57 protein-coding genes, 12 tRNA genes and 4 pseudogenes (1 of these 73 running past the window's edge) are annotated in these 57,671 nt (G+C 30.8%); 15 read left to right on the forward strand and 58 right to left on the reverse strand.

The genetic code is table 11. The annotated features are described in order from the left end of the window. The 9 genes from fabF to RCG18_RS06900 all read right to left on the reverse strand — a co-directional run. Positions 1–427 carry the start of a beta-ketoacyl-ACP synthase II gene (fabF, locus tag RCG18_RS06860; protein WP_308040607.1) on the reverse strand. It extends 812 nt beyond the left edge of the window, so the window shows 427 of its 1,239 coding nt (coding positions 1–427); it begins with the start codon at positions 425–427; its stop codon lies off the left edge, out of view. A 27-nt stretch (positions 428–454) separates the two neighbouring features. Continuing rightward, complete coding sequence (gene fabG / locus RCG18_RS06865; protein ID WP_308040608.1) at positions 455–1,201, reverse strand: 3-oxoacyl-[acyl-carrier-protein] reductase; 747 nt, start codon at positions 1,199–1,201, stop codon at positions 455–457. 15 nt (positions 1,202–1,216) lie between these two features. Further along, positions 1,217–2,152 carry an ACP S-malonyltransferase gene (gene fabD / locus RCG18_RS06870; RefSeq protein ID WP_308040609.1) on the reverse strand — a complete coding sequence of 312 codons (936 nt, stop codon included), beginning with the start codon at positions 2,150–2,152 and terminating at the stop codon, positions 1,217–1,219. Positions 2,153–2,166: 14 nt separating this feature from the next. Continuing rightward, entirely contained in the window at positions 2,167–3,114 is a 948-nt protein-coding gene (gene fabK, locus RCG18_RS06875) for an enoyl-[acyl-carrier-protein] reductase FabK (protein ID WP_308040610.1), read from the reverse strand. A gap of 51 nt (positions 3,115–3,165) precedes the next feature. Next, positions 3,166–3,384, reverse strand: coding sequence for an acyl carrier protein (acpP, locus tag RCG18_RS06880; protein WP_308040611.1), 219 nt, complete (start codon positions 3,382–3,384; stop codon positions 3,166–3,168). Between the two features lie 29 nt (positions 3,385–3,413). Next, on the reverse strand, positions 3,414–4,394 hold the full coding sequence (locus tag RCG18_RS06885; RefSeq protein WP_308040612.1) for a beta-ketoacyl-ACP synthase III: 981 nt from the start codon (positions 4,392–4,394) through the stop codon (positions 3,414–3,416). Beyond that, complete coding sequence (locus RCG18_RS06890; protein ID WP_178907278.1) at positions 4,387–4,863, reverse strand: MarR family transcriptional regulator; 477 nt, start codon at positions 4,861–4,863, stop codon at positions 4,387–4,389. The genes RCG18_RS06885 and RCG18_RS06890 overlap by 8 nt, the downstream gene beginning before the upstream one ends. 76 nt (positions 4,864–4,939) lie before the next feature. After that, positions 4,940–6,022, reverse strand: a complete 1,083-nt coding sequence (locus tag RCG18_RS06895) for a nitronate monooxygenase family protein (RefSeq protein ID WP_308040613.1) — start codon at positions 6,020–6,022, stop codon at positions 4,940–4,942. Between the two features lie 248 nt (positions 6,023–6,270). After that, positions 6,271–7,260, reverse strand: a complete 990-nt coding sequence (locus RCG18_RS06900; RefSeq protein WP_308040614.1) for a M23 family metallopeptidase — start codon at positions 7,258–7,260, stop codon at positions 6,271–6,273. 178 nt (positions 7,261–7,438) lie between these two features. Between RCG18_RS06900 and RCG18_RS06905 the strand changes: the two genes are divergently transcribed. Beyond that, positions 7,439–8,452: a DnaD domain protein gene (locus RCG18_RS06905; protein WP_308040615.1), complete on the forward strand. Its 1,014-nt coding sequence runs from the start codon at positions 7,439–7,441 to the stop codon at positions 8,450–8,452. Beyond that, on the forward strand, positions 8,449–9,432 hold the full coding sequence (locus RCG18_RS06910) for an ATP-binding protein (RefSeq protein ID WP_308040616.1): 984 nt from the start codon (positions 8,449–8,451) through the stop codon (positions 9,430–9,432). Before RCG18_RS06905 ends, RCG18_RS06910 begins: the two co-directional genes overlap by 4 nt. Before the next feature lie 114 nt (positions 9,433–9,546). Here the strand turns inward: RCG18_RS06910 and RCG18_RS06915 are convergent. The 14 genes from RCG18_RS06915 to RCG18_RS06980 all read right to left on the reverse strand — a co-directional run bounded on the left by RCG18_RS06915 (position 9,547) and on the right by RCG18_RS06980 (position 12,642). After that, positions 9,547–9,622, reverse strand: a tRNA-Thr gene (locus RCG18_RS06915). Positions 9,623–9,628: 6 nt separating this feature from the next. Next, positions 9,629–9,705: transfer RNA gene (locus RCG18_RS06920), tRNA-Asp, on the reverse strand. Positions 9,706–9,714: 9 nt separating this feature from the next. Then, positions 9,715–9,790 (reverse strand) — tRNA-Val (locus RCG18_RS06925). 14 nt (positions 9,791–9,804) lie between these two features. Further along, positions 9,805–9,879, reverse strand: a tRNA-Glu gene (locus RCG18_RS06930). Positions 9,880–9,906: 27 nt separating this feature from the next. Further along, positions 9,907–9,982: transfer RNA gene (locus tag RCG18_RS06935), tRNA-Thr, on the reverse strand. Positions 9,983–9,988: 6 nt separating this feature from the next. Next, positions 9,989–10,065 (reverse strand) — tRNA-Asp (locus tag RCG18_RS06940). 9 nt (positions 10,066–10,074) lie between these two features. Further along, positions 10,075–10,150, reverse strand: a tRNA-Val gene (locus RCG18_RS06945). Between the two features lie 11 nt (positions 10,151–10,161). Further along, a tRNA-Glu gene (locus RCG18_RS06950) sits at positions 10,162–10,236 on the reverse strand. A gap of 66 nt (positions 10,237–10,302) precedes the next feature. Next, positions 10,303–10,379 (reverse strand) — tRNA-Asp (locus tag RCG18_RS06955). 9 nt (positions 10,380–10,388) lie between these two features. After that, positions 10,389–10,464: transfer RNA gene (locus RCG18_RS06960), tRNA-Val, on the reverse strand. 11 nt (positions 10,465–10,475) lie between these two features. Next, positions 10,476–10,550: transfer RNA gene (locus tag RCG18_RS06965), tRNA-Glu, on the reverse strand. 169 nt (positions 10,551–10,719) lie between these two features. Further along, positions 10,720–11,535 carry a pyruvate, water dikinase regulatory protein gene (locus RCG18_RS06970; RefSeq protein ID WP_308040617.1) on the reverse strand — a complete coding sequence of 272 codons (816 nt, stop codon included), beginning with the start codon at positions 11,533–11,535 and terminating at the stop codon, positions 10,720–10,722. 22 nt (positions 11,536–11,557) lie between these two features. After that, complete coding sequence (locus RCG18_RS06975) at positions 11,558–11,929, reverse strand: CoA-binding protein (RefSeq protein ID WP_308040618.1); 372 nt, start codon at positions 11,927–11,929, stop codon at positions 11,558–11,560. 128 nt (positions 11,930–12,057) lie between these two features. Continuing rightward, positions 12,058–12,642 carry a hypothetical protein gene (locus RCG18_RS06980; protein WP_308040619.1) on the reverse strand — a complete coding sequence of 195 codons (585 nt, stop codon included), beginning with the start codon at positions 12,640–12,642 and terminating at the stop codon, positions 12,058–12,060. Positions 12,643–12,871: 229 nt separating this feature from the next. On the opposite strand from RCG18_RS06980, the gene RCG18_RS06985 reads away from it, so the two are divergent. After that, a complete protein-coding gene (locus RCG18_RS06985; protein WP_308040620.1) occupies positions 12,872–14,104 on the forward strand; it encodes an NAD(P)/FAD-dependent oxidoreductase in 1,233 nt (410 codons plus the stop codon). A gap of 17 nt (positions 14,105–14,121) precedes the next feature. On the opposite strand, the gene RCG18_RS06990 is transcribed toward RCG18_RS06985, so the two are convergent. Beyond that, the gene (locus tag RCG18_RS06990) at positions 14,122–14,868 is read right to left on the reverse strand and encodes an acyl-ACP thioesterase domain-containing protein (protein ID WP_308040621.1); all 747 of its coding nucleotides are present in this window, start codon (positions 14,866–14,868) and stop codon (positions 14,122–14,124) included. Positions 14,869–14,991: 123 nt separating this feature from the next. After that, complete coding sequence (locus RCG18_RS06995; RefSeq protein ID WP_308040622.1) at positions 14,992–16,278, reverse strand: adenylosuccinate synthase; 1,287 nt, start codon at positions 16,276–16,278, stop codon at positions 14,992–14,994. A 530-nt stretch (positions 16,279–16,808) separates the two neighbouring features. Between RCG18_RS06995 and pgsA the strand changes: the two genes are divergently transcribed. After that, the gene (gene pgsA / locus RCG18_RS07000) at positions 16,809–17,351 is read left to right on the forward strand and encodes a CDP-diacylglycerol--glycerol-3-phosphate 3-phosphatidyltransferase (protein ID WP_308040623.1); all 543 of its coding nucleotides are present in this window, start codon (positions 16,809–16,811) and stop codon (positions 17,349–17,351) included. Between the two features lie 45 nt (positions 17,352–17,396). Here the strand turns inward: pgsA and RCG18_RS07005 are convergent, their stop codons facing one another. The 9 genes and pseudogenes from RCG18_RS07005 to RCG18_RS07045 form a co-directional block, all read right to left on the reverse strand. Next, entirely contained in the window at positions 17,397–17,606 is a 210-nt protein-coding gene (locus tag RCG18_RS07005) for a DUF3006 domain-containing protein (RefSeq protein ID WP_308040624.1), read from the reverse strand. A gap of 51 nt (positions 17,607–17,657) precedes the next feature. Then, positions 17,658–19,298 carry a response regulator gene (locus tag RCG18_RS07010; RefSeq protein WP_308040625.1) on the reverse strand — a complete coding sequence of 547 codons (1,641 nt, stop codon included), beginning with the start codon at positions 19,296–19,298 and terminating at the stop codon, positions 17,658–17,660. A gap of 286 nt (positions 19,299–19,584) precedes the next feature. Then, positions 19,585–19,660, reverse strand: a tRNA-Thr gene (locus tag RCG18_RS07015). A gap of 120 nt (positions 19,661–19,780) precedes the next feature. Then, complete coding sequence (locus RCG18_RS07020) at positions 19,781–21,118, reverse strand: replicative DNA helicase (protein WP_308040626.1); 1,338 nt, start codon at positions 21,116–21,118, stop codon at positions 19,781–19,783. A 25-nt stretch (positions 21,119–21,143) separates the two neighbouring features. After that, a pseudogene (gene lonC, locus RCG18_RS07025) lies at positions 21,144–23,038 on the reverse strand (Lon family ATP-dependent protease). Positions 23,039–23,050: 12 nt separating this feature from the next. Next, positions 23,051–23,494 carry a 50S ribosomal protein L9 gene (gene rplI / locus RCG18_RS07030; RefSeq protein ID WP_308040627.1) on the reverse strand — a complete coding sequence of 148 codons (444 nt, stop codon included), beginning with the start codon at positions 23,492–23,494 and terminating at the stop codon, positions 23,051–23,053. Continuing rightward, positions 23,494–25,479 (reverse strand): DHH family phosphoesterase, encoded by a 1,986-nt coding sequence (locus tag RCG18_RS07035; RefSeq protein ID WP_308040628.1) that lies wholly within the window; start codon positions 25,477–25,479, stop codon positions 23,494–23,496. The genes rplI and RCG18_RS07035 overlap by 1 nt, the downstream gene beginning before the upstream one ends. Before the next feature lie 14 nt (positions 25,480–25,493). After that, positions 25,494–26,483 (reverse strand): YybS family protein, encoded by a 990-nt coding sequence (locus tag RCG18_RS07040; protein WP_308040629.1) that lies wholly within the window; start codon positions 26,481–26,483, stop codon positions 25,494–25,496. An 11-nt stretch (positions 26,484–26,494) separates the two neighbouring features. Beyond that, entirely contained in the window at positions 26,495–26,812 is a 318-nt protein-coding gene (locus RCG18_RS07045; RefSeq protein ID WP_308040630.1) for a MazG-like family protein, read from the reverse strand. 165 nt (positions 26,813–26,977) lie between these two features. On the opposite strand from RCG18_RS07045, the gene RCG18_RS07050 reads away from it, so the two are divergent. After that, positions 26,978–27,886, forward strand: a complete 909-nt coding sequence (locus RCG18_RS07050) for an alpha/beta hydrolase (protein ID WP_308040631.1) — start codon at positions 26,978–26,980, stop codon at positions 27,884–27,886. 34 nt (positions 27,887–27,920) lie between these two features. Here the strand turns inward: RCG18_RS07050 and RCG18_RS07055 are convergent, their stop codons facing one another. The 11 genes from RCG18_RS07055 to RCG18_RS07105 all read right to left on the reverse strand — a co-directional run bounded on the left by RCG18_RS07055 (position 27,921) and on the right by RCG18_RS07105 (position 34,755). After that, positions 27,921–28,412, reverse strand: coding sequence for a hypothetical protein (locus tag RCG18_RS07055; RefSeq protein ID WP_308042136.1), 492 nt, complete (start codon positions 28,410–28,412; stop codon positions 27,921–27,923). Continuing rightward, on the reverse strand, positions 28,391–29,920 hold the full coding sequence (locus RCG18_RS07060; RefSeq protein ID WP_308040632.1) for a TrkH family potassium uptake protein: 1,530 nt from the start codon (positions 29,918–29,920) through the stop codon (positions 28,391–28,393). Before RCG18_RS07060 ends, RCG18_RS07055 begins: the two co-directional genes overlap by 22 nt. Before the next feature lie 114 nt (positions 29,921–30,034). Beyond that, positions 30,035–30,694: an NAD-binding protein gene (locus RCG18_RS07065; RefSeq protein ID WP_308040633.1), complete on the reverse strand. Its 660-nt coding sequence runs from the start codon at positions 30,692–30,694 to the stop codon at positions 30,035–30,037. Continuing rightward, positions 30,691–31,338 carry a TrkA family potassium uptake protein gene (locus RCG18_RS07070; protein ID WP_308040635.1) on the reverse strand — a complete coding sequence of 216 codons (648 nt, stop codon included), beginning with the start codon at positions 31,336–31,338 and terminating at the stop codon, positions 30,691–30,693. The genes RCG18_RS07065 and RCG18_RS07070 overlap by 4 nt, the downstream gene beginning before the upstream one ends. A gap of 21 nt (positions 31,339–31,359) precedes the next feature. After that, positions 31,360–31,935, reverse strand: a complete 576-nt coding sequence (locus RCG18_RS07075; protein ID WP_308040636.1) for a response regulator — start codon at positions 31,933–31,935, stop codon at positions 31,360–31,362. Positions 31,936–32,188: 253 nt separating this feature from the next. After that, the gene (rpsR, locus tag RCG18_RS07080) at positions 32,189–32,443 is read right to left on the reverse strand and encodes a 30S ribosomal protein S18 (RefSeq protein ID WP_308040637.1); all 255 of its coding nucleotides are present in this window, start codon (positions 32,441–32,443) and stop codon (positions 32,189–32,191) included. Between the two features lie 37 nt (positions 32,444–32,480). Continuing rightward, a complete protein-coding gene (locus RCG18_RS07085; RefSeq protein WP_211142337.1) occupies positions 32,481–32,927 on the reverse strand; it encodes a single-stranded DNA-binding protein in 447 nt (148 codons plus the stop codon). Positions 32,928–32,943: 16 nt separating this feature from the next. Beyond that, on the reverse strand, positions 32,944–33,231 hold the full coding sequence (gene rpsF, locus RCG18_RS07090) for a 30S ribosomal protein S6 (RefSeq protein WP_308040638.1): 288 nt from the start codon (positions 33,229–33,231) through the stop codon (positions 32,944–32,946). A 106-nt stretch (positions 33,232–33,337) separates the two neighbouring features. After that, the gene (locus tag RCG18_RS07095; protein ID WP_308040640.1) at positions 33,338–33,535 is read right to left on the reverse strand and encodes a DUF951 domain-containing protein; all 198 of its coding nucleotides are present in this window, start codon (positions 33,533–33,535) and stop codon (positions 33,338–33,340) included. A 4-nt stretch (positions 33,536–33,539) separates the two neighbouring features. Continuing rightward, positions 33,540–34,430: a mechanosensitive ion channel family protein gene (locus tag RCG18_RS07100; RefSeq protein WP_308040641.1), complete on the reverse strand. Its 891-nt coding sequence runs from the start codon at positions 34,428–34,430 to the stop codon at positions 33,540–33,542. Positions 34,431–34,503: 73 nt separating this feature from the next. After that, positions 34,504–34,755, reverse strand: a complete 252-nt coding sequence (locus RCG18_RS07105; protein WP_308040642.1) for a DUF3343 domain-containing protein — start codon at positions 34,753–34,755, stop codon at positions 34,504–34,506. A 329-nt stretch (positions 34,756–35,084) separates the two neighbouring features. Between RCG18_RS07105 and RCG18_RS07110 the strand changes: the two genes are divergently transcribed. The 3 genes and pseudogenes from RCG18_RS07110 (at position 35,085) to yyaC (ending at position 38,033) form a co-directional block, all read left to right on the forward strand. Then, positions 35,085–36,242, forward strand: a complete 1,158-nt coding sequence (locus RCG18_RS07110; protein ID WP_308040644.1) for an aminotransferase class V-fold PLP-dependent enzyme — start codon at positions 35,085–35,087, stop codon at positions 36,240–36,242. A gap of 5 nt (positions 36,243–36,247) precedes the next feature. Further along, positions 36,248–37,302 (forward strand): annotated as a pseudogene (ytvI, locus tag RCG18_RS07115) (sporulation integral membrane protein YtvI). A gap of 125 nt (positions 37,303–37,427) precedes the next feature. Continuing rightward, positions 37,428–38,033 carry a spore protease YyaC gene (gene yyaC, locus RCG18_RS07120; RefSeq protein WP_308040645.1) on the forward strand — a complete coding sequence of 202 codons (606 nt, stop codon included), beginning with the start codon at positions 37,428–37,430 and terminating at the stop codon, positions 38,031–38,033. A gap of 37 nt (positions 38,034–38,070) precedes the next feature. Here yyaC and RCG18_RS07125 read toward each other — a convergent pair whose 3' ends face one another. The 13 genes and pseudogenes from RCG18_RS07125 to rpmH form a co-directional block, all read right to left on the reverse strand. Continuing rightward, a complete protein-coding gene (locus RCG18_RS07125; protein ID WP_308040648.1) occupies positions 38,071–38,325 on the reverse strand; it encodes a YkuS family protein in 255 nt (84 codons plus the stop codon). 61 nt (positions 38,326–38,386) lie between these two features. Continuing rightward, positions 38,387–38,893: a DUF4446 family protein gene (locus RCG18_RS07130; protein WP_308040649.1), complete on the reverse strand. Its 507-nt coding sequence runs from the start codon at positions 38,891–38,893 to the stop codon at positions 38,387–38,389. A gap of 59 nt (positions 38,894–38,952) precedes the next feature. After that, positions 38,953–39,813, reverse strand: coding sequence for a ParB/RepB/Spo0J family partition protein (locus RCG18_RS07135; RefSeq protein ID WP_308040650.1), 861 nt, complete (start codon positions 39,811–39,813; stop codon positions 38,953–38,955). 7 nt (positions 39,814–39,820) lie between these two features. Next, positions 39,821–40,588, reverse strand: a complete 768-nt coding sequence (locus RCG18_RS07140) for an AAA family ATPase (RefSeq protein WP_308040651.1) — start codon at positions 40,586–40,588, stop codon at positions 39,821–39,823. 224 nt (positions 40,589–40,812) lie between these two features. Next, positions 40,813–41,588 (reverse strand): annotated as a pseudogene (noc, locus tag RCG18_RS07145) (nucleoid occlusion protein). Between the two features lie 101 nt (positions 41,589–41,689). Further along, a complete protein-coding gene (rsmG, locus tag RCG18_RS07150) occupies positions 41,690–42,409 on the reverse strand; it encodes a 16S rRNA (guanine(527)-N(7))-methyltransferase RsmG (protein WP_308040653.1) in 720 nt (239 codons plus the stop codon). Positions 42,410–42,724: 315 nt separating this feature from the next. Beyond that, positions 42,725–44,629, reverse strand: a complete 1,905-nt coding sequence (mnmG, locus tag RCG18_RS07155) for a tRNA uridine-5-carboxymethylaminomethyl(34) synthesis enzyme MnmG (RefSeq protein ID WP_308040654.1) — start codon at positions 44,627–44,629, stop codon at positions 42,725–42,727. A 9-nt stretch (positions 44,630–44,638) separates the two neighbouring features. Further along, positions 44,639–46,018 carry a tRNA uridine-5-carboxymethylaminomethyl(34) synthesis GTPase MnmE gene (mnmE, locus tag RCG18_RS07160; protein WP_308040656.1) on the reverse strand — a complete coding sequence of 460 codons (1,380 nt, stop codon included), beginning with the start codon at positions 46,016–46,018 and terminating at the stop codon, positions 44,639–44,641. A gap of 164 nt (positions 46,019–46,182) precedes the next feature. Then, positions 46,183–46,809, reverse strand: a complete 627-nt coding sequence (jag, locus tag RCG18_RS07165; protein WP_308040657.1) for an RNA-binding cell elongation regulator Jag/EloR — start codon at positions 46,807–46,809, stop codon at positions 46,183–46,185. A gap of 13 nt (positions 46,810–46,822) precedes the next feature. After that, positions 46,823–47,482, reverse strand: coding sequence for a membrane protein insertase YidC (yidC, locus tag RCG18_RS07170; protein WP_308040658.1), 660 nt, complete (start codon positions 47,480–47,482; stop codon positions 46,823–46,825). A gap of 20 nt (positions 47,483–47,502) precedes the next feature. After that, positions 47,503–47,712: a membrane protein insertion efficiency factor YidD gene (gene yidD, locus RCG18_RS07175; protein ID WP_211142324.1), complete on the reverse strand. Its 210-nt coding sequence runs from the start codon at positions 47,710–47,712 to the stop codon at positions 47,503–47,505. After that, the gene (gene rnpA, locus RCG18_RS07180; RefSeq protein WP_308040659.1) at positions 47,713–48,045 is read right to left on the reverse strand and encodes a ribonuclease P protein component; all 333 of its coding nucleotides are present in this window, start codon (positions 48,043–48,045) and stop codon (positions 47,713–47,715) included. Between the two features lie 53 nt (positions 48,046–48,098). After that, positions 48,099–48,233, reverse strand: a complete 135-nt coding sequence (gene rpmH / locus RCG18_RS07185; protein ID WP_178906164.1) for a 50S ribosomal protein L34 — start codon at positions 48,231–48,233, stop codon at positions 48,099–48,101. Between the two features lie 571 nt (positions 48,234–48,804). On the opposite strand from rpmH, the gene dnaA reads away from it, so the two are divergent. From dnaA to gyrA, 7 genes and pseudogenes are all read left to right on the forward strand, one after another. Further along, positions 48,805–50,157, forward strand: coding sequence for a chromosomal replication initiator protein DnaA (gene dnaA / locus RCG18_RS07190; protein ID WP_308040660.1), 1,353 nt, complete (start codon positions 48,805–48,807; stop codon positions 50,155–50,157). Positions 50,158–50,417: 260 nt separating this feature from the next. Next, positions 50,418–51,521 carry a DNA polymerase III subunit beta gene (gene dnaN, locus RCG18_RS07195; protein ID WP_308040661.1) on the forward strand — a complete coding sequence of 368 codons (1,104 nt, stop codon included), beginning with the start codon at positions 50,418–50,420 and terminating at the stop codon, positions 51,519–51,521. 25 nt (positions 51,522–51,546) lie between these two features. Continuing rightward, positions 51,547–51,753 carry a S4 domain-containing protein YaaA gene (gene yaaA / locus RCG18_RS07200; protein WP_308040662.1) on the forward strand — a complete coding sequence of 69 codons (207 nt, stop codon included), beginning with the start codon at positions 51,547–51,549 and terminating at the stop codon, positions 51,751–51,753. A gap of 101 nt (positions 51,754–51,854) precedes the next feature. After that, positions 51,855–52,946 carry a DNA replication/repair protein RecF gene (recF, locus tag RCG18_RS07205; protein ID WP_308040663.1) on the forward strand — a complete coding sequence of 364 codons (1,092 nt, stop codon included), beginning with the start codon at positions 51,855–51,857 and terminating at the stop codon, positions 52,944–52,946. Positions 52,947–52,967: 21 nt separating this feature from the next. Further along, positions 52,968–53,231, forward strand: coding sequence for an extracellular matrix regulator RemB (remB, locus tag RCG18_RS07210; RefSeq protein WP_178906159.1), 264 nt, complete (start codon positions 52,968–52,970; stop codon positions 53,229–53,231). Positions 53,232–53,246: 15 nt separating this feature from the next. Continuing rightward, positions 53,247–55,160 (forward strand): DNA topoisomerase (ATP-hydrolyzing) subunit B, encoded by a 1,914-nt coding sequence (gene gyrB, locus RCG18_RS07215; RefSeq protein WP_308040664.1) that lies wholly within the window; start codon positions 53,247–53,249, stop codon positions 55,158–55,160. Between the two features lie 16 nt (positions 55,161–55,176). Next, positions 55,177–57,635 (forward strand): annotated as a pseudogene (gyrA, locus tag RCG18_RS07220) (DNA gyrase subunit A). Positions 57,636–57,671: the final 36 nt, after the last annotated feature.

Here is a 57,671-nt window from a genome sequence, read left to right on the forward strand (position 1 = left end):
CTGCCATATTACTTATAATCATAGGTATGAATAATGGTTGAACTCTGCCAGGACCTTTTTCTAAAAGCTTTGTTTGTTCTTTTTCTATAACTCCTATGCCACCAATTCCTGAGCCAACAATAACTCCGAATCTTTCTTTCGGCATATTTTCTATATCTAACTTAGAATCTTCTACTGCCTCAACTGCTGAAGCTATTGCAAATTGACAAAATGCATCCATTCTTTTAGCTTCTTTTTTATCAAGATATTTTAAAGGATCAAAATCCTTAACTTCTGCTGCTAATTTTACTTTAAAATTTTCTGTATCAAATGCTTTTATAAAATCTATACCTGGTATTCCGTTTCTTATGTTATTCCAGAATGTTTCAACATCATTTCCTACTGGAGTTACTGCACCTAGTCCCGTTATTACAACTCTTTTTGTCATTATAAGTTCACCAACCTTTAACTTAATTTACATAACCATTCCACCATCTACATTTATTACCTGACCAGTAATATAATCTGCAGACGGTGAAACTAAAAATGCTACCATATTTGCTATGTCTTGTGCACTACCAAATCTTTTTAAAGGTATGTTATTTAGCGTGCTTTCTTTAACCTTATCTGATAGAACTTCTGTCATATCTGTTTGAATAAAGCCTGGTGCTACAGCATTTACATTAATTCCTCTTGAAGCAAGTTCTCTTGCCGCAGATTTAGTAACTCCTATTATTCCTGCTTTTGCTGCGGAGTAATTTATTTGTCCTGCATTACCAGTTACACCAACTACTGAAGAGATATTAACTATCTTTCCACCTTTTTGTTTTACCATCACAGGTGCAGCATGCCTTATACAGTTAAATGCTCCCTTTAAGTTTACATCTATAACCTTATCGAAGTCTTCTTCTTTCATCCTAAGAACTAATCCATCTTTAGTTATTCCTGCATTATTAATAAGTATATCTAAAGATCCAAAAACTTCAACAGCCTTTTTTACTATATTTTCAGCTTCTGAAAATATGCTAACATCTCCTTGAACTGCTATAGCCTTACTTCCTTTACTTTCAATTTCCTTAATTACATCTTCAACAGATTTAGAATCACTTCTATAGTTAAGTACTAAATTTGCACCAAGTTCTGCTAGTTTAACCGCTATAGCTTTACCAATTCCACGACTAGCTCCAGTTACTATTGCCGTTTTTCCTTTTAAACTCTCCATATGCCATTCTCCATTCTACTTTTTTAATTTCTCTATAGTACTTTCTAGAGATTTTAAATCTTGAACATTTAAAATTGTAGCTTTTCTATTTATTTTTTTTACAAAACCACTTAGTGCCTTTCCAGGACCAACTTCTACAAAAGTATCTACTCCCATATCCATCATTGTTCTTATACTCTTCTCAAAAAGCACTGTGCTCATTACTTGCTTTTTTAGATATGGTTTTATATTATCCTTATTCTCAACAGTTTCTCCAGTGACATTTGTTATTACAGGAATTTTCAAGTCATTTATAGAGATATCCTTAAGCTCCACTTCTAGCTTTTCTGCCGCTGGTTGTAACATTGATGTGTGAAAAGGACCACTAACAGCTAACATTACAGTTTTTAATGCTCCCTTTTCTTTTAATTTTTCACAAGCAGCTTCAACAGCTTTTACTTCTCCTGCAATTACTATTTGACCTGGGCAATTTAAATTTGCAGGCTCAACTACACCTATATTAGAACATTCGTCACATACTTCTCTTATGCTCTCTTCATCTAATCCAATAATAGCAGCCATAGTACCAATACCTTGTGGTACTGCTTCTTGCATATACTTTCCTCTCTTTTTAACTAACTTTACAGCTTCTTCAAACTCTAATGCTCCACTATAAACTAAAGCAGAGTATTCACCCAAACTTAAGCCTGCAGTAACATCAGCATATATGCCATGGCTCTCTAATGCCTTAAGTGCTGCAATACTTACAGTTAAAATAGCAGGTTGAGTATTTTCTGTGCTATTCAACTCATCTTCTGGTCCTTCAAAACACATTTTACTTATAGGAAATCCTAGGGCTTTATCAGCGCTTTCAAAAACTTCTCTACACCCTTCTATATTATCATATAATTCTTTTCCCATGCCTACATATTGTGCCCCCTGACCTGAGAATAAAAATGCTATTTTACTCATATAGTCCTCCTAAGTCATTTAACTCCAAAAATTTGGCTAACACTCTTTAATTGTGTTTCTGCTTCAGTAAATATTTCTTCTATTATTTCATTACAACTTTGCTCTTTACAAACAAGTCCTGCTATCTGTCCAGCCATTACTGATCCATTGTCAATATCACCTTCACGTACAGCTTTGGAAAGAGCTCCTCTTCCAAGTTCCTCAAACTTTTCTAATTCAGCTCCTTCTTTTTCAAGTATCTGGAATTGTCTTGTTAACCTATTTCTTAAAACACGCACTGGATGACCTGTAGGTCTACCTGTAACCTGTGTATCAATATCTTTTGCACCTAGTACCTTATTTTTATAGTTTTGATGAACAGTACATTCATGTGCAACTAAAAATCTTGTACCAACTTGTATTCCTGCTGCTCCAAGCATAAAGGCAGCAGCTGCTCCTCTTCCGTCACCTATTCCTCCTGCAGCTATTACAGGAATACTTACAGCATCTACTACCTGTGGAACTAATGCCATAGTTGTAAGCTCGCCAACGTGTCCCCCTGACTCACAGCCTTCAGCAATAACTGCATCTACACCAGCTCTTTCCATTCTCTTGGCTAATGCCACTGATGCTACTACAGGAATAACCTTTATATCATGCTGCTTCCACATGTCAATATATTTACCTGGGTTACCAGCTCCAGTTGTAACTACTTTAACCCCTTCTTCACAAACCATTTTAGCTACGGCCTCTGCAGTCTCACCTAAAAGCATTATATTTACTCCAAAAGGCTTATCTGTCATTTGCTTAGCCTTTCTTATTTCATCTCTTACCCATTCTAAAGGAGCATTTCCAGTTATAATACCAATACCTCCTGCATTAGATACTGCTGCAGCTAGAGAACTATCTGCAATCCAAGCCATACCTCCTTGGATAATAGGATACTTTATACCAACCATTTGGGCAAATGCGGAATTAATCATATTTTTTCCTCCTGACCATATACAAATTTATTATTTCACATTAATCTACTTTTATATTTTTTTCTCAACAAAGTTTACTGCTTCTTCTACAGTTTTAATTGACTCTGCATCTTCTATTTGAACTCCAAATTCTTCTTCTATTTCAATTATTATTTGAAATAGGTCTAACGAATCTATGCCTAGTTCTTGAAATGAAGTGTCTATTGTTATATCCTTTTCATTTAATCCTAGTTGTTCTGCCATTATTCTTTTTATTTTCTCAAATACCATTTTGTCCTCCATAGCTTAAATAAATTTACTTACCATTCCATTATTAATCCACCATAGGTAAGTCCCGCTCCAAAGCCTATAAGTAAAATCTTATCACCTGTTTTTAGCATATTTTTTTGCACCATCTCATCTAGCGCAATAGCAATACTAGCTCCAGATGTATTACCATATCTGTCTAAATTAATATAAAACTTTTCTTCACTTATACCTAATTTTTTTACTGCAGATTCAATTATTCTATAATTTGCTTGATGAGGAATTATATATTTTATATCTTCAATTGAACACTTTGCATCTTCTAAGAGTTTTTCCACTCCCTTAGTCATAGTTCTAACTGCAAATTTAAATACTTCTCTTCCATCCATCTGTATTTTATATTTTTCAGGGATATAAGCAGTTTCCTCTCGTACATACGGATTGACAACCGGCATAGCTCCACAAGTTAGTGCATTTCCTTTGCTTCCTTCTGAGCCAGTATATGTAGCCAATACCCCTCCTTTGTCAGAAGCTCTGAGTACAGCTGCCCCTGCGCCATCACCAAATAGAACACACGTATTTCTATCCTCCCAGTTAAGGGCTTTTGACATTGTCTCAGCTCCCACTACTAATATAGTTCTAGCAGCTCCAGTAGTTATAAATTGAGTAGCTACAGTTATTCCATAAATAAATCCTGAACAAGCAGCTGATAAATCAAAACATGTAGCATTTACAGCATTTATATTACCTTGTACCATACAAGCTACTGAAGGAGTAAAGCTATCTGGTGTAATTGTAGCTACAATTAGTAAATTAATATCTTCAGGTTTAATATTGGCCATTTCAATAGCCTTTAGTGCTGCTTTTGTAGCCATATCAGATGTATCTTCGCCTTCAGATATTCTTCTTTCTTTTATACCAGTTCTACTACTTATCCATTCATCACTGGTATCCATAATACAGGATAAGTCTTCATTAGTAACAATTCTTTCTGGTACATAACTACCTGTACCTATTACCTGTACTTTATTCATTGCCTTTCTCCTTTAAGTTAGTATTTAAGTTATATTTGGATATAAAAAATTTATTAATTTTATCTAGGGCTTTCACCAAAGTTTCCTCTTCCTCTTTTGTAAGTCCTTCAATGCTTCCCTTTACCATATCAGAATGAAACTTTCGATGAACTCTATAAGCAAGCTTTCCTAGTTTTGTCAGTTCAATATATACTATTCTTCTATCTTCTTCACTTCTTTTTCTTTCTACATAGCCTTTTCTGACTAGATGACCTATCGCTGTAGTCAGCGTTCCTAAAGTAATATGCAGCTGACATGCAACTTCTGTCATAGTTCTTGGCTTATACATTCCTATTGCTTCAATAGTATGTATTTCTGTAACGGATAAATCCCTAAAAGAACCAGATTGAAGAGCGTTTTGTTCAATTTCTAGTATATCATTAAAAATGCCTACTAAAAGCTCATTTAAAACGCTAATACACTTAGTCACATAATCACCACTTCTAAAATTTAAATTAAATAAGACACATGAAAATAAACCTGCTACTATGCAAGTAGCAGTACTATTATTTACAATCAACTAAACTTTTTTCAGCATCACCAACAAGTTCATTTATTAAGTCTTTTACAGTAACAATCCTATCTATTCTATACGCGCTGCTTCCAGCAAAAATAAGACCGTCTTCAATATTGCCTTTAACTGCTTGTATTAAAGCTTTTGAAATACAATAAGGTGTATCTTTTGGATTACACTTTTTCAAACAATTATAGCATTTCTTAGGGCTAATTCTTTCTATTTCTACTTGATTGATGAATTTATTTTTAATGGCTCTTCCAGGAAGGCCTACAGGACTTTGTATGATTTTAATATCTTCCTTGCTTGAATTTACATATGCTTTTTTATATTCTAAATGAGCATCACATTCTTCAGTTGCTACAAATCTTGTTGCCATTTGAACACCTGAAGCACCTAATTTTATAAATTTAGCAATATCTTCTCCAGTGTAAATACCACCTGCAGCCACTACAGGGATCTTTGATCCATATTCTTCTTCAAAAGGTTTTAAAGCCTCAATTACTTCAACTACAATTTCCTCTAAAGTTAATTTTCCTTCTCTAACATCATCAGCATGAAATCCTAAGTGTCCGCCTGCCTCCGGTCCTTCAACTACAACCATATCAGGAATTTTATTATATTTTTTAATCCAATGCTTTGTAATAACTGAAGCTGATTTTCCTGAAGAGGCAATCGGTGCTATCTTAACATTACTTCCCTCAACTAATTTTGGTAATGTCAAAGGAAGTCCTGCGCCAGAAATTATTATATCTACTTGTTCCTCTACGCAAGCCTTTACCATTTCATCATAATTAGTAATGGCCACCATAAGGTTAACTCCTACTATTCCTTTAGGACTTAACTCTTTTGCCCTTCTCACCTCATTTTTTAGTGCTCTAACATTAGCTTCTTTAGTATTAGTTTCAAAATCTGGTTCTCTATATCCTATTTGAACTCCAGATATTATACCAATACCTCCTTCATTTGCTACCGCTGATGAGAGCCTATAACCGGATACCCCTACACCCATACCACCTTGGATAATAGGTACCTCCGCTTTTAAGTCTCCTATAATTAATGGAGGTAATTTCATTTGATCGTCCCCTTTAAAGTTATTTTTATCATCAAATATTTTGATAGTCAAAGTATATATCAAAAAGAGTATATGTCAATGTTTTTTCCATAAAAAGTAAATCAAACATTGCTATTCCTCTATCCTAAATTGTTCTTAAACAATTGAATTTTGCAGGATTATTTATATAGCTTACATTTATTTGCTTCGAATTTTCACAAATAAGTGTAAGCTATTCCTGTCAATTATTTAATTTTTAATACTTTATATTATTTTAAATACTTTATAGGGTCTTGAGGGGTCCCATCAACTCTAACCTCAAAATGTACATGAGGTCCAGTGCTATTACCTGTACTTCCTACTTCTCCGATATTTTCGCCTTTTTTAACTTGCTGACCTTCATTTACATCTATATTGCTGCAGTGTCCATACACTGTTTGTACTCCTACTCCATGATCTATCTTAATAACCTTTCCATATCCATCTTCCCATTTTGCATAAACTACTTTTCCATCCATAGCAGCATGAATAGGATCTCCCATAGGTGCCCCTATATCTATACCATTGTGCATTTTCCCCCATCTCATCCCAAAAGGCGATGTTATAGTTCCTTTGGATGGGAAACTTACAAAGCTAGTTACACTTGATGACCTTGAGAGGCTTACATTTTGTACTCCATTAACTTCTTTTTCTTTTGAAAAACATATTAGAGGGTTACTAGGGTTTTCTTTTATTATTTTTATTGCTTCTTCTATTGTACTTGTATCTTTAATGTTAGTATCTTGTTTTACATAGGTTATACGGTTGTTTAACTTAAATGTTCCATCTTTATCTTTTTCTTTATACTCATTTTTAATTATATCCAACACTTTAATCATTTCACTTTCATTAGCAAGCACTCCAACTTCTCTGCCATCTGACTTCATTAAAACCGTTGGTATACTCGTTCTACTATTTTTTATAATTGAGTTTTTAATTGTACTGCTATCTGCTATATTTTCACTTTTGATTGAAACCTCTTTAAAAGTTATATCATCCTTTAATGTAACTTTTCCGAACCTCTTTTCTAAATCTTTTTCTATATTTTTCTCCACATTATAAAAATCTTCTTTGTTTTTTACATAGGCTAAAGGCTTACCATTCATATATACTTGATAAGCATTAAATTTATTGTAGTATATGTATTGGCCAGATACCATAGTAGTAATTACTATAGACAAACTGGCTAATATTGCCTTAGCCCTATTACTAAGTGACAAACTGATCATCCTTTCATTATGATATTTTTGCTCTCACTTCTTTATTTTGCCTTATTTTTAAGAAATTATTACATGTTTTGTAATTTTTTTTAATTGTTATACTACTTCTATTTTGTTATAATGATTTATTAGAAACTATTTTTAACACTAAACATAGATAAAGGTAGGTCATGAAATTATGAGCACTTTCGTATTCAAAAGTGGTAATTCAAACTATACTCCGGTGAGTAATATTTTTATAGATAAATTTATGCCAAAGGCCCGAGGAGAGTTCGTTAAAGTATATCTTCTAGGGCTAAAATATTGTGTTTCTGGTGAACTTGGGGTAAGTTCTCAAATAATGGCTAGCGCCCTTCATCTTCTAGAAACTGATCTTTTAAATGCATGGAATTACTGGAGTGATGAAAATGTGATTAAAATAATTCCTATAGATAACATGGGAAATTACAGTATTGAGTTTTTAGACCTAACAAATTCACCTAATGAGAATCAAGAAGATATAAACTTACTTGAAGAATTAGATAAGAATTCTACAAAGGATATGCTTCAAGATATAGAGAGACTTTTGGGGAGACCCCTTTCATCAAAAGAAATGACTATGTACATAAGCTGGCAAAAAGATTTTAGCTTTAGCCCTGAAATCATACTCCTTCTAATTCAATATTGTGCTTCAAAAGGCAAAACAGATTGTAGATATATAGAAAAGATAGCAATTGCATGGTTCGATGCAAAAATTAAAAATATAGACGATGCTCAAAGCTTTATAAAAAAGCATGAGGATAAGTGGATTAAAATAAGAAAGATATTAGGTTATTTAGGTATAAAAGATGCCGAAGTAATGAAGCCACAAGAAGATATGATGCATAAATGGATAAATACATATAATTTCCCACTAGATGTAATATACAAAGCCTGTGATGTATGCTTTCAGCGAATTAATAAGGCTGATTTTAAATATATTGATGGAATTTTGGGCAGTTGGAACAAAGAAGGACTTAAAACTGTAGAAGATGTAGATAAAAAAGATATTAAAAAGGATATTAAAAAAGCTGGTTATAATAATAATTCTAATCCTTCATTTAGAAATAATAGCTATGGAAAAGCATCAAACAGCACATTTAATAGTTTTAAACAAAGAGAATATGACTTTGATGATCTAAAGAAGAAACTTTTAGGATGGGATGATAAATGATTAAAGGTTATGAAACTAATATAATAAAATTTTACGAAAATATAAGAGAATCTGAAGAAAAAGCACTTAAATTAAGAAGGGCGGAAATAGAGAAAAAAGTTCCTACAGTTATAAAAACTGAACAGGAAATTGCAAAATTATGTTTAAAGTTATCAATAAACATATTAAATAATGCGCAAAATAAAGATAATTATCTTGAAGAATTAAAAGAAAAAATTACAGATTTAAGGATAAAAAAATCTGAACTTTTAGTAAGCAATAATTATCCATTAGATTATTTAGATATACATTATAAATGTTCTAAATGTAAAGATACAGGTTTTATTAATAATACTAAATGTACTTGTTATAAACAAAAACTTATAGATTTATATTATGAAAACTCGGACTTAAAAAAAATACTGCAAAAAAATAATTTTTCTAACTTTGATTTTGAACTTTATTCTTCTCGGAGAACAGCAAATGAACCTGTGACTCCTAGAAAAAATATAGAAAACTTAGTATCTAAATCTCAGAATCTAATTAAAAATTTTTCCTCTACTGATGAGAATTTATTATTCTTAGGCACTTCAGGTACTGGTAAAACCTTTTTATCAAATTGTATAGCTAAGGAGCTACTAGATAATGGCTATTTAGTAGTATATAGAACTGCCGAATCCTTAATTCAGGATTTAAAACATGTAAGATTTAATAATGATGATGTCTTAGAGGATTTATTAATAAATTCTGATTTACTTATAATAGATGATTTAGGCTCTGAGCAAATAACAGACTTTTCAAAAACAGAGTTATTTAACTTATTAAACAGGCGACTTCTTAAAAAGAACAAATTATTAGTTTCAACAAATTATGATTTAGAAGACTTATTGAAAATATACTCAGAAAGAATTTCTTCAAGATTACTTGGAGAGTTTACTTTATGTAACTTTTTCGGTGAAGATATAAGGATACAACAAAATATTAAAAGTAAAAAATTTTAAATATCAATAAAGTAACATAAAATTTAGGTTTTATGCTGCTTTATTCTTTCTCCATAGTTGTTTTAAATATTTACATAAAAAAATAAGCTGCATATAAAATATGCAGCTTATTTTTGGTGCTGGTTGCAAGAATCGAACTCGCGACCTACTGATTACAAGTCAGTTGCTCTACCTGCTGAGCTAAACCAGCAAATTATGGCGACCCAGAAGGGACTCGAACCCTCGACCTCCGGCGTGACAGGCCGGCACTCTAACCAACTGAGCCACTGGGCCATAAATATATGGTGGGCACAACAGGGCTCGAACCTGTGACCCTCTGCTTGTAAGGCAGATGCTCTCCCAGCTGAGCTATGCGCCCATATATTTTTAAAATGGTGACCCCTAGGGGAATCGAACCCCTGTTACCACCGTGAAAGGGTGGTGTCTTGACCGCTTGACCAAGGGGCCATGTTGAGACTAAATATTATAATTAAATGGTGCTGGTTGCAAGAATCGAACTCGCGACCTACTGATTACAAGTCAGTTGCTCTACCTGCTGAGCTAAACCAGCAGATTATGGCGACCCAGAAGGGACTCGAACCCTCGACCTCCGGCGTGACAGGCCGGCACTCTAACCAACTGAGCCACTGGGCCATAAATATATGGTGGGCACAACAGGGCTCGAACCTGTGACCCTCTGCTTGTAAGGCAGATGCTCTCCCAGCTGAGCTATGCGCCCATATATTATAATGGTGACCCTTAGGGGAATCGAACCCCTGTTACCACCGTGAAAGGGTGGTGTCTTGACCGCTTGACCAAAGGGCCATATTAGATTTTCATATTATGAATTTAAGCTTACAATACTATTATAATTATTTTATTAAATAATTATGGCGACCCAGAAGGGACTCGAACCCTCGACCTCCGGCGTGACAGGCCGGCACTCTAACCAACTGAGCCACTGGGCCATAAATATATGGTGGGCACAACAGGGCTCGAACCTGTGACCCTCTGCTTGTAAGGCAGATGCTCTCCCAGCTGAGCTATGCGCCCATATATTATAATGGTGACCCCTAGGGGAATCGAACCCCTGTTACCACCGTGAAAGGGTGGTGTCTTGACCGCTTGACCAAGGGGCCATATTTATCTTTTCAGTTCACTTGTAGCGACCCGACATAGACTATAATACAAGATATTTATCAAAGTGTCAACATTTTTTTTATATTTTTTTATGCTATATTATGGTTTTTGTCTAAAACCCTTTAAAATCAGGGCTTTAGACAAAACTTTGTACCATATTTTTATATTTTAATATTGCTTTAATCCCATATAACCTATATGTTCCATTATTATTAATGCAGTATCTTCTATAGCTCTTTTTGTGACATCTATAATTTTGCAATTAAGCTTTCTCATAAGCCTATCTGCAAATTCCAACTCATCTAAAACTCTTTCTGCATTTGCATATTGTATTTCTGTAGATAATTTAGAAAACTTATCTATTCTATGTCTTCTTATTTCAATAAGATGCATAGGGTCTATTGTTAACCCTATTATTTTCTTTCTATCAACTTCAAACAGTTCATTAGGTATTGGCACTTCTGGCATAATAGGTATGTTTAATGCCTTAATGCCTTTGTTAGCTAAATATATACAAAGTGGTGTTTTTGACGTTCTTGACAGTCCTACTAAAATTACATCCGCATTTTTAATACCTGAATGATCTTTACTATCATCATACTGAATAGCAAATTCCATAGCTTCTATTTTTTTATAGTACTCTGAGTCCATCTCCCAAACTGCACCTGGCTTATAATCAGGAAGCTTGTTCAAAATTCTAGAAGCAACACTAATGCAAGGGCCCAAGACATTCATTATGTGTATGCCAGTTTCTATACATCTTTGGACTAAAAACTCCCTAACATCGACTAAAACTATTGTTGATATAATCATAGTATTTTCTCTGTCTTCAATTTTGTTTATAAATTCATTTACATCTTCAAAGCTTTTTATGTACGGTACTCTCTGAACTTTTATATTATCATAGAACTGACAAGCAGTTGCTCTTGCAACTTGCTCAGCAGTCTCTCCTATAGAATCTGATACAGCATATATTGTAACCATTAATAGACTCCCCCTTAAAAACTTATAACCTAGAAAGTTCTACAAGTGCACACCCTTCTATAGCTATAATACCCTTATTTCTGCATAAACTCAATATTTCTTCACTTTCTGCTCCAGGTTGTATTAAAACTTTATCTATATTAAGATTAGCAGCACTCTCAATTATTTTTAATCCCTGTATAGGATTTATGCATAAATCTAAAACATCTATTTTATACTTCACCTCTTCTAGTGTCTTATGCACCTTACCAGTAGTATCTCTAGGATTTACCCCCTCTACATTAAAGTTAGAATCTCTTAGGCTGTTTAGTATTCTGAATGCATATTTACTTTCATTTAGCACATCACCAATAACTACCCAATTTTTATAATTTAATAATTCTGAAGCTTCCATATAATACTTTTCCCCTTTCAATAGTAAATTTTAATTAAGGCATCTGAAATAAAATAACAATTCAAAGATGCCTAACCCTATTATAAATATTATATACAAAATATGATTAAATATAAAAAACTATCTTACTAAATATTTAGTAAGATAGAATCATTATTAATCATGCTATTATTAATGACATTTTTTAACGTTTCTTCATATTTATTTTTTAAAATTTGCCTTTCTTTAATCTCATCTTCTAGAGTTTTAACCTTTAATTCACATTCTTTTAGGAAATAACTTAAATTAATTTCCTTTATAGTAAAGCTAAAGCTGTCTCCATATTTTTGACCTATTGCACTAATTTTAAATGTTCTCAGGTTATTTATAACTATAAGTAAATTCTTTTCCCAAATTCCCTTTTTAATAAGCTTAAATTCATCTTCTAATACATCTATTTGCTCAATTTTCTTTCCAATGATGTCTTCTATAAAGTTTATAAATGTTGGATAGAAAGCAAATGTCATACCTTTATTTAGCTTTATTTTTAGTATATCTTCATACTGCCCTAAAATCTTTTCAGAATTATTCTCGAATATAAGTTCCACTTCATCTCTTCTAAGGACTTTTTTATCATCATTTATTTGAACTACAACGAAATCATAGTTTATACTTAGAACTTTCAGCTCTCCCTTAGTACTATCTATAGATTTATTTAATATTTTAGCTTTCATAAAAAAATTCCTCCTCACTAAATATATTTTCAAGTGCGAGCAGGTCTAACATGTGATTATTTTTAGGATTACTGTACTATAATTATAACAACTATACTTTGTTCATTACAAATGTAATTTAAGCCCTGGTTTCTACATAGTGGGTTATACCTATAAAAATTCTATTACAAAAACTATGTTTTTACGATAAAATAATATAGAATAATTCAAATACAAGGAGTTGTTGTCTTTGTTTCATGAAATAATAATAGTAGGAGGCGGTGCTGCTGGCATCATAGCTGCAATAACCGCTAAAGATTCTGGAAAGGATGTTGCAATACTAGAGGGAACTAGCAGAATAGGAAATAAAATTCTTTCAACTGGAAATGGCAGGTGTAATATAACAAATAGAAATATTTCTTATTCAAGGTACCATAGTAAGAATTCTGAATTTTTTAAGTTTGCTTTAGATAATTTTACATTAGATGATACCACTAATTTTTTCTATTCTTTAGGTCTTCCTTTAGTTACTTTAGAAGATGGAAAAATGTATCCGTTATCACTTCAAGCATCTTCAGTGCTTGATATATTTAGATTAGCTATAGAAGACCGTAATATTCCTATATACCTAAATTCTAAAGTTAACAGCATAGAGAAAAACTCTAAGTCTTTTAAGCTGTTTACTGAATCTAATGATGTATATGAGTGTAAAAAACTTATATTGTGCTGTGGTGGCAAATCAGCTCCTAATACGGGCTCTGATGGATCAGGCTTTAAGATAGCTAAATCATTAAACCACAATTTAATAACCCCAATACCAGCCCTAGTACAGCTTAAATTAAACTATAAAAATCTTAAAGCCTTATCTGGGGTAAAATTCAACGGCTTTACTGAAATATTTGTGGATGGTATTTCTAAAAGACGAGAGTTTGGAGAAATATTATTTACAGACTACGGAATATCTGGTCCCCCTATACTTCAACTGAGTCGTACTGCTTCCGCTGCCTTATCTGAAGGCAAGCCTGTGAGTTTGACTATAGATATGATGCCTGATTTAGATAAAGAAAATCTAATAGAGTTTTTAGAGAATCACTGGGGAACCTTTAGTTATAGAAGTGTCTATAACTCCTTTGTTGGAATCATAAATAAAAAAGTTATTCCTATACTTTTAAAAGAGGCTTCAATAGATAATATACATAAACTCTGCTACGAATTAGATTGGAAGGAAAAGCAGCATTTATTAAGTTTACTTAAAGAATGGACTTTTTCAGTATGCGATACTAACTCATTTAAGAACTCTCAAGTAACTGCTGGTGGCATAGATACAGATAATATAAATCCTCAAACTCTTGAATCAAAAATAATTAAAAATTTATATCTTGCAGGTGAATTGCTGGATGTTGATGGGGATTGCGGCGGTTTCAATTTACAATGGGCATGGAGTTCCGGATTTATAGCTGGGAAAAATGCTGCTGAAAAGTAAATTCAGCAGCATTTTTCTTATTTTCTCCATTGGGTTTGAACTAAACATAACTCTTTACCTTCTCCATCGACAACCTTATGGAGACATGTTATATTATTTTCATTTGTCTTTACTTCTACAAAAACTTTTACTGTATCTCCATATGTAGTTTCTTTTTCATAGACTGTATTTATGCTTGTAATTACATAGTTGTTTACTATATCTAATGGTACAGCCTCTATAGCCCATTCTACATATTTCACGTTGTTAACATGCCTATTTGTATCTATGTCACTATACCTTACTTGAAAGACTTTTTCGCTATGTATTTCTAATGGCTCACTTATTTTTTCTATATCAAGAATGTCGTTTTTATCCTTAGGAATCCTATAGGCATTATACATTTTTTCTGTCACTCTTATAGCTCTTCTTTTTTCAATATCAATTAGAAACCATACAGATTTTGCTTTGCCTATAGTGTTTCCATTTAAATCTACTATCTCAAAGACTCTATATGCATAAAACTTTTTGAAAGAATAAGGTTTAGTTATTATTTTAACCTTTTCCCCATACACAGGATATCTATACATATCTATATGCCATTTATGAAGAACCCATGCTATACCATGTTGTGTTAGGTAGTCTATTCCAACACCTATTTCTTCAGATTGCCTTATAGCAATATCCTGAAGATAATTCATTAAATTTGTTATAAGTAATCTTTTTTTATAGTCTATTTCGTAATATTGAACTTCATATTCTCTTTCTGTCATTATCTCACACATAGAACTACACCTCTCTATATATCGTAAATTTATTTTATAATATATTTCTAAACTTTTCCATAAATTTTCATGAAAATAAAAAATTCAGGGTATAATTCTATTATACACCTGAATTTTTTTAAGTTATATATCTGTCACTTCAATAGTTTGATCTCTTCTTGGTCCTACTGATACTATAGATATTTTTGTATCAGTAAATTCTTCTATTTTCTTTAGATATATCTTAGCGTTTTCTGGAAGATCATCATAGCTTCTAGCATTTTCTATACTTTCATCCCATCCATCAAACTCTTCATATATTGGTTCACATTTAGCTAAATCTTCAAGGCTTGCTGGAACGTAATCAATAACTTTTCCATCAAACTTGTAACCTGTACATACTTTTACCTTTTCCATTCCTGCTAGAGTATCTATCTTAGTTACAGCAAAGCTTGTAAGCCCAGAAATTCTCGCAGTAGTCTTAAGTATAACTAAATCTAGCCATCCACATCTTCTTGCTCTTCCTGTAGTTACACCATATTCATGTCCTTTTTCTCTTATCCAATCGCCAGTTTCATCAAATAGTTCTGTTGGGAAAGGTCCTTTACCAACTCTTGTTGTATATGCCTTAGCTATTCCTACTGCACTAGTTATTGCTGTAGGCCCAACTCCTGCTCCAGTACATACACCACCAGCTATAGTGTTAGATGATGTTACATATGGATATGTACCGTAATCTATATCAAGCAATGTACCTTGTGCACCCTCAAATAATACTTTTTTACCTGCTTTTATGTTGTTAAATACTTCAACTGATATATCTTTTACAAAAGGTCTCATTCTCTCAGCATATTCCAAGTACTCATTATATATAGCACTAAAGTCTAAACTGTCTCCTCCGTAAATTTTTGTTATAATATCATTTTTAGCATCTACATTATCCTTTAGTTTTTCTTCAAAAACTTCCTTGTGCATTAAATCGCAAACTCTTATACCGCTTCTTTCCATCTTATCAGTATAACATGGCCCTATTCCTTTTCCTGTTGTTCCTATATCTTTTTTTCCTCTAGCCTTTTCTTTTATACCATCAAGTATCTTATGATATGGCATTATAAGTTGTGCTCTATCACTTATCATTAGTTTTTCTGGAGTTACATCTACTCCAACACCCTTTAAATAATCCATTTCTTCAAATAAAGCTTTTGGATCTACAACTACTCCATTACCTATTACATTTAATTTAGTATCATAAAGTATTCCTGAAGGTATTAAATGAAGTTTATATTGTTTATCTCCAACCTCAACGGTATGTCCTGCATTGTTTCCACCTTGAAATCTAACTACGACATCTGCACTTTCTGCAAGATAATCTGTCATTTTCCCTTTTCCTTCATCTCCCCATTGAGCTCCTAAAACAATAAATGCTGACATAAAAATTTCCTCCTCTTTTATTAAGTTAGCTACACTTAAGCATTGACAAATATTTATTAGCTTACTATATCTCTGGTCATACCAACTTCGGTAACATAATATTTGAAATATATCTATACCGTAGTTTATATATCTTTATTGACACTTTTTTATTATATATTTCTTCCCTTATATACTACTAATATGCCAACTTAACATTAGTAAATGCAGTTTATAAGTCTGTAAAAATTATCACTAATCCTTTATCGATTATATTATAATTCTTTACATAGACACATGCCTCCTATTTAATCCTATCAAAAGTGAATAGCTCAGTCAATATAAATACGAATATTAATTAATAAATTTAAATTAAAATTCGTAAATATTTTTAATTTAGCTTTTCTATATTCATAATCTTATAAATATCTTTCATTTTTCAGTTAAAAGAATTAAAATATATTTATCTGATATTTAATACAAGAAACTCTTTATTATTCATAGCATACACTAAAACAAAAATATAATTACTTTTATTTTGGAGTGATATTATGAACTTACCAAATATTCTCACTCTCTTTAGATTACTTTTAATTCCTGTTTTTATTTTATTATTCTTTTCAAATGTACCTAATAACCTATTTTATTCTATATTTGTGTTTCTAGCTGCTGGATTGACAGATATATTAGATGGCTATTTAGCACGAAAATACTCTCTAATAACTAAACTAGGTATAGTATTAGATCCATTAGCCGATAAGCTTATGATATTGACTGTTTTAAGCTGCCTAGTAATAAAAAATTATGTATCTTTGTGGATTCTTATAATAATTTCTATAAAAGAAGTTTCTATGATATTCTTTGGCATAATATTATATAATAAAAATACCGTAATTCCATCTAACAAGTTCGGAAAGCTTACAACTATATTATTTTACTTATCTATATTTACCTTAACTATTAATATAAAACTAGGTACTTATCTTATATATTTGTCTGTTATAAGTGCATTAATAGCTTTTGTTAATTACTTTATTTTGTATTATAAAAATAAACAATTATTAGGTCATAATGATAAGAATGTACAAAAATAAAAGGCTAGAACGAAACCTTCTCAGTTTCTCTCTAGCCCTTGTCACTTACTTCCACATATCTTCAGATAATTTCTCTATTGCATTTTTTCTTTTTTTAGTTTCCTCATAATCTATTGTTATTTGTTCTCCTATACTAAGAACATCGCCTTCTCTAGCTTCTTTTGGTATTTTGTTTACTTCAATGTTTATTACCTTGCTATCATATAGTTCTACTATTGCAAAACTACCTTCGAATCTATCAAGTACACCAAACACGACAGCACCTTCCTTTTTATAAATGTAAAAAGCAGCTATATAATATTATAATTATAAAAGATATAAAAACAGTGAATCTCCATCCATACTATTTTGTTTATTCATAAAATAAGAGGTATTTCCAGTATCTATTTTCACTGTACTATAAACCATTTTTAAAAGTTCATCCATATTAAAAGGCTTAGAAATATAGTTGTCCATACCTGCACTCAAAAACTTCTCTTTATCTTCTTTTAAAGCGTATGCTGTTAGAGCTATAATAGGTATGCGCCTATCATTGTTTTCTTCAGATTTCCTAATTATCTTTGTGGTTTGAACTCCATCTAATATAGGCATTTGTATATCCATAAGTATTAAATCATATTTCTTATTTTCAACAAATTTTAAAGCTTCTTCACCATTATTGGCGATATCACATGTGTGTCCATTTTTCTTGAATAAATTGAATATTACCATTTGGCTCGCTTTATCATCCTCAACAATAAGAATATTCAACCTTCTACCAACTAAATTATTGGTTTGAACCTTTATTTTTTTATCACTTGCATTTGTACCACTATATTTTCTACCTTTTTCTAAAGATATGTTAAATGAAAATACAGATCCTACATCTTTTCTACTTTTTACTTCTATTTTACCATCCATCATTTCTACAAGCCCTTTACAAATGCTAAGTCCCAGACCTGGACCAAAATTCTTTCTGATATATTCTTTATTATCAATCTGACTAAAGCCTGTAAATAATTTAGGTATATCTTTTCTATCTATACCTATGCCTGTGTCTCTCACTAAAAATTTTAAATTAACTTTTTTATCAGCAGACTCAACTTTTTCGATTATAAGAGAAATAGTTCCATACTTAGTGAATTTTATAGAGTTACCTATTAAATTATCTAAAATTTGTTTTATTCTTACAGGGTCTCCAATTAATGTATCTGGTATTGATTCATCTATTTTTGCTTTAAATTCCAATTTGCTTTCAAGGGCCTTAATAGCAGTTAACCTTACAATCTCGTCTATGAGTTCTTTAAAATTAAATTCAACACTATCTAATTTTATGTTTCCAGATTGAATTTTAGAAAAGTCCAAAATACTATTAGTCATATCCAATAAACTTAACGCACTTGACTTTACTAAATTTAAGTTTTCTTTTTGTTCGGAGTTTAGATTAGTCATCAAAGTTAAATCTGTCATACCTATAATACCGTTAACAGAGGTTCTTATTTCATGGCTTATATTAGCTAAAAATTCATTTTTAATCCTACTACCTGTTTCTGCATCTTCTTTTTCTTTTTTTAGCTCCTGCACTGCCATTTTGTAATCGGTAATGTCATTTAATACTACTATTTTATCTTCGAATTCATTTTTTGAATCAGCTATAGAGGTTATTTTAATATTAAAATACTTTGCTCCCTTATTAGTCAGAATTTCTCTTTCCATTGAAAGTTCCATATTTTCAATATTAACCTTCGCTAGCTTATCTTCAATCTGGCATATTACTTCACCTAGCTCATTTTCAAATTCTATATTACAAAATGTGTCATGCGCTTTAAGGTTTAACTTAATAATTTTATTATTTTTATCTAATAAAATGGCTTCAAAAGGCAGTATCTGAAATATACTCAAATATCCTCCTTTATTAAAATCTATGTCAGTTTTAGTATCTTTTTGGCCTTCGTATTTACTTAACAACTACAATACCCCCCAAAATTTCACAAAATGCACATTGTTAAAACGATAACACTAAATTTTAATAAATACCATATTTCCATCACTTAAAATCTAATATTAACAGCAATTTTTCATATTTCAATACATCAAAATATAAAATAAATCTTTTAGAGATAAATTTAAAATATTCTGTATTCTATATTTGCTCTAAACCTCTAAAAATTACACTTAATAAAATTTAGCCTTTTGGTTTTAATTATAAATACAGAGAAAAAAAAATTCAACACATTTTTGTTAGAAATTAATATGGTGCTCCTAGCAGGGTTTGAACCTGTGACCTGCTGATTACGAATCAGCTGCTCTACCAGCTGAGCTATAGGAGCATATACTATAATTAGTTTAACTTAATTTTACATAAAAGTAAAGTTTTCATGTAAATTCTATCATTCATTATAATAAATAAGGAAAAGGCTTTTACCTTATTTATAGTAAAAGCCTTTTCCTTATTCTTGATGTATAACATCCAAATTTCCAAACTTACTAAATTGTCCTAACCAAGCCAATTTTACAGTACCTGTCGGACCATTTCTTTGCTTTGCTATTATACACTCTCCTATATTTTTATCTTCAGTTTCCTTATCATAGTATTCGTCTCTATATAGGAACATAACTAAGTCAGCATCCTGCTCAATAGAACCGGACTCTCTCAAATCGGATAGCATAGGTCTATGGTCTGTTCTTTGTTCAGGTGCACGAGATAACTGAGATAGTGCAATAACTGGACACTGCATTTCCTTTGCTAGTGCCTTAATTGATCTTGATATTTCTGAAACTTCCTGCTGTCTACTCTCAGAACCACCCTTACTACCTGACATAAGCTGAAGGTAGTCTATAAGCACTAGATCTATTCCTTGCTCTATTTTCAACCTTCTACACTTTGACCTCATTTCCATTACTGACATACCAGCTGTATCATCAATAAATATTTTAGCGCTAGCAAGAGGACCTGATGCCTTAGCGATGTTCTCCCAATCCTTATCATCTAAGTTACCGGTTCTAAGCTTTAGCATATCTACATGAGCTTGTGAACATAAAAGCTTATATGCCAATTGTTCCTTAGACATTTCCAGGGAAAATATAGCTACACTTTTTCCTGCCCTAAGTGCTGCATGCTCTGCTAAGTTTAATGCAAAGGTGGTTTTTCCCATAGAAGGTCTTGCAGCTATTAGCACCATATCACCTTTTTGAAAGCCAGATGTTTTCATATCAAGTTCTCTGAATCCAGATGCAACGCCTGTTGTTTCTCCTTTATTGTTAAAAAGCCTTTCAATTTCTAAAAATCCTCTTTCCAAGACTACACTCATAGGTTCAAAATCAGATGTACTTTTACTATTAGATAAGTTAAAAATCTCCTTTTCAGCTAAATCCATAGCTTTTAATACATCATCTTGATTATTATAACTCTCTTCTATAATTTTTGTAGAAGATCTAATTAGTTTTCTTAAAATAGATTTGTCACTTACAATCTTTATGTATGACTGCACATTAGCCGTGGAAATTACAGAACCACTTAATTCACTTATATAAGTTATTCCACCTGCTGCCTCTAACCTATCTGTAGACTTTAAATGCTCTGTAAGAGTTATTATATCTACAGCTATATCTTTTTGATAAAGGTCCAAAATAGCATTAAATATGGCCTTATGTGAATCCTTATAAAAATCTTCAGCTTTTAAAACTTCCATAGCTTCTGCTATGGAAGTTTTATCAATAATCATAGAACCTATTACGCTTTGTTCAGCCTCAATACTATGAGGCATACTTCTAAGAGGTGCATCCATGTGTCATCACTCCTTAGAATTTAATTTAAAATACTAATTCAATAAGTTGTTCAATATTATTTACTACTTTAACTTCTATATCTTCGAGTCCTTGAGGAACTTCTTTGGAATTATCTTCTGGAACAATTACGAGTTTTATTCCTTTTCTTCTTGCTCCATAAATTTTTTCAAAAATTCCTCCAACAGGCTTTATATTACCTCTAAGGGATATCTCTCCTGTTATAGCTACATCCTGTCTTAATGGCTTGTTTAAAAGTGCACTAATAATACACGCTGTAATAGCAGCTCCTGCTGAAGGTCCATCAATTTTTCCTCCACCTATTACATTTACATGTATATCATAGTCGCTTATATCCTTATCAGTTATTTTTCTAATAACTGACGCTGCGTTAAACACAGAATCTTTAGCCATACTTCCAGCTGTATCATTAAATCTTACTATTCCTTTTCCTTTTTCCTTTGCTTCAAAAACCGCTGTTTCTATTTCTATGGTAGACCCTACATATCCACTTACACCTAACCCATATATGTGGCCGACATCATATTTTGATTCCACTTTTACCTCTTCAAATGGAACCAATCTACTTATAGATATTACTTCCTTTAGGTCTTCAACTGTTATCTTTACCTTCTCTTTTAAATTAGTATCCTGATCGTTGTAAAGTACATAACCATAAACATCTGATAGTATATTTACTGCTTTTCTTCCTTCAATTGTGTATCTGCTTATAAGCTCAGACACACCTTCTTCTAATTGTATATTTAACTTATCGGCAGCATTTTCTACTATTTGTTGTACATTTATTGATGTTAAAGGTTCAAAATATACTTCTGTACATCTTGACCTTAAAGCTGGATTTATTTCGCTAGGCTCTCTTGTGGTTGCTCCTATAAGTACGAAATCAGCCGGTGCTCCATTTTCAAAAGATATTTTATATATTTAGGTGTGTTTTCATCTTCTGGATCATAATATGATGATGAGAACTCAACTCTCTTATCTTCTAATACCTTCAATAGCTTATTTTGAAGCATTTCGTCTAATTCACCGATCTCATCTATAAAAAGCACGCCGCCATGAGCTTCAGTAACAAGTCCAAGCTTTGGTTCAGGAATTCCTGTTTCAGCTAAATCTCTTTTAGTTCCCTGGTAGATTGGATCATGTACAGATCCAAGCAAAGGGTTAGTAATTTCTCTTGGATCCCATCTTAGCGTAGTGCCATCTACCTCTACAAATTTAGCATCTTTCTTAAAGGGAGTATATTTTAGCTTTTTTACTTCTTCTAGCGCAAGTCTAGCTGCAGTTGTTTTTCCAACCCCAGGAGGACCATATAGTATAATATGTTGAGGATATGGAGATGCTATCTTTGATAAAATAGCTTTTATTGCTGTTTCCTGTCCAATAATTTCACTAAAAGCTTCTGGTCTTAGAATACCTTGAATGCTTTTACTTAATTTTTTAGAGTCTAGTACTTCAAGCTGAGCATATTTTTTAAGAGTTTTTGCATTTTCCGGACCTTTTTGCTTTTTTATTATACTCAATCTAACCTCATCCATATACTTATCTTGTTTTTCCATGAGGTTTTTTTCTACTTCATTCTCTATTTTATTTTTTACATAATTTTTTGCTAATGCTTCTGAAATCCAATCATTTGTATCTTCAAGAGCCTCGTACATATTAGATTCATCTGGTATAGAATTTAATCCTTTACCATCACTTACTATTTTATTTAATGCATAAATTCTCTTAAATATATCTTTACTTTTTATATAGTTTTGCAACTTATATTTTACTACTCTAGCTCTTACAGTACCTTCGTCTATTACTTTACTCAAAATATCATATAGAACATTCACCTGGGTATCAACTGGTATAGTATTAGTCACTTCCTGTTCCAACCCATCAATAAATTGTGATTTCACAAATTTTCCCCCTTATTTTTCTGCAATAACCACTTTAACCTTTGTGGAGATTTCAGGATACAATTTTATTTCTACATCATAAGTTCCAAGCTGCTTTATAGTATCTACCACAACCTTTTTCTTATCTATATTAATGTTAAATTTCTTATTTATTTCATCTGCTATATCTTTTCCTGTTATTGCTCCAAACAATCTTCCATTTTCACCTGATTTTACACTAAGATTTACTTCCTTACCTTTAAGGCTTTCAGCTAACTTTTGAGCAGCCTCTATTTCGGCGAGCTTTTGTCTTCTCTCTGCTTCTTTCTTATTATTTAAGATATGAAGATTTGAATCTGTAGCTTCTTGTGCAAGTCCTCTTGGAAACAAATAGTTTCTTGCATATCCATCTGAAGCATTTATTATGTCTCCCTTCTTCCCTAGTGATTTAACATCCTTTACTAATATAACTTTCATTACTCTTCACCTTCCCTAATGTATTTATCTATAGCATTTTTAAGCTTTTCAAAAGCTTCATTTATATCAATAGATTTAAATTTTGCTCCTGCCATAGTCATATGTCCTCCTCCACCTAGGGATTCAAGTATTAATTGCACATTTATATCTCCAAGTGATCTTCCACTAATAAATATCTCATCTTTTATTTTAACAAAAACAAAAGATGCTTGAATACCTGTAATATTTAGCAGCTCATCCGCTGCCTGTGCAGCTAATACAGTATCTTCTATTTCATTAGGACATATTGCTATAGCGATGTTGTTAAATACCTTCACTGACTTAATAATTTCAGCTCTTTTTAAATAAGTTTCTAAGTCATCAGCAAAAAACCTTTTTACATCTATCGTATCTGCTCCTAATCTTCTTAGAAAAGAAGCAGCCTCAAAGGTTCTTACACCAGTTTTAAAATAAAAATTCTTTGTGTCAACGCAGATTCCAGCTAGCAATGCCTCCGCTTCAATAGGCTTTAATTTTGGTTTTTCAATCATATATTGAAGCATTTCAGTAACTAATTCTGATGTAGATGATGCATATGGTTCTATATAGCTTAAAAGGGCACCTTCAATAAAATCAGTAGACTTTCTATGATGATCTATTATAACTAATTTATCAAAAAAATCAACCACATTCATATTCTGTACATACCCTTTGCTATGCACATCAACAAGTATAAGAAGGCTATTTATATCTGCTTCCTCAATACATTGTTTGCTGCTTATAAATGTGTTTTCATAGTCTTCTTCTTCCTTAATTTTATCTAATATTGGTATTATGCTATTATTCTCATTGTCTAATATTATAAAGCAACTTTTCCCAAGTAGTGTAACTGCTTTGTAAATTCCAATAGCTGCTCCTAAGCAGTCTATATCAGGAGTCATATGGCCCATTATGAATACTTTATTGCTTTCATTTATTAAATCTACTAATGCATGTGCTATAACTCTTGCTCTAACTTTTGTTCTTTTTTCTACTTCTTTTGTCTTTCCTCCATAAAATGAAAGCTTCTCACCATTCTTTACTATGGCCTGATCTCCACCACGACCAAGTGCTAATTCCTTAGCTGACACAGCATAGTTTTCATTTATCATAGGAGTTTCTCCACCACGGCCTACCCCTATACTTAGAGTTACAGCTAATTTGTTTCCCATGTTTATTTCTCTTACAGTATCTAATATATCGAACTTTTTTTCCATCTCTTTTTCAATATACTTATTTTGAACTGATAGCACATACTTATTTCCATCATATTTCCTAATCATTGCATTTAAACTTTGAGCATAAGTATTTATTGTTCTTTCTATTTCTGCAATTATTAATGGTCTTTTATTTTCATCAATAGTTTTTATTACATCATCAAAGTTGTCAACTTCTATGAGCATAACTATTTCTTTTTCTGAATCCACAGACTCTACAATTTGAAATAAATCTGTAACATCATAAAAATATAAAAGTAATATTCTGTCTTTTGTATTTTCAGACGTATCTACAACATTAGTATATATATCATAATATCTATCCTTTATTTTAATGTATCTGAGTACATTTTCCTTTCCATCTAAAGCTTGCCTTAGGTTAAATTCCCTCACTATACTTTTAATATTTTTTCCTAATATATCTTCATCTTGAATTATGGGAGAGAACTTCTGATTATACCATAACATCTCCCCTTCCTTCCCAATGATAACCAATGGGAAAGGAAGCCTTACAAGAGTATTTCTGGTGGCATTATCTAGCTTAGAAGAAAAGTCTTCTATAAATCTTTTCCATTCATCTTTTTTAACCTTTGTATTTTTAATATTATAAATCACAAGCAAGCCATACAAACTTATAGCTACTATACCTACAAAAATGTGACCATAAGCTATGAGAGCTAAAATAAGAATAGCAATTATTATCATATACATTTTATTACTTGTTATAAAATAATTATACTTTTTATCCATTTAGTAACCTCCAGCTACTCTGTTCTTGGCCTCCTGTAAGGATCAAGCTTTCTAAAATCAAATAACATATCTGCCAAGCCTGCATATACATAAATTACAGCAATTTGTGAAAAAATGGTAAAAAATAATATTAAAGCTGTAATTGGCTTTGATATGTTAAATCTATTTCTTAAGTAGTATGATGCTACGGATACTCCGTCTATTAAAAATATGAATTGAAGTAAATATTCCGCTGAGCTTACAACATACTCTGCACCTTGTACCTTACTTCTACCAAGCAACAATCCTATCAAAAGAGTTACACCCACTAAAGTTCCTATTCGTGTATTTATGTATATTTGACTAAAATGAACCATTGGTTTCATGTTATACCTTAACCTTTTTAATATTGATGAAGTCAAAAGATAATTTATATATGCAGAAAAAAATGACATAAGAATAACTATGGCTGGTATAAGTTTTAATATAAAATCTGGAGTAAAAAGTTCAAAGGACTTTTCAATTGCTGCAAACTGTTCACTGCTTACTCCCATTTTACCATATAGTTCCTTAGACAAATTAAGAGATTCTTTCATTATTCTTATATTATCACTAATAAACCCAGCCATTCCTCTTTTATCTAACAAATTTACATAAATACTGAAGTTTATAATAATACCTGCAGCTGATGCTAAGGCCAATAATAGTATTGTGGTGCTTAATTTTTTATCATTTCTTATACAATATCCAAAAGTTATCCCCGTAATACCAAATAGTATAGAAGATGTTAATGCTGATATTGGATTGTATAACATAGCAATAAGTATTGCACTTATCACCACTGCACCTAATGTAACTTTATAATTATGTCTAATATATAGCACTGTTACAGGAATAGGTAAAACAAACATACCAAACATTGAAAATATAGGTACGTATACTGTTATTAGCATAATTACTACTATAAGGGCTGTAATTAATCCTGCTTCTATTACAGCTTTCGTATTATAAATTCTATTGTGCATTTTATCCTCCGTTATTCTCTTTCTTTTAAATGATTATACAATTTACTTAAATCTTTTCCTTCCTTTTCTATTTTGTCCTCCTCAATAATTCCAAGCTTTAACTTTTTTTTCATGCTTTCATCTACTGCTGCATGGGAATACCCTAATCTTTCTGACAATAAATATAACAATATCATTGCCCCAGAAATACAATCAAGTATTGCTTCTTGCGCCACATTACTTCCCTTAGTGAGCAGCCTAAAGAAATCACTAATCACGCATAAAAGTTCTGCTTTTAATTCCTCAATCATTTTAACATTGTACATTATATTGAAATCATCTTTTTTCATTAAACCCATCCCCTCTAAATCTATAATTATATTTTAGTTATTTTTGTATGTTTGTGCAACAAACTATTATTTATTTTTAACTTTACTTAGCATATAATCTTATTGTAAACTAAGTGCTATTTAATATAAAATTACATAATCTAGTTTTATATAAGGAGATGTATGATGATTATAAAATTAACATTAACAATAATTTTATTTATATTTATAATTATTGCCATATGTTTCTACTTTTCAAACATAGTTTTAGAGCCTAAAACATGTAATTATGACAGAAGTTATGATTATGAATTGGAATGTGGAAGGATATTAAAAAGTTCTTTTGAAAAATTAGAAAAACAAGAAGTTTATATTGATTCCCCTTATGGATACAAGCTCCATGGTTTATTTTTTCCCGGGAAAAATTCTAAAAAAACTATAATATTATGTCATGGAATCACATGTACACTTTATACATCAGTAAAATACATGGATATATTTTTTAAAAGAAACTTTAACATTTTTATATATGATCATAGAAACCATGGTAAAAGTGGAGGAAAATATACTACTTATGGTTTTTATGAAAAGTTCGATTTAAAAGCTTGTGTAGATTGGATTTTTGACAAATGCGGTAGTGATTGTATCGTAGGAATTCATGGTGAATCCATGGGAGCTGCTACTATTTTGCAGCATGCAGCTATTGATACAAGAATAAGTTTTTATATTGCAGACTGCCCTTACTCTGACTTAGTTTCACTATTTAAGTTTAGATTAAAAGAAGATTATCACCTGCCTTATTTTCCAATAATAACTATATCAAGTTTTATAAGTAAGTTAAGATCAGGTGTATTTTATAATCAAGTATCGCCTATTGAAAACATAGAAGATATTAACACGCCTATATTTTTTATTCACGGTGAGGCTGATAAATATATACTTCCTCAGATGAGCATAGACATGTATAATAAAAAAACAGGAGTTAAAAAATTATATATTGCACCTAATGCTGGCCACGCTGAAGCTTATATAAAGAATAAATGTGAATATGATAAAGTGGTAGAAGATTTTCTTAATGAAATAAATTTAAGTTAACTAAAACGCACTGTAGATTGAACTACAGTGCGTTTTAAATCTTTAATTTTCTATAAAATATACTAACTAATGAAATCGTTGAAATCATAAGTATAAAAGCTATATCTCTTCTTTCCTTATTTATAGGCTGCTCTTTAATATAACCTCTTTCTAAAATTTTAACACTATCTGCGTGTATGTCTACATCTCCACCATGCTGTTCGCAATTTCTTTTGTAAATTCCTGTTACTTCTATTATATCTCCTTTTTCTTTGTAGTTTCCATATTTATATATTTTTTGAACATCTTCATTTTTCATATATATTCCTATAGCATTAGTTCCATCATTTACATTTATCCATGAAAAATTTCCTCTTATTAATGGTTCTCCAATTGACTCTGCTTTAATAGTTACAACTTTTCCATTAAATTCTTTGCTTTTTTCTATTAAATCATTAATTTTTACATAGTTATCTGCGTTACATGTGAAAATTACCATTATACATAAGATTAGAGAAAAAAGTGTTATTTTACAAGCTTTAAACATCTCTTTTTTATACCTCCAAGTACAAAGCCAATTAAAGCAAATACAGACATAAATTCAAGTCTTCCAAGATACATAGTTATAATATAATAAACCTTCATAGCAGAAGGCATATTTGGAGCCGTAACTCCTATACTAAGACCAACATTGCCTGTGGCAGATGCTGCTTCAAATGCAGCCTGAGAGACAGGGTATCCATAATATGAACCAATTGCTACTCCTATCACAAATAATATTATATAGCAAATTATAATTAATGCTGATCCTTTTATAATTGTATCGTCTAGTATACGCTCTTTTAAATGGTGAAATTTAAATACACTTATTCTTCTTTCAGATCTTAGCAATCTTTTAACATCACATATTATACCCTTAACTACTATTCCAACTCTTAATCCCTTAAAACCACCTGCAGTAGAACATGCAGATCCTCCAATTAACATAGCTATAACCATTATAAAAATGCCAAAGTCTCCCCACTCAAGTGCAAATTGCCTTGCATAGACATTAGAAAAGCCTGTTGTTGTATGAGCTGATAAGACATTGTACACTACTCTTCTAAGTATTGATAAAGCTCCATCATAAACATGATATTTAGTCAAAAAAATTGCCACAAGAAAACTTGTAATTGTCGCTGTTATGAAAAAGCTCTGAGTTTCTATATTCTTAAAAATCTCCTTTTTATTTCCCTGCCAGATACAATAGTGCAACCCAAAATTAAAAGAACCTATGATAAAAAATATCACAGTTATAAGTTCATATGAAGTGCTGTGGTAATACATAATATTTTGAGACATTGGCGCAAATCCTCCAGTGCTCCATGAAGACATATATATAAATAAACCATGAAAAAATGCTGATATAGGCTTTAATCCTACAATTATTCCATCTAACCATAAAGCTGTTGTTCCTATTAATAAATATACTATACTTATAATCCATATAATCTTTGCTGTTCCTTTAACATTAGGCACAAGTTCTATGTCTTTTCCTTCTCCAACATACATCTTATATCCACCTGCATTATCCCTAACCAAAAAAGACAATGCAAGAACTACCATACCTTGTCCTCCAATAAAGGTTATAATATGTCTCCACATATTAATTCCCATAGATACATGATCTAAATCTTGGATAAGTATAAGTCCAGATGTTGTAAAACCGCTCATAACATCAAAGTTAGCATCCAAAAATGATTGAAAGTTTCCACTTAATGCATATGGTATAGCACATAAAATCATAAGAATAATCCATGAAATTGATGCTATTACTAATCCATGTTTCCATTGAACTCGAACCTTGTCTAATGATTTTCTACCCCAAATTATAAGCAGTACACCCAGGTTAACTGAAATACTAAAGCTTATGATAAAATCTATTAAAGTATTCCATTCCCTATATCCTAGAGACGTTAAAATTGGTAAAATCATAAGCCCTGCGGTTCCAAGTACTATATACCCTGTATAATAAGATATTAGTCTAACACCATAATTCCTATTTATACTTGTCATACTACTACCTCGTAATAACAAAATATAGTAACATAATTAATATCATTAGAAACATAACATATCCAAATTCGGTTGCTATTCCATTTAATACTTTTTTTATATTTAACACTTAAATCACTCTCCAATTAGATTTTTTTCAAGTGCGTTTCTCTTATCCATACTAGTTACTATAAAAACCTTGTCTCCATCTTTTATGACAATATCCCCTTTTGGAGCAATCGCAGCATCATTTCTTAATATAGAAACAATAATACAACCTTCTGGAAGCTTTAGAGAACTTATGTCTTTATTACACCATGTAGCACTTCTGTCGACTACAGTTTCCAGTAATATCATTCTACCTCTCTCAAGAGCTTGTATAACTTTTATTCTATTATCGTCTAGCTCACTTTCTATTAGATTAGCAATAACTTCTGTGCTGCATACAGTTTTTCTTACTCCTATTGCTTTAAAAACGGCTCTATTTTTAGGATTATTAATTCTAGCTATTACTTCTGATGATTTAAAATTTATTTTCACGATTTGACATATAACAAAGTTTTCTTCATCCTTTCCAGTAACAGCAGCCACAACTTGACTGTCCTCTATCCCAGAATCCTTTAAAACATCTATATCTGTTCCATCACCACATACTACTTCTACATTAGGCTCTTCAGCTATCTTCGAACACAATTTTTTATCCCTTTCAATTACAACGGTCTTGTACCCCTTTTCTTGAAGAGTTTTTAATAAGTAGTATCCAACCTTTCCTCCCCCAATAATTAGAGCCTTCATATAGATATCTCCTTTGCCAAATCATCAATAATCTTATTCTTGTTTTTATTTGCTATTGCGCATATAATGCTATCACCTTTATAGACTACATCATCATCCTCAGCTAACTGTACCTCTCCATATCTTACAATAGAGCATATTGAACATTCATACTTTTTTTCTATATAATCAACTCTTAGTTTATTCTTCTTTATAAAAAGTTGAATTATTGACATTTCATTATCCAATGCCACTATATCCATTTCGCCTTTATTAAATATCTTTGTCTTTATAACATCTACAGCAAGCCTTGTTGGTGACACTACTTCTATTCCTAATGATTTATAAGTAGGAATCATATTTAAATTTGAAACTCTAGACATTACGTTAGTTACTCCAAATAGCTCTTTTGCTGTTTGAAGAGCCATAATATTTATATTATCATCCGGAGTTACTGCCAACACTACATCTGCTGTATTAACTCCAGCTTCAATTAAAACATCATTGTCGAATTCTACACCTTGTACTATTTTTCCATTAAATCCAATACCTAATCTATTTAAATTTGACTCTTCCCTATCAATAACTACTATATCATGCTCTTTGCCGAGTTCTCTTGCAAGAGTACTACCGAGTCTTCCACAACCTATGATTACAATATACATATTAATGCACCTCATCGTAATTTATGGTTTATAATTAAAGATTTTAGCTACATCAAAAAATTGCCTTGATTTCTCACTATCTCCTTTTATCCTATAAATATCGCCCATTAAATAGTAAGCCTCTCCACACTGTGGATTTATCGATATGGATTTCTGCAAAAGCCTTATAGCTCCATCTAATTCTCCATTCGATATTAATTTTTGGGCTGATACAATAATATTCTCAATATTATTCTCATCTAGATTTTCTACTTGCTTTAATGTACTTTTAATTTTTTCAGTGGTGAAGGGTTTTTGTAAATAAACTACCGCTCCTAGTCTGGTACAATCTATAGCATTTTTAACCGTGGCAAAAGCAGTCATAATGATTACAGGAGTATTAATTCCTATACTTCTTATCTTTCTTAATACCTCAGTACCACTCAACTCTGGCATTTTTATATCTAAAAATATTATATCTATATCGGTATTTTGAATTAGTTCCAAAGCCTCATATCCGTTAGTTGCTGTAATTATTTCATAACCTTCTATTTCAAGACAAGTTGTTAATAACATTCTTATATTTTTAGTGTCATCTACAACTAATACTTTTTTCACGAGTATACCTCCATAGTGTACGTAGTTATCATTGTAATATTCTAAGTATAGAATCAATGTATATTATTGTCAATTTTCATTATCATTGATTCCTAAAGATAAAGCTAAATAGTATGAGACTTTAAGAGATAAACTATTTCCATTGGCTTTAATAGGGCTGATAAGCCTAGATTTGCATCTAAATTCATTTAGAGCAGAAAAAATAAAAATTTATAAATAAAAAAGCGAAGAATTTCTTCTTCGCTTTTCACAACTATTCTGTTGTGAATGGTAATAACGCTATATTTCTTGCTCTCTTTATAGCATCCGTAAGTGATCTTTGATGCTTAGCGCAAGTACCGGAAATTCTTCTTGGAAGAATCTTTCCTTTTTCAGTAACATACTTTCTTAACTTATTTATATCTTTATAATCTATAAATTCAACTTTATCCATACAAAATGAACAAACTTTTCTCTTAGCTCTTCTCATCTTAGCTGAGTTTCTTCTAGCGCCTTCTCTATTTGCCATAATCTTGCCTCCTTACCTTATAGTTAGATTGAGTGAGTTAGAATGGAATATCTCCATCATCTACTGGAGTAATATCTGCTCCATAAGCTCCTTCATCAAAGGATTGTGATCTTCCAAAACCTTCTGAAGGCCCTTCATTAAATGATGGCATTGCATTTTTATTTCCACTTCCCCATTCAAGGAATTGTACTTCCTCTGCAATGACCTCGGTAACGTACCTTTTGGTACCGTCCTTGGCATCATAACTTCTTGTTTGAATTCTGCCACAAATACCGATAAGTTTTCCCTTAGCCATATAATTAGCTGTAGATTCAGCTTGTTTTCCCCATACAACAACAGGGATAAAATCAGCTTCTCTTTGACCGTCTTTAGAAAATTTTCTATCAACAGCTACAGTAAAGGTGGCAACAGCTGTACCAGTTCCTGGAGTAAATTTCAGCTCAGGATCTTTGGTTAATCTTCCAATTAAAACAACCTTATTCAACTAAAAACACCACCTATTATCTTTCATTATTAACTATTATGTGTCTTATAACACTGTCAGTAATTCTGAACACTCTATCTAACTCTTTTGGTAATTCAGGATCAGCGCTGAAGTTTATTAGAGTGTAGTGACCTTCGCCAATTTTATTTATTTCGTAAGCAAGCTTTCTCTTACCCCACGCATCGACGTTATCTACTACTCCTCCACCATTTTCTATTACGCCCTTAAATTTTTCAACGTTAGCTTTAACAGCTTCTTCGTCTAATGATGGGTGTAATATGAATATAGTTTCATACTTTCTCATTAGATTCCACCTCCTCCCCTTGGACTAACGGCTGTGTTTACACAGCAGGGATTACATCTTAGTATTTTATCATTTATTTAAATAGAAATCAACATTTTTTACTTTGTTATTCTGAAGAATTTTGTTTAACTACTTTCTTTACATCTTTTTCAAACTTGCTTCTTGGCAACATAACAATTCTTCCGCACCCACAGCATTTTATTTTTATGTCAGCTCCAAGTCTAGTTATTTCCCATTCTTTACTGCCACATGGATGGTCTTTTTTCATCTCAACTATATCACCAAGATAAAAAACTTTAGCCATATTATCACTCCTTTACAATTTTTACTTTAGGATAGTTTATATTTATGCCTGCTCCTTTTAGAGCCTCCCTTATTTCTTTTCGTAATTTCATTTCTGTATCCCACTGTTTCATTGGCTTTGTTTTTCCTGCTACCCTAATACTTACGCCACCTTCCTTAAAAGCAGCTATTCCTAAAACAGAAGGTCCTTCTGTAACGCATTCTTCGTTCTTCTCCTTAAACTTTTCGCATAACTCTGATATTACTTGAATAGCCTTATCAACATCCTCATCATAGGCAATATCTACATCTACCATAATTCTTATATTGCCTCTTGAATGGTTGGTGACTTTTGTTATAAGGCCATTTGGAATTATATGTAAATCGCCATTAAAGTCTCTTATCTTAGTTACTCTTAACTCTAGACTTTCTACTATTCCGCCTTTATCATCAATATTTATATAATCTCCTACAGTAAATTGATCCTCAAATAATATAAAAAATCCATTTATTACATCTTTTATTAAGCTTTGCGCTCCAAATCCTACAGCAACTCCACCTATTCCTGCAAATGTAAGGCTTGTAATTCCTATCTTCGGAGATATAATTGAAATTATACTAAAAATACCAAAAAAGTATACAGAATATCTAAGTATACTCTTCAAAATTGCACCAACAGTTTTTGCTTTTCTATCATCTAAGGAAAATTTAAAATCTTTTTGTTTATGTATATATCTATTTATTATTCCATTTCCTATCTTAACGATTAAATACATAGCAACTAATACCATTGCAATTTTCATTATATTTGCAGCTAAATAATATATACTTTCTTTCTGTATACTAAAGTTTCCTACTTGTATTATGCCTCTATCTAAATCGACACTAAACTTAAAGAAAGAAGATAAATCTTTCATTACATCCCTCCAAATATATAATTGTTCTTTTTAAGAATACCTAAAAACTATTAACCTATAATTCCTAGTCATTTTATATTTCAAATATTTTATAATCAGAGCCTTCCTTTACATATGCATTCTTTATATTTATATTTTCATCTTTTACTAAATCTTTAACTTTCTCCATGTATTCTTCAGTAAATTTTATGCTTATTCCGCAACTTTTAGTTATACTTGTAGGTGTAGGCATAATTTCTATTTTAATATTCTTTCCCTTTAAAACGCTTTCTGCGCTAATTGCTCCGTGAGTATTTTGAAAAGTTAAAACATAATATTTGTCCATTAATTTAATCCAGTTCCTTATGTTAGAACTGTTCCTCCCTCCTAATATTTACTTTACATTTGTATACAATTAATATAGTTTAGTTTATAATTATATATGTAATATTTTTAATATTAAATTAAAGTAAAGAAATTATCAATAATAACTAATTATATAATTGTAACTTATAACATTTGTTCTACACAAACTTATACTCTATTATATCAAAATTGATACATAGATAATTATTAATAATCATTAATTTATAAAAAATTTAAAACTATATTATCAAAGTATTATGTAAACTATTATTTAACATATAAATTTCATGAATTTGGAGGAATTTAACTATGAAGGTTTACTTAGATAATTCAGCAACAACTTACCCAAAACCAGAAGAAGTATACACTTCTGTACTTAACTATATGAAAAATATTGGAGCAAACCCTGGAAGAGGTGGCTATGCTAACGCATTAGAAGGCGACAGAATTATATATAATTGTAGAGAAGCCTTAATGAAACTTTTTAATTTTGATAAATTGGAAAATGTAATTTTTACTGCAAATATAACTCAATCACTTAACATAGTATTAAAAAATGTAATAAAAGATGGCTGGCATGTTATAACTTCTTCTATGGAACATAATTCAGTATTAAGACCACTTTCTACTTTAAAAGAAACTAAGAATATTGACCTTGATATAATTGAGTGTTCAGCTGAGGGAGTAATTAGCATTGAGGACTTTAAAAATGCTATAAAACCTAATACTAAGCTGGTAGCAATAACTCACGCTTCAAATGTAATAGGAAGTATCCAGCCGCTTGAAGAAATCGGAAAAATTTGTAGAGAAAAGAATATTTATTTTGTAATTGACTCAGCACAAAGTGCTGGAGCAATACCTGTAGATTTTTATAAAATCGGATGTAACGCATTAACATTTACAGGCCATAAAAGTCTTTTAGGGCCTCCGGGCATTGGTGGATTTTTAATTGATGATGCTTTAAATAAAGAGGCTCTACCTTTTATAGAAGGGGGAACTGGAAGTCTTTCACAGAGCATTGTTCAGCCTGATTTTCTTCCTGATAAGTTTGAAAGTGGAACACTAAATGCTCCTGGAATAGCAGGTTTACTTTCTGGTATTAACTATATAATGGACGAAGGAATTACAGCTATTCAAGAAAGAGAGCAGGAACTTTCCCAACACTTTATCAATGAGCTCCTGAATATTCCTTCTATTAAAGTTTATGGTTTTAAAGATGCTAAATTAAGAACTCCGACTATATCTATTAATTCAAGTAAAATTAATAACGCTGAGCTAGGATTTATCTTAGATAGAGAATATGGAATAATGTCTAGAACAGGTCTACACTGTGCACCTTTAGCTCATAAAACTATGGGTACATTCCCAGAAGGAACTTTAAGATTTAGCTTAGGACCTTTCAATGATAAAAAAGATATAAATTATGCTTTACATGCTTTAAATTCAATTATAAAAGGATGTGATTAGACCTCATGGAGAAACTATTAAACAAAATTGATAAGACAATTTTGTTTTTGTAATATACACAGTAGTTTTTCTAGTTTTCTTCAGCACACTAAATTATACGCTTCCTTTTGTACTTGCACTCATATGTGCTTTATTGATAAAGGGTCCTACTGAATACTTAATTAAGAAATTTAATATGAAAAGTTCTATAGCTTCATTAATTACTACTATCATATTTTTTACTTTTATTATATTTATTTTATCTTATGGAATAACAACTATAACTCAAGAAGCTATTCAACTTGGAAAAAACACTCAACTATATATATCCAAAAATTCTTCTAATATATATGAATCATTTGATAAACTAAAAAAGTATTATGATAATCTTGATCCATATATAGTTAATGCCATAGAAAACAATCTTTCTGGATTTATCACTAAGGCATCTAATATCACTGTAAGTATTACTGGAAAATTAGTATCATCATTAATAGGACTTTTAACTATTATCCCTTATGTAATAATGGTTATACTTTTTACACTACTTACTACATATTTTTTTACTAAGGATATTGTTTTAAATAAAAATAAGCTGCTAAATGTTATTCCGTCAACTAAGTCAGATAAAATAATGAATGTATATATTGAGGCAAAGCGAATGCTTGGAAATTACATTTTATCTTATCTACTAATTATAGGTATTACTTTTTTAGAAACGATAATTGTATTTTTAGTTTTTAAAGTAAAATATGTGCTTATCCTAAGTACCGTATGTGCCATAGCAGACATTCTACCTATACTAGGAATAGGTGCAGTTTACATTCCTCTTGCTATTTTTTATTTCTTCTTTATAAAGAACTATATTACGGCATTTGGAATTTTGATTTCATATATTATTATTTCGATTATAAGACAAATAATTGAACCGAAAATAGTATCTTCTTCTCTTGGCATTCATCCTGTAGCCGTACTTGCGGCTTTATTTATAGGACTTAAAGCTAGTGGATTTTCTGGTATTATTTTCTGTGTATTTCTTGTAGTATTTTATAATATATTTAGAAGAGTTGATATAATTTAATAAACATTTCTATGTTTTAAAATTCCCGATTGTAACATATCGGGAATTTTTTCTATATAAATAAATATAATACGTATAAATAACCTCTATATGGTTAAAATTCATAATATAGGAGGTTTATGTATATGGTAGATAAATTAGTAATTGATCCATCATCCAAAAAATCAATTTTTGTTTTGAGAGACATATTAAGTGATGAACTATGCCCTATAGTAAAAAATAAAAGACCTATAATTGTCTTATGCATTGGTACTGATCGATCAACAGGCGATAGCTTAGGGCCATTAGTAGGAGATAAACTAAAATTTTTAGTTAGAGATAAGGTATATTTATATGGGAATTTACAGTATCCTGTTCATGCTAAGAATCTTTCTAATATTATAGATGAAATTAATACTAAATATCAAAATCCTTTTATAATTGCCATAGACGCATGTTTAGGAAGTTTACAGAATGTAGGTAAGATAATTGTTGACGGTAAACCTCTATGTCCTGGGTCTGCCATGAATAAGGACCTACCTAAGGTAGGTAATTTAAGCATAACAGGCATTGTTAATATATCTGGTGCAATGGAATTTATGGTTCTACAAAATACAAGATTGTTTACTGTAATGCAGCTTGCAGAAGTAATATCTAAAGGCATATATCATTCTATATTAAAAACTATTGGTGGTAGGAAACCTAACCAAGTGCTTGGAAATAGCAGTATTTCTGAAAACATAGAGGCCTGATTATGAAGTACTTATATTTTAAGGTATAGCATTCATATTAGAATAGGTTGCTATAAACCCTATTATTAAGTATATATTCTATTTCTTCTATAGTTTTGCTACCTGAATCAATTATTAATGTACCTTCTCTTCTTATACTATTATTCATATTTAAAGTTGTTAATCCCCCATTTTTTAAATTACATATTATAGCATCACATAATGTGTTATTTTGTTCATCAGTAATATCATACCCTCTTTTTTTTAATTCTTCTCTTATATATTGCAAGTCATTAGATACACATATTTTCATAAAAAAACCTCCTTTATGGAATAATATTCCCTTAAAGGAGGTTTTTATTCTTTATATACAATTATTTTAAGGTTTTATTTATACACTCTTGCAAAACATGATCTTCTTCCTGTGATAAATCATATCTAGATATGCCTCTATCTATAGGCTTTGCATAAGTTGTGCTTTCATTCCTTCCATAAATACCTGTAATTATAACACCACTATTGCTTTCATCCAGTAGAGCAATAGAAAAACTCAAATCACTTCCAACATCTTCAAATGCTCTGTATCTTACTATTGAAACTTTTTGAACACATTCTTTTAGTCTTAAATTTAAGCCATCATATAACTCTTTCATATGCTCAGTTTCTGATTTTGCTTCATCTATTTTATCCAAATAGCTTGTTATCAATCCTTCTAGATTTTTATTATCTACTCCTCTCATAAATTTTCTGTACTTACCTTCTAGCTTGTTTAAAGATCTTAATGTAACCATAAGCATAATAAACAATATTATTACTAATACTGCAAGTGTTATTATAATATAAGCTTGAGAAGCATTTATTATTCCTATGATGTTCTGCATATATTTTCTCCTTCCGCTAATGTTTCACGTGAAACATTCCAAGTTAAATTAGTATTTTATTATATATTTAATATGTCTAGTATTCTTTGTAAATCTTCTTGTGAATAGTATTCAATCTCAATTTTGCCCTTATTTTTTTTATCCATAAGTAAAACTTTTGTACTAAATAATGTCTCAAGCTTTTCCTTTACATCTATATAATAAGGATTTTGGTTGCTAGCCTTACTATTTTGATCTTTCTTTTTTACGTTTAGACTTTTAATTAGTTTTTCGGTCTCTCTTACACTTAACTTCTCATCTATTATGTTCTGAGCTAATTCATATTGAAAGTCTTTATTCTCTATTCCTAATAATACTCTACCATGTCCTTCGGATATTACCCCATCAATTAAATATTCTTGCACTCTTTTGTCAAGATTTAGTAATCTTAAACAATTTGTAACTGCGGTTCTGGATTTACCAATTCTATTGCTTAACTCTTCTTGGGTTATATTAAAATCTTCAATTAATTTTTTATATGCAATGGCTTCTTCTATTGGATTCAAATCCTGTCTTTGAATATTTTCAATTAAAGATATTTCCAAAATCTCTTTATCGGTTAGATCCATAACAATAGCGGGAATTTCTTTAATTCCAGCAAGCTTTGATGCCCTCCATCGTCTTTCCCCTGCAACTATGGTATATGTTTCATTATCTTTCTTTACTATTATTGGTTGAATTACGCCGTGCTCTTTTATAGACTGAGAAAGTTGTATTATTTTTTCTTCATCAAAGTTCTTTCTTGGTTGTCCTTCATTAGCCTTTATTAAATTGATATCTATAAGATTTACATTGTCTTTCTTATCAATGTCCTTATCCTGAATTTTATCTTCAGGTATTAAAGCTCCCAAACCTTTTCCTAATCCAAACTTTTTATTCAAACATTCTTCACTCCTTTTGTCTGCTTAAAAACTCCTTTGTTAAATTTTCATATGCTTCTGCTCCTCTACACTTATCATCATAAAGCATTATTGGTAGTCCAAAGCTAGGTGCTTCTGCTAATCTAATATTTCTCGGTATTGTTGTTTCATAGACATTATCTTTAAAATAGCTTTTTACTTCCGATACAACCTCATTGGAAAGTTTTGTTCTTCCATCATACATACTCATTATAACTCCTTCAACCTCTAAATCCTTGTTTAAAGATTTTTTTACAAGTTGAATAGTATTGATAAGTTGTCCTACTCCTTCTAATGCGTAAAATTCACATTGAATTGGAATAAGGACACTATCTGATGCAGTGAGTGCATTAATTGTAAGCAATCCTAATGAAGGCGGACAATCTATAAATATATAATCAAATTTTGATTTCATATTTGAAATCTTATTTTTTAATATATTTTCTCTGTTATCTTTACTTATTAGCTCTACTTCTGCACCTGCTAGCTCCATAGTGGAAGGAATTAAATAAAAATTGTCTATAAGCTCGCTTTTTTTAGCAATTTCATCTATAGTTGCGTCAGAAGTTAAAATATCATACATAGATTCAGTTAAACTTTTCTTATCAAAACCAAGGCCACTAGTAGTATTCCCTTGAGGATCTATATCTATATTAAGAATTCTATATCCTTGCATTGCTAAATATGAACTTAGGTTTATACTAGTAGTAGTTTTTCCTACTCCACCTTTTTGATTAAATATTGATATAACTTTCATAAACTTCACCACCTCTCTTAAGCAAATACCTTAATTTAATTATATATTTTTATATAAGATAATAAAAGTATTTTATATTAAAATTATCGATAAATTAAGTTTTATTTTAATATTAATATAAGATGAAATAAAAAAAATTCTTGAGCAATTGCTCAAGAACAAACATTAAAATAAACTCTAAGTTTTTTAAAATTAATTATAGGTAAATGTTTCACGTGAAACATTTATTTTTTCGGAATAGTAATAGTTATTTCAATTTTATCATCCAAATCTTTTGATGCATATTGAGCATTTAATCCAAACTTATCAAATACTTGTCTTACAGTATTGATATACACCTTAGATGAAAATATACCTTTTATTTTCTTTTTTACAGATGCAGCTTTCCCGTTTTCAATTTTACTTAGTTCTTTTTCAATAAGTTCTTCAGTTTTCTTAACGTTTAATACCTTTTTTACAACTATCTTTAATACTTTTTTCTGCAACTGTACCTCAGGTAGCTTAAGTAAAGCTCTAGCATGTCTTTCGGTTAAATTGTTTTCTAACAGAATATTTCTTACTTCAGGTTCTAGTCTTAATAATCTAATTTTATTAGCAATAGTTGATTGTTTTTTTCCAATTGCTTCAGCTAATTTTTCTTGAGTATAGGAATGATCCTTTATTAAATTGTAGTAAGCTTCAGCTTCTTCTAAAAAATTTAAATTCTCTCTCTGCAAATTCTCTAATAAAGCAATAGCTGCAGATTCCCTATCACTAATATCTACTATTATAACTGGTACTTCAGTTAGTCCAGCTTTTTTGCTGCTCTAAGTCTTCTCTCACCTGCTACAAGTTCATATTTATCATCAGGAAGCCTTCTCACAGATAAAGGTTGAATTATACCATATGCATTTATAGATTGAGCTAATTCTTCAAGACTTTCTTCATCAAAATATTTTCTTGGTTGATATAAGTTGGGTAAAATTGAATCAACACATATATAATTGATATTATTTTGCATATTAACCATCCCTCTTACTCTTTCCTATTTATTAACATTTCTTCATTCTTTTATAATTTCCTTCTTTTTTATTTAATTTTTTTACGACAAATTAATACACTTTATTTTAAAGGCTTTTTAGCAGCTGTTCCAGCTTTTCTTGGATATACATTTGAAGTTTCTTTTATCTTTTTTATTATAACTAAATTATGATTTAAGTCGCTATTTTCTATCTCTATCTTAATTATATCTTCAATCTTTCCTCCAAGAATAGATACTGCATTTTTTCCTTCCTTAATTTCATCATCCACAGATGGACCCTTCATAGCAATAAAATATCCTCCAACCTTTACATATGGAATACATAGCTCACTTAACACTGCAAGGTTAGCAACCGCTCTTGATACTGCTGCATCACATTTTTCTCTATATTCATTTTTTCTTGAGAAATCTTCTGCCCTTCCATGAATAGTTGTTATATCTTTTAAATCTATTTTATTTATTACTTCGTTTAAAAAATTAATTCTCTTATTTAAAGAATCTAAAAGTATCATATTTACATCTGGTTTAATAATTTTTATAGGTATACCAGGAAAACCAGCACCAGTTCCAACATCAATAATGCTTTTCGCTTCCTTTAGTGGAGAAAATTTAAATATCTTTATACAATCTATAAAGTGCTTTTTTATTATTTGTTCGTCATCTATTATAGCTGTAAGGTTAATCTTTTCATTCCAAAACTTTATTAACTCTTTATAATCAATGAATTTTTCATAAATTTTATTATCTATTGTTAATCCTACATCTAAACATGCAGAATTCATTATGTTAAAATATTCCATATAGCAACTCTCCATTCTTGATATTTTATGTAATTAAGTTAAATTTGCCTGTATCAGTTATTACCTGAAATATATATAACACCAAAGTATATATATATTATTTAAGAATAGAATTCTTGATTTCAGATAAATCCTTCTACAACCATAAAATAAGTTATGAATCCTAAATTTAATGAAACGAGTAAAACTCACTTCAGATGGATATTGGAAATCCATCTGAAGCTTAATTAAATAGAAATATATTATAATTAAATACCAATTGACTAAACAGTATAAAAACCAATATTATGTAATAACAAAAACCACTATTACTAATTACATTATTTCATTATTTGAGCTTTCACTCTTAGCTCTATATTCCCGTTCTAAGTATATCAATAATACAGAAACATCAGCTGGAGAAACTCCTGAAATTCTTGATGCCTGACCTATACTGATAGGTCTTACTTTGTCAAGCTTTTGAGTTGCTTCCAATCTTAATCCTCTAATACTACCATAATCTATATCCTTTGGTATAAGCTTATTTTCAAACTTCTTAAACTGCTCAACCTGATCTAATTGCTTACTTATATATCCCTCGTATTTAGATATAATATTTACTTGATCTGTTATATCATCGTCAAGTTCTGTTCTATCTTTATCGATCGGTGCAAGCTTGCCATAATCAAGCTCAGGTCGCTTTATAAGCTCATATAAACTTATATTCTTTTTAAGCTCTGTGGAATCCAATGTGTTTAAAAACTCAATAACTTCTTTTTTAGGTGTTATTTGAACATTTTTTATTCTCTCTACTTCTAATTCTATTGCTTTTTTTCTATTTATAAATCTTTCATATCTCTCTTCACTAACAAGCCCAACTTCATAGCCTATTTCCGTTAACCTCAAATCTGCATTGTCTTGTCTTAATAAAAGTCTATACTCCGAACGTGATGTCATCATTCTATATGGTTCTTCCGTTCCTTTTGTAACTAAGTCATCAATCAAAACCCCTATATATCCATCAGATCTCTTTAATATTAGTGGATCTCTTCCTTTAACTTCAAGCGCAGCATTTATTCCTGCAATTATGCCTTGAGCAGCTGCTTCTTCATATCCAGAACTTCCATTCACCTGACCAGCACCAAAAAGTCCTTCTACATTTTTAAATTCTAATGAAGGTTTTAATTGAAGTGGATTTATACAGTCATATTCTATAGCATAACCACTTCTTACTATTTCTGCATTTTCCAGTCCTGTAATAGTTCTGTACATAGCAATTTGCACATCTTCTGGTAATGATGTAGAAGCTCCTCCTATATAGAGTTCTTCTGTATTTTCTCCTTCAGGCTCTACAAATATTTGATGTTTCTCCTTGTCAGGAAATCTTACAACCTTATCTTCAATAGAAGGGCAATATCTTGGACCAACAGATTTAATAGTACCATTATATAAAGGAGACCTGTATATATTATCCCTTATAACCTTAAGAGTATCATCAGTTGTATAAGTTAAATAGCATGGTATTTGTTCTTTCTCCAACTTACCACTCATAAATGAAAATGGAACTATTTTTTCATCACCATTTTGTATTATCATTTTTGAAAAATCTACACTTCTTCTGTTTATTCTTGCAGGTGTACCAGTTTTAAATCTTCTAATTTCTATGCCTAAATCTAATAAACTTTGTGATAAATCATTAGCAGGCATAAAACCATTGGGACCTGAATTATAGCTTACATCACCTATAATAACCTTTCCCTTTAAGTAAGTACCAGTAGCAAGAACTATTGTTTTAGTTTTAAAATATGCACCATTTTTGGTCAATACACCGCATACTTTACCACTTTCTGTTCTTATAGATATTACCTCTAACTGTTTTAAGTCAAGATTAGATTCCTTTTCAAGAATATGCTTCATCTTATCTGCATATCTTTTTTTATCCGCTTGAGCTCTTAATGAATGTACAGCAGGTCCCTTAGATGTATTTAGCATTCTCGATTGTATAAAAGTATGATCAGTATTAATTCCCATTTCTCCGCCTAACGCATCTATTTCCCTAACTAAGTGTCCTTTTGCTGTTCCACCAATATTAGGATTGCAAGGCATAAAAGCTACACTATCTAAGTTCATTGTACATAATAAGGTTTTGCAACCAATTCTAGCTGCAGCAAGACTAGCCTCACATCCGGCATGCCCTGCTCCAACAACGATTACATCATATTCTCCTCCAAAATACTCCATATATTTAACCTACTTTCCTAAACAAAATTCTGCAAATATCTTATCTATTATATCCTCATCTAATGTATCTCCCGTTATTTCTCCTAGGCTGCTCCAAGCGTTTCTTATATCTATGGACGCTAAATCTATCGCCAGTGTATTTTCTAATGCATCTATTGCTTGAATACAATTTTCCTTTGCTTTAATTAATGCCTCTTTATGTCTTGTGCTAGTAATAAGTATATCCTTTGATTTTACCTCACCCTTGAAAAATAACTCTCTTATACATTCTTTTAGTATATCCAAACCTCGGCCTGTTTTTGCTGAAGTTTCTATTATATATTTCGAATTCAGATTACTAATGCTTCCTCTATTTATTTTACCATCTAAATCAGATTTATTTAATAAAATAATGTATTTTTTATCCTTTATATATTCTATAATTTCCTTATCCTCTTCATCTAGCTCTCTGCTTAAATCAAGCATCAATATAATTAAATCGGCTTCATTTATCTTTTCTTTAGATTTTTCAACGCCTATCTTTTCAACAACATCTTCAGTTTCTCTTATTCCTGCCGTATCTATAATCTTTACAGGTATTCCATCGATATTTATATATTCCTCAATTACATCTCTTGTAGTTCCTGGCACATCCGTAACTATAGCTCTCTTCTCCATTAATAGTGAATTTAAAAGAGATGACTTACCAACATTAGGTTTACCAACAATAACAGTATTAAGACCTTCTCTGATTATTTTTCCCTCATCTGCAGTACTTAATATTTCTTTTATTTTATTTAAAACAGATGTAAGATCATATGTTACTTTGTCTGCAGTCATTTCTTCTAAATCTTCTTCTGGATAGTCTACTGTAGCCTCAATATGCGCAATTATCTCTAATAGTTTCCCCCTAATATTATTTATCTCTCTAGAAACTCTACCACTAGATTGCTGAACTGCTGATTTCATAGAAAGTTCAGTTTTTGCTCTAATTATATCTATAACAGCCTCTGCTTGACTTAAATCAATTCTTCCATTTAAAAATGCTCTTTTTGTAAATTCACCTGGTTCAGCAAGCCTTGCTCCATTTTTTATTACTTCTTCTAATATTTTTTGAGTTGAAATTACACCACCATGGCAATTTATTTCAACAGTATCTTCTGCCGTAAAACTCCTTGGAGCTTTCATATAGCTTACTAAGACCTCGTCTAAAGTGTCCCCTGTTTCTTTTTCTATTATAAAACCATATCTCATAGTATATGGTTTTATATCTTCTAAACCTTTTTCTCTTTTTCCTTTAAATATGCCAGCCACAATATCTAATGCTTTAGATCCTGAGACTCTTATTATTGATATTCCTCCCTCTCCTAAAACAGTCGCAATGGCCGCTATTGTATCAAATTCTTTCATTATATCACTCCTCTTATTATATAACTGAAACTCCTTCTCCTTACGTCGAACGAGTAAGCGATTCACTCAAAATCAGCACTCTGTGTAAGTGACTATCACCAAATCATAGATTTGGGATATCTACTTAAGATTTTGGTTCTCTGCTTAAAGCAAAAAGAAAGCCATTAGGCTTTCTTTAAATCTACTACAACTCTTCTAAAAGGCTCTTCACCTTCACTATAAGTATTAACATAAAAGTCATTTTGAAGTGCAGAGTGAATTATTCTTCTTTCATATGGATTCATTGGTTCTAGTTTAACAGGTCGTCCTGTTCTCCTAACCTTCTCTGCTATTCTTCTTGCTAATCTTTTTAATGTTTCTTCTCTTTTTATTCTATAGTTCTCAGTATCTAAAATAACTCTTTTATATTCCATTTCATGACCTTTATTTACAACCAAGCTTATAAGATACTGAAGTGAATCTAAAGTTTCGCCTCTATACCCTATAAGTATTCCCATATCTGGTCCTGTTAAAGATACTTTTACAATATTATTTTCTTCTTTTACCCTTATTTCAGCTCTAACACCCATGCGATCTAAAACATCCCTAATAAATGTTTTAGCTTCATACATGTAATCTCTTTTTACTTTTACCCTTATTTTAGCAGGTCTTGTGCCTATTAAATTGAAGAAACCTTTATTTCCTGCATCTAAAACTTCTACTTCTATTTTATCTTCTGTAACCTTGAGTTCATTTAGAGCATTTTTCAAAGCTTCTTCAACAGTTCTTCCGGTCATTTCTATAACCTTCATACCATAGTCCCCCCTAAGCTTTACTAGTGCTTTTATTTATACCAAGTTTTTTCATAACTAATGTTTGTGTTATTTGAATTAAATTATTTACTACCCAATATAGTACTAACGCTGACTTTAAGCTCCAACTTATGAAAATCATGAATATAGACATACCTATGTTCATAGTTGCTGATTGCTTAGCTTGAGCACTATCTCCAGTAGGCATCATTAGTGATCCTGAATAGTATGTAGTTATACCTGAAAGAACAGCTAGAACAACATCTCTTTTAGCTAAGTCTTGTATCCATAAAAAGTGAACACCATTTATACCAGTTAAATTGTTAAATACATAATAAAGCGCAATAAAAATAGGCCACTGAATAAGCATTGGCAAACATCCACTAAGAGGATTTGCTCCTTTTTCTTTATAAAGCTTCATCATTTCTTGTTGTGCTCTCTGAGGGTCATTTTTATATTTTTCCTGTATTTTCTTGGTTTCTGGTTGTAATTCACTCATTGCTATAGAAGATTTAGTTTGTTTAATATTCAATGGTAACAATATTAATCTAATTATTAAAGTCATCAAAATTATAGCCAAACCATAAGAAATATTCTTATTAGGGATTGCCATAGTCACCCATTGATGAACCAATTCAAAAAACTGAACAAACGCACTGTTTAAGTACTGCAAATTGTAAACCTCCTGATAATTTATTTTACTGGATCATATCCACCTTCATTTAAAGGATTGCACCTTAATATTCTTTTTATAGCCATAAATCCACCTTTTAATACACCATATTTCTCTAGCGCATCTAATGCATACTGAGAACAAGTTGGATAAAATCTACAACATGGTTGCTTTAAAGGTGACAAATACTTTCTATAAATTTTAATAAAAAAGACTAAAAATTCTTTCATTTAATTGTAGAGACCTGCCTTTTTAAAAAGATTTTTAACAGCTTCATCTATTTCAATATAACTTTTGCCATTGGCAGCGTTCCTTGCTATAAATACAAAATCATATCCTACGTTTAACTTGCTACTATTTAATCTATAGCTTTCCTTAATTAATCGTTTAACTCTGCTTCGTATTACACTTTTACCTACTTTTTTGCTTACTGATACACCTAATCTATTTATATTTTTTCTATTCTTATATATGTATAATACTAATAAAGCATTTGAAAATGATTTTCCTCTTCTATATATAGCTCTAAACTCTACATTCTTTCTTATTTTATTGACTTTCATTCAATTAGCTCCTTTTTTTCTGCAGTTGCAGAAAAAGGCCACAAAAGCGGCCCTTATGCTGTTAATCTTTTTCTACCTTTTTGTCTTCTTCTCTTAAGAACATTTCTTCCTGATAGAGTACTCATTCTTTTTCTGAAACCATGCTCTTTTTTTCTTTGTTTCTTTTTTGGTTGATAAGTCATAAACATGTTCTTACACCCCCTTTTAGGCAAGTTATATTACCCTCTTAACTATATATTAAGCTCACGAGGATTATTTGCTACTATTCAACTTATAAGTATACTTCCTTAAAGTTTCACTATTAAATTATATATTCCTAATGTTCCGATGTCAACATAAATTCTTGAAGTACCAAATGCTTCAAAAACTGACTTGTTAATATTTTTTATTACTTTTTTGTGGATAACTTATTGAATAGGTTGTCAGCTTTTGATATTATTAATAGAGAGTTGTGTATAACTTTTGTGGAACGTTAGTTATCCACACCTGTGAATAAAATTGTGTATAACTTGTTTAATATTCTATAATATTATACTTACTTTTCATATTTTTGACTAATTTCTTAGCATTATTCAGTGTTGATAATGTTAATATTTATTTTTTGTACCTTTGTTGATAATTTTTTTTCAATTATATTATCAACAACTTTTATAACATGTGAATATTTTAATAAACATTTGTCAAGAAAATATAATAATGTTTATAATTATGTTTATTTAATGTGAATTTTATTTTTTATTCGAGACTGGAGGATATAGAATGAATGCCCATTTAAAAGAAACATGGGAAAAAACTCTAAACATAATTAAAGGAGAACTTACTGAAGTAAGTTTTAATACTTGGATTAAAAGCATAATCCCATTATCTATTGAAGAGGATGTACTTAAATTAAGTGTTCCAAATGATTTTACTAAAGGAATTCTTGACAGTAGATACAAAGAGCTCATTGTAAATGCTCTTAAGCTTATTACTTCAAAAAAATACAATGTAGAGTTTTTTATACTATCTGAAGAAGCAGTTGATTCTGAAGATCCCAAACCAAAAAAAATTAATGATAAACCTGCTATTACAGTAAATGATGAAATGTCGGCAATGCTTAACCCTAAATATACTTTTGATTCTTTTGTCATAGGAAATAGTAATAGATTTGCTCATGCAGCATCGCTAGCTGTAGCAGAAGCTCCAGCTAAAGCATACAATCCTTTATTTATCTATGGAGGAGTTGGACTTGGAAAAACTCACTTAATGCATGCCATAGGCCATTATATACTTAAAAATAATTCAAAGTCGAAAGTAGTTTACGTTTCTTCTGAAAAATTTACTAATGAACTTATAAACTCTATTAAAGATGATAAAAACGAAGACTTTAGAAACAAATATAGAAACATTGATGTTCTTTTAATAGATGATGTTCAATTTATTGCAGGAAAAGAGAGAACTCAAGAAGAGTTTTTCCATACCTTTAATGCATTACATGAAGCTAATAAACAAATTATTCTTTCAAGTGATAGGCCTCCAAAGGAAATACCTACACTTGAAGATAGACTTCGTTCTAGATTTGAATGGGGACTTATAGCAGATATACAGGCACCTGATTTTGAAACAAGAATGGCTATCCTTAAGAAAAAAGCAGATGTAGAGAACTTAAATATTCCAAATGAAGTTATGGTATATATAGCTACTAAGATTAAATCAAATATAAGAGAATTAGAAGGTGCGTTAATAAGAATTGTTGCATTTTCTTCATTAACAAATAAAGAAATAAGCGTAGATTTAGCTACTGAAGCCTTAAAAGATATTATATCAAGCAAACAATCTAAGCAGGTAACAATAGATTTAATTCAGGATGTAGTTTCAAATTACTTTAGTCTTAAGATAGAAGATTTAAAATCATCTAGACGAACTAGAAATGTAGCATTTCCACGACAAATAGCTATGTATCTTTCTAGAAAACTTACAGACATGTCCCTTCCAAAGATAGGGGAGGAATTTGGTGGTAGAGATCATACTACAGTAATACACGCATATGAAAAAATATCAAGTAATTTAAAATCTGATGAAGGACTTCAAAATGTTATTAATGACCTTACGAAAAAAATAGATCAAAAATAGGTTATTAACATCTGTTTATATTAAATGTAGGATACTATGTTGATAACTAAATATTATCATTTATACATTTAATAATGTGGATAAAGTTAATTATATTAGATTTACTTATCCACACTTATTTTTTCTCTATTTTTAAGTGTTTTCAACAGGTCTATGGGTTATCAACATACTCACAGCCCCTACTACTATTACTACTAGAAATTATTTAATTATCTACTCTATATATAGAAAAAATATATTGTGAATAAGGAGGGTTTTTAATGAGATTCACATGTGAAAAATCTATTCTACAAGAAGGTATATCCACAGCTCAAAAAGCTGTTACTGGTAAGTCAACTATGCCTGTTTTAAATGGCATATTAATTAAAGCTTTTAACAATGAAATAATTTTAACTGGTTCAGATATAGATCTAAGCATAGAAACTAGAGTAAAAGCTGAAATATTAGAAGAAGGAAGCCTAGTAATAGATGCTAAAATTTTTGGTGAAATAATAAGAAAACTTCCAAATGACGTAATACACATTAATACAATAGATAATAATTCTATTGAGATTTTATGCCAAAAATCTAGATTTACTCTTATTCATATGAATGCTGATGATTTTCCTGAGCTTCCTAATATAAACGAAAATATGATATTTTCTATACCTCAAAAGATACTAAAAAATATGATAAAGGGCACTATTTTTGCTACAGCACAAGACGATACTAGACCTATACTTACAGGTGTTTTATTTGAAATAAATAATAAAAATTTGAATCTTGTTGCTTTAGATGGTTATAGATTAGCATTAAGATCTGAGATTTTAGAAACAGATAATACTATAAATGCTGTAATTCCAGGTAAAACTTTAAATGAAGTATCTAAAATACTAGAAGAAGAGGATGAAAATGTTAATATAACATTTACACCTAATCATATATTATTTAGTTTAGGTGAAACTAAGATTATATCCAGGTTACTAGAAGGTGATTTCATAAAATATAATTCCATAATTCCAAGTGAATATAACTTAAAAGCCATTGCTAAGAGAGCGGATTTATTGAACTGTATTGAGAGAGCATCATTAATGGCTAAAGAAGGAAATACAAATCTTGTAAAGTTTAGTATTGAAGATGAAAATATGGTTATAACCTCTAATTCTCAATTGGGAATGGTAAGGGAAGAACTTAATATTATTTTGCAAGGAGAGCCTCTGCAAATTGCATTTAATTCAAAATATCTTATAGATGTGTTAAAAATAATGGATGAAGACGAAATTGTAATGGAATTTTCTAGTAGCGTAAGCCCTTGTTTAATGAAAAATAAAGAAGTGAATAATTGTACTTATTTAGTACTTCCTGTAAGATTATTAAATCATTAAAGAAATAGGAATGGAGATACTAAAAATGAAAGATATAAAAATAAATACTGAATTTATTAAACTTGACTCCTTTTTAAAGTGGGTTGGAGCTGTTTCTTTAGGATCTGAGGCTAAAATGGTTATACAAGATGGTATGGTTATTGTAAATGGTGAAATAGAAACAAGAAGAGGAAAAAAGATTATTAAAGGAGATATAATAGAATTTAATGGAGAAACTTACACAATAATATAATTTACAATTATTATTTAAATGAATTATAATTATAATTTATGAAAGTAATATAGTTAATTGTGTATTAACTATATTATGGTATAATTATACTAGGTGTTTTTATGTATGTTAAATATTTACAACTTATTAATTATAGGAATTATAAAGAGCTTAACATAGAATTAAGCAAAAGTGTCAATGTATTCATCGGAGATAATGCTCAAGGAAAAACAAATATTTTGGAAAGCATATACTATTGCAGTATTGGTAAATCCCCTAGAACAAGTAAAGACAAGGAGCTTATCAACTGGAATGGTGAAGAGGCCTATATAAAATTATATGTGGCTAAAGAAAGATTAGACAAAAAGATAGAAATAAAAATATTCAAAGAAGGGAAAAAGGGCATAAATGTAAACTCAATAAAGGTAAATAAGATATCTGAGTTAATAGGAGTTTTAAATGTTGTCATTTTCTCTCCAGAAGATTTGAAAATAGTCAAAGAATCTCCATCTTTTAGAAGAAAATTTTTAGATATTGAATTATGTAAATTAAGCAAAAAATACTATTTTAATTTAGTTCAATATAATAAGTCATTAAATGAACGAAATATAATTTTAAAGAAGTATAATGAAAAGCAAGAATATATGTTAGAAGTATACGATGAACAGCTTTCTAAATATGGAGGAGCAATAGTAAAGGCAAGAGATAAATATATAAAAAGCTTGAATGATAAGGGAAAATCAATACACAGTGATATAACATCAAAAGCTGAGAATATCGATTTTAATTATATAACATCTGTTAAAAATGTAGACAATGCAGAACATGAACTTCTAGATATGTTGAAGACTAATAGAATAAAAGATTTCGAAAAAAGAGCAACTTCAATAGGGCCACATAGAGATGATTTTAATATAAAAATAAATGGAATAGACGCAAAAGTTTTTGGTTCTCAGGGACAACAAAGAACTTCAGTTTTAACTATTAAATTTGCTTCTTTAGAGATAGTGAAAGAAGTTACAGGGGAATACCCTGTGCTTTTACTCGATGATGTACTATCTGAACTTGATGCAAATAGGCAAAAATTTATATTAAATTCAATTAATAATATACAGACATTTATAACTTGCACTGGTATTGGCGATATAGAAAAATACCTAAAAAATGAGGCTCAACTGTTTAAAGTTAAGAATGGTACTGTAGAGATAGTTTAAAATTTGAAAGGGGATTAGCTTATGTTTCTGCATTTAGGAGAAAATGTAGTAGTACCGATAAAAGATATAATTGGAATATTTGACATGGAAACTTCAATGTATAGTTCTGATACAATCCAATTTTTAAGAATGGCTGAGGAAGATGGTTTTGTTCAAAGGATAACTAAGGATAAACCAAAGTCATTTATAATAGCTGAAGTGGATAAAAAGAGTAAGGTTTATTTATCCCCTATATCTTCAGCAACTTTAACAAAAAGATCAGAACTTCTGTATTATGAGCCTTAAGATAGGAGGATAGATATGACAGAAGAAAAAAAACAAGTTTATGATGAAAGTCAGATACAAGTATTAGAGGGGTTAGAAGCAGTAAGAAAAAGACCAGGAATGTATATAGGCAGTACTAGCTCTAGAGGGCTTCATCATTTAGTATATGAAATAGTAGACAATAGTATAGATGAAGCACTAGCTGGATTCTGCCAAAATATAGATATAACTATACATGAGAATAATTCTATAACCGTTATTGATGATGGTAGGGGTATGCCTGTTGGTATACATCCTAAAATGCAAAAGCCAACAGTAGAAGTCATAATGACAGTACTTCATGCAGGTGGTAAATTTGGAGGCGGTGGATATAAAGTATCTGGTGGACTACATGGGGTTGGAGCATCAGTTGTAAATGCGCTTTCAGAGTTATGCGAAGTTGAAGTTAAAAGAGAAGGTCACATATGGAAACAAGTTTACAAAAGAGGTAAAGCTATAACTGGGCTAGAAATAGTAGGCGATAGTGATGAGCATGGAACAAAAACACATTTTCAGCCTGATAGCGACATATTTGATGAAATAGAATATGATTATGATACCCTAGCACAAAGACTTAGAGAACTTGCATTTTTAAATAAGGGTATAAAGATAACATTAAATGATGAGAGAAACGATAAAAAAGAAGTATTTCATTATGAAGGCGGTATTAAATCTTTTGTTACTTACTTAAATAGAAATAAAGAGACAGTTCATAAAGATCCAATATATATCGAAGGAAAGAAGGATGATTATTCAGTAGAAATAGCTATTCAATATAACGATAGCTATGCTGAAAATATTTTTTCATTTGCCAACAACATAGATACTATCGAAGGTGGAACACATCTGGCAGGTTTTAAATCAGCACTTACAAGAGTTTTTAATGATTATGCTAAGAAGTTTGGAATATTAAAAGAAAATGATAAAAATCTATCCGGTGAAGATATAAGGGAAGGCTTAACAGCTGTTATATCAGTAAAATTAACAGATCCTCAATTTGAAGGTCAGACTAAGACTAAGCTTGGTAACAGTGAAGTACGTGGCATAGTTGACAGTATAGTTGGAGAAAGAGTAAGTGTTTTTCTAGAAGAAAATCCACAGGTATCTAAAAATATACTTGATAAAGCATTAATGGCAGCGCGTGCTAGGGAAGCAGCTAGAAAAGCAAGAGAACTTACTCGTCGTAAGTCTGTTCTTGAGAGTACTTCCTTACCTGGAAAGCTTGCTGATTGTTCATCTAAAGACCCTTTAGAATGTGAAATTTATTTAGTAGAGGGTGATTCAGCTGGTGGTTCTGCAAAGCAAGGAAGAAATAGAAGATTTCAAGCCATATTACCTCTTCGTGGTAAAATAATGAATGTTGAAAAACAAAGACTGGATAAAATCTTAGGATACGAAGAAATAAGATCTATGATAACAGCCTTTGGAGCAGGAATCGGTAAAGATTTTGATGTAGAAAAAATAAGATATAATAGAATAATCATAATGACAGATGCAGATGTAGATGGTGCGCATATAAGAACGTTATTACTTACATTCTTCTACCGATACATGAAAGAACTCGTGGAGCAAGGACACGTATATGCAGCTCAGCCACCACTTTATAAAGTGACAAAAAATAAAAAAGATAGATATGCTTATAGTGATGAAGAGTTAGAAAAATTATTACAAGAGATGGGCGGAAAAGATAATAATACAAATATTCAGAGATATAAAGGTCTTGGAGAAATGGATGCTACACAGCTTTGGGATACCACTATGAACCCAGAAGAAAGAACACTATTACAGATAACAGTAGGTGATGCCATGGCTGCTGATGAGATCTTCACTATACTTATGGGTGATAAGGTAGAACCACGTAGAGAATTCATAACGGAAAATGCGAAGAAAGTTGAAAACTTAGACATATAGCAAAGAGGTGTAATTGATGTTTAATGAAGGAAAAGTTTTACCGAGAGACATAAGCTATGAAATGAAAAAGTGTTATATAGATTACGCTATGAGTGTTATTGTAGGTCGTGCATTACCGGACGTAAGGGACGGATTAAAGCCTGTACATAGAAGAATTCTATACTCTATGTACGAACTTGGATTAACTCCAGAGAAAGGTTATAGAAAATGTGCAAGAATTGTTGGAGACGTTTTAGGTAAATATCATCCTCATGGAGATACAGCTGTTTATGATGCGTTGGTTAGAATGGCACAAGATTTTTCTATAAGATATACACTAGTTAATGGTCATGGAAACTTTGGATCTGTTGATGGAGATAGTGCAGCTGCAATGAGATATACCGAGGCAAAAATGAGCAAAATAACTCTTGAAATGCTTAGGGAAATAAATAAAAACACAGTAGACTTTATTCCAAACTTCGATGGTGAGGAACAAGAGCCTTCTGTAGTACCGTCAAGATTTCCTAACTTGCTTGTCAATGGATCAGCAGGGATTGCAGTAGGAATGGCTACTAACATACCACCACATAACTTAACAGAAGTTATAAATGGTTTAGCTATGCTTATTGATAATCCTGATTCCTCTATTTTAGAGTTAATGACTGAAATTAAGGGACCAGACTTTCCTACGTCTGGAATTATACTTGGTACATCTGGAATTAGATCTGCGTATGAAACAGGTAGAGGAAAGGTTATTGTAAGGGCCAAAGCTGACATTGAAGAAGAAAAAGGAAGGCATAGAATTATTGTAACTGAACTACCTTATCAGGTTAACAAAGCAAGGCTTATAGAGAATATGGCAGATTTAGTTAAGGATAAGAAGATAGAAGGTATATCAGATATAAGAGATGAGTCAGATAGGGAAGGTATGAGAATCGTAATAGAGCTAAAAAGAGATGCTAATCCTAATATAGTATTAAATCAGCTCTATAAGCACACTAAAATGCAAGATACTTTTGGTATTATAATGATTGCTTTAGTAAATAATGAGCCACAAGTTTTAAATTTAAAGCAAATTCTTGTTCATTATTTAGATTTCCAAAAGGAAATAATAAGAAGAAGAACCATATTTGATTTAGATAAAGCACTTGCACGTGCGCACATCTTAGAAGGTTTAAAAATTGCACTTGATCATATAGATCAAGTAATAAATATTATAAGATCATCTAAGAATGCTGAAGAAGCAAGAAATGGCCTTATGAACGAGTTCAACCTCTCAGAAAAGCAATCTCAGGCTATACTTGATATGAGGTTACAAAGACTTACAGGTCTTGAAAGAGATAAAATTGAGCAAGAATATGACGAACTGATGAAGAATATCGCTTATTTGAAAGAAATATTAGAAAAAGAAGATTTAGTTTTAAGTATAATAAAAGAAGAGCTTACTGAGATAAAGAATAAATATGGCGATGAAAGAAGAACAGAAATACAAATAAATAACGATGAAATTAATATAGAAGATTTAATACAAGAGCAAGAAGTTGTAATAACCCTTACTCATGCAGGATATATCAAGAGGATATCAGCAGATACTTATTCTGCTCAAAAGAGAGGGGGAAAGGGAATACAGGCAATGGCTACAAAGGAAGATGACTTTGTAGAACATATGTTTATAACTTCTACTCATAATAATATCTTATTCTTTACGAATAGAGGAAGAGTTCACAAATTAAAGGGTTATGAAATACCTGATGCAGGAAGAACAGCAAAGGGAACTAATGTTATAAACTTAATACCTATAGAGAGTGATGAAAAAATACAGGCAGTTATAAGCTTTAAAGAGTTTGATGAAAATAATTATTTCATAATGGGAACTAAAGAAGGTTTAATCAAAAAACACAGATGAGCCAGTACTCATCTATTAGAAAAAATGGCCTAAATGCTATAAACCTAAAAGATGGTGATGAACTTATAGGTGTTAAGATGACTACAGGAGAAAGTGAAATTCTTGTATTTACCCAAAATGGTTACGCAATAAGATTTAAAGAAACAGATGTAAGGCCTATGGGAAGAACTGCTACAGGGGTAAGAGCTATAACTTTAAGAGATAGTGATATAGCCGTAGCTATGGATATTGTAGCTGAGGATCAAGATGTTTTAGTTATAAGTGAAAATGGATTTGGAAAAAGAACTCCTGTTTCTGAATATACTGCCCATAGAAGAGGTGGTAAAGGAATTATAACCTATAAGGTTAATGACAAAACAGGTTCAATAGTCGGAGCAAGAGTAGTAAAAGATGAAGATGAAATGATGCTTATCAACAGTAGTAATGTAGCTATAAGGATTAATGTATCTGGAATATCTACTACTAGTAGAAATACTAGTGGAGTTACATTAATGAGAACTGAAGAAGAACAAAAGGTAGTTGCGATTGCTAAAATAAATTATAGTGATGAAATTGAAAATATTGAAGATGCGGAAAACGTTGAAGAGTAAAATGCTATAATAAAGCAGAGGTTAGATTATATAATC

Source organism: Clostridium sp. OS1-26 (assembly GCF_030915445.1).
Taxonomy (GTDB): Bacteria; Bacillota; Clostridia; order Clostridiales; family Clostridiaceae; genus Clostridium_AM.

What these genes read in the sequence shown, in the direction of transcription:
- mnmE (WP_308040656.1), bottom strand. Translation starts at nt 46,018, where the DNA reads ATGAAAGAATTTGATACAATAGCGGCCATTGCGACTGTTTTAGGAGAG.
- pgsA (WP_308040623.1), top strand. Translation starts at nt 16,809, where the DNA reads ATGAACTTACCAAATATTCTCACTCTCTTTAGATTACTTTTAATTCCT.
- RCG18_RS06905 (WP_308040615.1), top strand. Translation starts at nt 7,439, where the DNA reads ATGAGCACTTTCGTATTCAAAAGTGGTAATTCAAACTATACTCCGGTG.
- yyaC (WP_308040645.1), top strand. Translation starts at nt 37,428, where the DNA reads ATGGTAGATAAATTAGTAATTGATCCATCATCCAAAAAATCAATTTTT.
- RCG18_RS07070 (WP_308040635.1), bottom strand. Translation starts at nt 31,338, where the DNA reads ATGTATATTGTAATCATAGGTTGTGGAAGACTCGGTAGTACTCTTGCA.
- gyrB (WP_308040664.1), top strand. Translation starts at nt 53,247, where the DNA reads ATGACAGAAGAAAAAAAACAAGTTTATGATGAAAGTCAGATACAAGTA.
- rsmG (WP_308040653.1), bottom strand. Translation starts at nt 42,409, where the DNA reads ATGGAATATTTTAACATAATGAATTCTGCATGTTTAGATGTAGGATTA.
- rpsF (WP_308040638.1), bottom strand. Translation starts at nt 33,231, where the DNA reads ATGAGAAAGTATGAAACTATATTCATATTACACCCATCATTAGACGAA.
- RCG18_RS06895 (WP_308040613.1), bottom strand. Translation starts at nt 6,022, where the DNA reads ATGAAATTACCTCCATTAATTATAGGAGACTTAAAAGCGGAGGTACCT.
- rplI (WP_308040627.1), bottom strand. Translation starts at nt 23,494, where the DNA reads ATGAAAGTTATATTAGTAAAGGATGTTAAATCACTAGGGAAGAAGGGA.
- RCG18_RS06990 (WP_308040621.1), bottom strand. Translation starts at nt 14,868, where the DNA reads ATGTGTGAGATAATGACAGAAAGAGAATATGAAGTTCAATATTACGAA.
- RCG18_RS07125 (WP_308040648.1), bottom strand. Translation starts at nt 38,325, where the DNA reads ATGAAAATATGTGTATCTAATGACTTGCAATATATAAGAGAAGAATTA.
- yidD (WP_211142324.1), bottom strand. Translation starts at nt 47,712, where the DNA reads ATGAAAGAATTTTTAGTCTTTTTTATTAAAATTTATAGAAAGTATTTG.
- rpmH (WP_178906164.1), bottom strand. Translation starts at nt 48,233, where the DNA reads ATGTTTATGACTTATCAACCAAAAAAGAAACAAAGAAAAAAAGAGCAT.
- dnaN (WP_308040661.1), top strand. Translation starts at nt 50,418, where the DNA reads ATGAGATTCACATGTGAAAAATCTATTCTACAAGAAGGTATATCCACA.
- RCG18_RS07020 (WP_308040626.1), bottom strand. Translation starts at nt 21,118, where the DNA reads ATGGATGCACCTCTTAGAAGTATGCCTCATAGTATTGAGGCTGAACAA.
- RCG18_RS06885 (WP_308040612.1), bottom strand. Translation starts at nt 4,394, where the DNA reads ATGAATAAAGTACAGGTAATAGGTACAGGTAGTTATGTACCAGAAAGA.
- fabG (WP_308040608.1), bottom strand. Translation starts at nt 1,201, where the DNA reads ATGGAGAGTTTAAAAGGAAAAACGGCAATAGTAACTGGAGCTAGTCGT.
- RCG18_RS06975 (WP_308040618.1), bottom strand. Translation starts at nt 11,929, where the DNA reads ATGGAAGCTTCAGAATTATTAAATTATAAAAATTGGGTAGTTATTGGT.
- rpsR (WP_308040637.1), bottom strand. Translation starts at nt 32,443, where the DNA reads ATGGCAAATAGAGAAGGCGCTAGAAGAAACTCAGCTAAGATGAGAAGA.
- remB (WP_178906159.1), top strand. Translation starts at nt 52,968, where the DNA reads ATGTTTCTGCATTTAGGAGAAAATGTAGTAGTACCGATAAAAGATATA.
- RCG18_RS07095 (WP_308040640.1), bottom strand. Translation starts at nt 33,535, where the DNA reads ATGGCTAAAGTTTTTTATCTTGGTGATATAGTTGAGATGAAAAAAGAC.
- RCG18_RS07035 (WP_308040628.1), bottom strand. Translation starts at nt 25,479, where the DNA reads ATGGATAAAAAGTATAATTATTTTATAACAAGTAATAAAATGTATATG.
- fabK (WP_308040610.1), bottom strand. Translation starts at nt 3,114, where the DNA reads ATGATTAATTCCGCATTTGCCCAAATGGTTGGTATAAAGTATCCTATT.
- RCG18_RS07140 (WP_308040651.1), bottom strand. Translation starts at nt 40,588, where the DNA reads ATGAAAGTTATATCAATATTTAATCAAAAAGGTGGAGTAGGAAAAACT.
- RCG18_RS06910 (WP_308040616.1), top strand. Translation starts at nt 8,449, where the DNA reads ATGATTAAAGGTTATGAAACTAATATAATAAAATTTTACGAAAATATA.
- RCG18_RS07060 (WP_308040632.1), bottom strand. Translation starts at nt 29,920, where the DNA reads ATGACAAGTATAAATAGGAATTATGGTGTTAGACTAATATCTTATTAT.
- jag (WP_308040657.1), bottom strand. Translation starts at nt 46,809, where the DNA reads ATGAAGGTTATAGAAATGACCGGAAGAACTGTTGAAGAAGCTTTGAAA.
- RCG18_RS07050 (WP_308040631.1), top strand. Translation starts at nt 26,978, where the DNA reads ATGATTATAAAATTAACATTAACAATAATTTTATTTATATTTATAATT.
- RCG18_RS07055 (WP_308042136.1), bottom strand. Translation starts at nt 28,412, where the DNA reads ATGTTTAAAGCTTGTAAAATAACACTTTTTTCTCTAATCTTATGTATA.
- RCG18_RS07040 (WP_308040629.1), bottom strand. Translation starts at nt 26,483, where the DNA reads ATGCACAATAGAATTTATAATACGAAAGCTGTAATAGAAGCAGGATTA.
- mnmG (WP_308040654.1), bottom strand. Translation starts at nt 44,629, where the DNA reads ATGGAGTATTTTGGAGGAGAATATGATGTAATCGTTGTTGGAGCAGGG.
- RCG18_RS06970 (WP_308040617.1), bottom strand. Translation starts at nt 11,535, where the DNA reads ATGGTTACAATATATGCTGTATCAGATTCTATAGGAGAGACTGCTGAG.
- RCG18_RS07100 (WP_308040641.1), bottom strand. Translation starts at nt 34,430, where the DNA reads ATGAAAGATTTATCTTCTTTCTTTAAGTTTAGTGTCGATTTAGATAGA.
- RCG18_RS06995 (WP_308040622.1), bottom strand. Translation starts at nt 16,278, where the DNA reads ATGTCAGCATTTATTGTTTTAGGAGCTCAATGGGGAGATGAAGGAAAA.
- RCG18_RS07045 (WP_308040630.1), bottom strand. Translation starts at nt 26,812, where the DNA reads ATGAAAAAAGATGATTTCAATATAATGTACAATGTTAAAATGATTGAG.
- RCG18_RS06980 (WP_308040619.1), bottom strand. Translation starts at nt 12,642, where the DNA reads ATGAAAGCTAAAATATTAAATAAATCTATAGATAGTACTAAGGGAGAG.
- acpP (WP_308040611.1), bottom strand. Translation starts at nt 3,384, where the DNA reads ATGGTATTTGAGAAAATAAAAAGAATAATGGCAGAACAACTAGGATTA.
- RCG18_RS07130 (WP_308040649.1), bottom strand. Translation starts at nt 38,893, where the DNA reads ATGCAGAACATCATAGGAATAATAAATGCTTCTCAAGCTTATATTATA.
- yaaA (WP_308040662.1), top strand. Translation starts at nt 51,547, where the DNA reads ATGAAAGATATAAAAATAAATACTGAATTTATTAAACTTGACTCCTTT.
- rnpA (WP_308040659.1), bottom strand. Translation starts at nt 48,045, where the DNA reads ATGAAAGTCAATAAAATAAGAAAGAATGTAGAGTTTAGAGCTATATAT.
- RCG18_RS07105 (WP_308040642.1), bottom strand. Translation starts at nt 34,755, where the DNA reads ATGGACAAATATTATGTTTTAACTTTTCAAAATACTCACGGAGCAATT.
- recF (WP_308040663.1), top strand. Translation starts at nt 51,855, where the DNA reads ATGTATGTTAAATATTTACAACTTATTAATTATAGGAATTATAAAGAG.
- fabD (WP_308040609.1), bottom strand. Translation starts at nt 2,152, where the DNA reads ATGAGTAAAATAGCATTTTTATTCTCAGGTCAGGGGGCACAATATGTA.
- dnaA (WP_308040660.1), top strand. Translation starts at nt 48,805, where the DNA reads ATGAATGCCCATTTAAAAGAAACATGGGAAAAAACTCTAAACATAATT.
- RCG18_RS07110 (WP_308040644.1), top strand. Translation starts at nt 35,085, where the DNA reads ATGAAGGTTTACTTAGATAATTCAGCAACAACTTACCCAAAACCAGAA.
- RCG18_RS07065 (WP_308040633.1), bottom strand. Translation starts at nt 30,694, where the DNA reads ATGAAGGCTCTAATTATTGGGGGAGGAAAGGTTGGATACTACTTATTA.